Origin of the sequence: Brevibacillus reuszeri (assembly GCF_002897295.1) — a bacterium.
GTDB classification, from domain to species: domain Bacteria; phylum Bacillota; class Bacilli; order Brevibacillales; family Brevibacillaceae; genus Brevibacillus; species Brevibacillus reuszeri_A.
The window spans coordinates 230,687-288,357 of record NZ_BEXF01000006.1; the positions used below are offsets into that span (position 1 = coordinate 230,687).

56 protein-coding genes, 1 pseudogene and 1 riboswitch (1 of these 58 cut by a window edge) are annotated in these 57,671 nt (G+C 45.4%); of the genes and pseudogenes, 43 read left to right on the top strand and 14 right to left on the bottom strand.

All coding sequences use genetic code 11. The features are described 5' to 3' along the window. A protein-coding gene (locus C3B52_RS12370; protein WP_103106480.1) for an ABC transporter permease crosses the window boundary here: on the top strand, nucleotides 1-459 show its 3' portion. Its footprint begins 270 nt before the window's first position; the window shows 459 of its 729 coding nt (coding positions 271-729); its start codon lies off the left edge, out of view; its stop codon occupies nucleotides 457-459. A 292-nt stretch (nucleotides 460-751) separates the two neighbouring features. On the opposite strand, the gene C3B52_RS12375 is transcribed toward C3B52_RS12370, so the two are convergent. Beyond that, nucleotides 752-1,297 carry a hypothetical protein gene (locus tag C3B52_RS12375; RefSeq protein ID WP_103106389.1) on the bottom strand — a complete coding sequence of 182 codons (546 nt, stop codon included), beginning with the start codon at nucleotides 1,295-1,297 and terminating at the stop codon, nucleotides 752-754. A gap of 171 nt (nucleotides 1,298-1,468) precedes the next feature. On the opposite strand from C3B52_RS12375, the gene dacB reads away from it, so the two are divergent. From dacB to C3B52_RS12395, 4 genes are all read left to right on the top strand, one after another. Further along, nucleotides 1,469-4,357 carry a D-alanyl-D-alanine carboxypeptidase/D-alanyl-D-alanine endopeptidase gene (gene dacB, locus C3B52_RS12380; RefSeq protein WP_103106390.1) on the top strand — a complete coding sequence of 963 codons (2,889 nt, stop codon included), beginning with the start codon at nucleotides 1,469-1,471 and terminating at the stop codon, nucleotides 4,355-4,357. Nucleotides 4,358-4,506: 149 nt separating this feature from the next. Further along, nucleotides 4,507-5,571 carry an Ldh family oxidoreductase gene (locus C3B52_RS12385; RefSeq protein ID WP_103106391.1) on the top strand — a complete coding sequence of 355 codons (1,065 nt, stop codon included), beginning with the start codon at nucleotides 4,507-4,509 and terminating at the stop codon, nucleotides 5,569-5,571. 87 nt (nucleotides 5,572-5,658) lie between these two features. Then, nucleotides 5,659-6,051, top strand: coding sequence for an aspartate 1-decarboxylase (gene panD, locus C3B52_RS12390; RefSeq protein ID WP_103106392.1), 393 nt, complete (start codon nucleotides 5,659-5,661; stop codon nucleotides 6,049-6,051). Further along, complete coding sequence (locus tag C3B52_RS12395) at nucleotides 6,048-6,785, top strand: YheC/YheD family protein (protein ID WP_103106393.1); 738 nt, start codon at nucleotides 6,048-6,050, stop codon at nucleotides 6,783-6,785. The genes panD and C3B52_RS12395 overlap by 4 nt, the downstream gene beginning before the upstream one ends. A 57-nt stretch (nucleotides 6,786-6,842) precedes the next feature. Here the strand turns inward: C3B52_RS12395 and C3B52_RS36420 are convergent, their stop codons facing one another. Then, the gene (locus tag C3B52_RS36420; protein WP_164684755.1) at nucleotides 6,843-7,067 is read right to left on the bottom strand and encodes a hypothetical protein; all 225 of its coding nucleotides are present in this window, start codon (nucleotides 7,065-7,067) and stop codon (nucleotides 6,843-6,845) included. Between C3B52_RS36420 and brnQ the strand changes: the two genes are divergently transcribed. The 13 genes from brnQ to C3B52_RS12460 all read left to right on the top strand — a co-directional run bounded on the left by brnQ (nucleotide 7,066) and on the right by C3B52_RS12460 (nucleotide 21,097). Further along, nucleotides 7,066-8,325 (top strand): branched-chain amino acid transport system II carrier protein, encoded by a 1,260-nt coding sequence (gene brnQ, locus C3B52_RS12400; protein WP_441299877.1) that lies wholly within the window; start codon nucleotides 7,066-7,068, stop codon nucleotides 8,323-8,325. The two genes, C3B52_RS36420 and brnQ, sit on opposite strands and share 2 nt — an antisense overlap. A 151-nt stretch (nucleotides 8,326-8,476) precedes the next feature. After that, the gene (locus C3B52_RS12405) at nucleotides 8,477-9,685 is read left to right on the top strand and encodes a DUF418 domain-containing protein (RefSeq protein ID WP_103106394.1); all 1,209 of its coding nucleotides are present in this window, start codon (nucleotides 8,477-8,479) and stop codon (nucleotides 9,683-9,685) included. Nucleotides 9,686-10,088: 403 nt separating this feature from the next. Next, entirely contained in the window at nucleotides 10,089-11,627 is a 1,539-nt protein-coding gene (locus tag C3B52_RS12410; protein ID WP_201264880.1) for a spore germination protein, read from the top strand. Continuing rightward, nucleotides 11,624-11,842, top strand: a complete 219-nt coding sequence (locus tag C3B52_RS12415; RefSeq protein ID WP_103106396.1) for a hypothetical protein — start codon at nucleotides 11,624-11,626, stop codon at nucleotides 11,840-11,842. The genes C3B52_RS12410 and C3B52_RS12415 overlap by 4 nt, the downstream gene beginning before the upstream one ends. A 20-nt stretch (nucleotides 11,843-11,862) precedes the next feature. Continuing rightward, the gene (locus C3B52_RS12420) at nucleotides 11,863-12,990 is read left to right on the top strand and encodes a GerAB/ArcD/ProY family transporter (protein WP_235615682.1); all 1,128 of its coding nucleotides are present in this window, start codon (nucleotides 11,863-11,865) and stop codon (nucleotides 12,988-12,990) included. Further along, nucleotides 12,974-14,116 (top strand): GerAB/ArcD/ProY family transporter, encoded by a 1,143-nt coding sequence (locus C3B52_RS12425; RefSeq protein WP_235615683.1) that lies wholly within the window; start codon nucleotides 12,974-12,976, stop codon nucleotides 14,114-14,116. The genes C3B52_RS12420 and C3B52_RS12425 overlap by 17 nt, the downstream gene beginning before the upstream one ends. Further along, nucleotides 14,113-15,288: a Ger(x)C family spore germination protein gene (locus C3B52_RS12430; RefSeq protein WP_103106399.1), complete on the top strand. Its 1,176-nt coding sequence runs from the start codon at nucleotides 14,113-14,115 to the stop codon at nucleotides 15,286-15,288. The genes C3B52_RS12425 and C3B52_RS12430 overlap by 4 nt, the downstream gene beginning before the upstream one ends. A gap of 36 nt (nucleotides 15,289-15,324) precedes the next feature. Further along, nucleotides 15,325-16,749 carry an FMN-binding glutamate synthase family protein gene (locus C3B52_RS12435; protein WP_103106400.1) on the top strand — a complete coding sequence of 475 codons (1,425 nt, stop codon included), beginning with the start codon at nucleotides 15,325-15,327 and terminating at the stop codon, nucleotides 16,747-16,749. An 80-nt stretch (nucleotides 16,750-16,829) separates the two neighbouring features. Continuing rightward, nucleotides 16,830-17,510, top strand: a complete 681-nt coding sequence (locus C3B52_RS12440) for a YqjF family protein (RefSeq protein WP_103106401.1) — start codon at nucleotides 16,830-16,832, stop codon at nucleotides 17,508-17,510. A 25-nt stretch (nucleotides 17,511-17,535) separates the two neighbouring features. Beyond that, nucleotides 17,536-18,720 (top strand): Ger(x)C family spore germination protein, encoded by a 1,185-nt coding sequence (locus tag C3B52_RS12445; protein ID WP_103106402.1) that lies wholly within the window; start codon nucleotides 17,536-17,538, stop codon nucleotides 18,718-18,720. Continuing rightward, nucleotides 18,717-18,947: a hypothetical protein gene (locus tag C3B52_RS12450; protein ID WP_103106403.1), complete on the top strand. Its 231-nt coding sequence runs from the start codon at nucleotides 18,717-18,719 to the stop codon at nucleotides 18,945-18,947. Before C3B52_RS12445 ends, C3B52_RS12450 begins: the two co-directional genes overlap by 4 nt. A 19-nt stretch (nucleotides 18,948-18,966) precedes the next feature. After that, the gene (locus C3B52_RS12455; RefSeq protein ID WP_103106404.1) at nucleotides 18,967-20,091 is read left to right on the top strand and encodes a GerAB/ArcD/ProY family transporter; all 1,125 of its coding nucleotides are present in this window, start codon (nucleotides 18,967-18,969) and stop codon (nucleotides 20,089-20,091) included. A 106-nt stretch (nucleotides 20,092-20,197) separates the two neighbouring features. Beyond that, nucleotides 20,198-21,097, top strand: coding sequence for a DMT family transporter (locus tag C3B52_RS12460; RefSeq protein ID WP_103106405.1), 900 nt, complete (start codon nucleotides 20,198-20,200; stop codon nucleotides 21,095-21,097). 80 nt (nucleotides 21,098-21,177) lie between these two features. Here C3B52_RS12460 and C3B52_RS12465 read toward each other — a convergent pair whose 3' ends face one another. Then, nucleotides 21,178-22,485: an aminotransferase class I/II-fold pyridoxal phosphate-dependent enzyme gene (locus C3B52_RS12465; protein ID WP_103106406.1), complete on the bottom strand. Its 1,308-nt coding sequence runs from the start codon at nucleotides 22,483-22,485 to the stop codon at nucleotides 21,178-21,180. A gap of 181 nt (nucleotides 22,486-22,666) precedes the next feature. Between C3B52_RS12465 and def the strand changes: the two genes are divergently transcribed. The 3 genes from def to C3B52_RS12480 all read left to right on the top strand — a co-directional run bounded on the left by def (nucleotide 22,667) and on the right by C3B52_RS12480 (nucleotide 24,519). Next, entirely contained in the window at nucleotides 22,667-23,194 is a 528-nt protein-coding gene (gene def, locus C3B52_RS12470; protein WP_103106407.1) for a peptide deformylase, read from the top strand. Between the two features lie 20 nt (nucleotides 23,195-23,214). Next, nucleotides 23,215-24,225 (top strand): homoserine dehydrogenase, encoded by a 1,011-nt coding sequence (locus C3B52_RS12475; RefSeq protein ID WP_103106408.1) that lies wholly within the window; start codon nucleotides 23,215-23,217, stop codon nucleotides 24,223-24,225. Between the two features lie 114 nt (nucleotides 24,226-24,339). Then, on the top strand, nucleotides 24,340-24,519 hold the full coding sequence (locus C3B52_RS12480; RefSeq protein ID WP_103106409.1) for a hypothetical protein: 180 nt from the start codon (nucleotides 24,340-24,342) through the stop codon (nucleotides 24,517-24,519). A gap of 64 nt (nucleotides 24,520-24,583) precedes the next feature. On the opposite strand, the gene C3B52_RS12485 is transcribed toward C3B52_RS12480, so the two are convergent. Both C3B52_RS12485 and C3B52_RS12490 read right to left on the bottom strand, forming a co-directional pair. Then, a complete protein-coding gene (locus C3B52_RS12485) occupies nucleotides 24,584-25,345 on the bottom strand; it encodes a CAP domain-containing protein (protein WP_103106410.1) in 762 nt (253 codons plus the stop codon). A 7-nt stretch (nucleotides 25,346-25,352) separates the two neighbouring features. Next, a riboswitch (cyclic di-AMP (ydaO/yuaA leader) is annotated at nucleotides 25,353-25,502 on the bottom strand. 60 nt (nucleotides 25,503-25,562) lie between these two features. Continuing rightward, nucleotides 25,563-25,904, bottom strand: a complete 342-nt coding sequence (locus tag C3B52_RS12490) for a rhodanese-like domain-containing protein (RefSeq protein ID WP_235615684.1) — start codon at nucleotides 25,902-25,904, stop codon at nucleotides 25,563-25,565. Between the two features lie 423 nt (nucleotides 25,905-26,327). On the opposite strand from C3B52_RS12490, the gene C3B52_RS12495 reads away from it, so the two are divergent. After that, entirely contained in the window at nucleotides 26,328-26,531 is a 204-nt protein-coding gene (locus C3B52_RS12495; RefSeq protein ID WP_023556900.1) for a cold-shock protein, read from the top strand. 113 nt (nucleotides 26,532-26,644) lie between these two features. On the opposite strand, the gene C3B52_RS12500 is transcribed toward C3B52_RS12495, so the two are convergent. Next, entirely contained in the window at nucleotides 26,645-27,247 is a 603-nt protein-coding gene (locus C3B52_RS12500; RefSeq protein ID WP_103106411.1) for a TetR/AcrR family transcriptional regulator, read from the bottom strand. A gap of 209 nt (nucleotides 27,248-27,456) precedes the next feature. Here C3B52_RS12500 and C3B52_RS12505 point away from each other — a divergent pair, with 209 nt between their 5' ends. Both C3B52_RS12505 and C3B52_RS12510 read left to right on the top strand, forming a co-directional pair. Continuing rightward, entirely contained in the window at nucleotides 27,457-28,206 is a 750-nt protein-coding gene (locus C3B52_RS12505; RefSeq protein WP_103106412.1) for a glucose 1-dehydrogenase, read from the top strand. A 137-nt stretch (nucleotides 28,207-28,343) separates the two neighbouring features. Beyond that, a complete protein-coding gene (locus C3B52_RS12510) occupies nucleotides 28,344-29,279 on the top strand; it encodes a phosphotransferase family protein (protein ID WP_103106413.1) in 936 nt (311 codons plus the stop codon). Between the two features lie 48 nt (nucleotides 29,280-29,327). Here the strand turns inward: C3B52_RS12510 and C3B52_RS12515 are convergent, their stop codons facing one another. Next, nucleotides 29,328-29,726, bottom strand: coding sequence for a hypothetical protein (locus C3B52_RS12515; RefSeq protein ID WP_235615685.1), 399 nt, complete (start codon nucleotides 29,724-29,726; stop codon nucleotides 29,328-29,330). Nucleotides 29,727-29,948: 222 nt separating this feature from the next. On the opposite strand from C3B52_RS12515, the gene C3B52_RS12520 reads away from it, so the two are divergent. From C3B52_RS12520 to C3B52_RS12535, 4 genes are all read left to right on the top strand, one after another. Beyond that, entirely contained in the window at nucleotides 29,949-30,689 is a 741-nt protein-coding gene (locus C3B52_RS12520) for a 2-phosphosulfolactate phosphatase (RefSeq protein WP_103106415.1), read from the top strand. A 77-nt stretch (nucleotides 30,690-30,766) separates the two neighbouring features. Beyond that, nucleotides 30,767-32,890 (top strand): RCC1 domain-containing protein, encoded by a 2,124-nt coding sequence (locus C3B52_RS12525; RefSeq protein ID WP_103106416.1) that lies wholly within the window; start codon nucleotides 30,767-30,769, stop codon nucleotides 32,888-32,890. 194 nt (nucleotides 32,891-33,084) lie between these two features. Beyond that, a complete protein-coding gene (locus tag C3B52_RS12530; RefSeq protein ID WP_103106417.1) occupies nucleotides 33,085-33,537 on the top strand; it encodes a GreA/GreB family elongation factor in 453 nt (150 codons plus the stop codon). A 501-nt stretch (nucleotides 33,538-34,038) separates the two neighbouring features. Continuing rightward, the gene (locus C3B52_RS12535; protein WP_164684767.1) at nucleotides 34,039-34,962 is read left to right on the top strand and encodes a glycosyl hydrolase family 18 protein; all 924 of its coding nucleotides are present in this window, start codon (nucleotides 34,039-34,041) and stop codon (nucleotides 34,960-34,962) included. Nucleotides 34,963-35,049: 87 nt separating this feature from the next. On the opposite strand, the gene C3B52_RS12540 is transcribed toward C3B52_RS12535, so the two are convergent. Further along, a complete protein-coding gene (locus C3B52_RS12540; protein WP_103106419.1) occupies nucleotides 35,050-36,453 on the bottom strand; it encodes a sigma-54 interaction domain-containing protein in 1,404 nt (467 codons plus the stop codon). A 264-nt stretch (nucleotides 36,454-36,717) separates the two neighbouring features. Here C3B52_RS12540 and pdhA point away from each other — a divergent pair, with 264 nt between their 5' ends. The 6 genes from pdhA to fahA all read left to right on the top strand — a co-directional run bounded on the left by pdhA (nucleotide 36,718) and on the right by fahA (nucleotide 43,374). Then, nucleotides 36,718-37,785 (top strand): pyruvate dehydrogenase (acetyl-transferring) E1 component subunit alpha, encoded by a 1,068-nt coding sequence (pdhA, locus tag C3B52_RS12545; protein WP_103106483.1) that lies wholly within the window; start codon nucleotides 36,718-36,720, stop codon nucleotides 37,783-37,785. Beyond that, nucleotides 37,782-38,765, top strand: coding sequence for an alpha-ketoacid dehydrogenase subunit beta (locus tag C3B52_RS12550; RefSeq protein WP_103106420.1), 984 nt, complete (start codon nucleotides 37,782-37,784; stop codon nucleotides 38,763-38,765). The genes pdhA and C3B52_RS12550 overlap by 4 nt, the downstream gene beginning before the upstream one ends. 20 nt (nucleotides 38,766-38,785) lie before the next feature. Next, the gene (locus C3B52_RS12555) at nucleotides 38,786-40,048 is read left to right on the top strand and encodes a dihydrolipoamide acetyltransferase family protein (RefSeq protein ID WP_103106421.1); all 1,263 of its coding nucleotides are present in this window, start codon (nucleotides 38,786-38,788) and stop codon (nucleotides 40,046-40,048) included. Further along, entirely contained in the window at nucleotides 40,049-41,476 is a 1,428-nt protein-coding gene (gene lpdA / locus C3B52_RS12560) for a dihydrolipoyl dehydrogenase (protein WP_103106422.1), read from the top strand. A 253-nt stretch (nucleotides 41,477-41,729) separates the two neighbouring features. Beyond that, a complete protein-coding gene (locus tag C3B52_RS12565; protein WP_103106423.1) occupies nucleotides 41,730-41,954 on the top strand; it encodes a DUF1450 domain-containing protein in 225 nt (74 codons plus the stop codon). Between the two features lie 157 nt (nucleotides 41,955-42,111). Next, a complete protein-coding gene (gene fahA, locus C3B52_RS12570) occupies nucleotides 42,112-43,374 on the top strand; it encodes a fumarylacetoacetase (RefSeq protein WP_103106424.1) in 1,263 nt (420 codons plus the stop codon). 59 nt (nucleotides 43,375-43,433) lie between these two features. Here fahA and C3B52_RS12575 read toward each other — a convergent pair whose 3' ends face one another. Further along, complete coding sequence (locus C3B52_RS12575) at nucleotides 43,434-43,868, bottom strand: VOC family protein (RefSeq protein WP_103106425.1); 435 nt, start codon at nucleotides 43,866-43,868, stop codon at nucleotides 43,434-43,436. 111 nt (nucleotides 43,869-43,979) lie between these two features. Between C3B52_RS12575 and C3B52_RS12580 the strand changes: the two genes are divergently transcribed. From C3B52_RS12580 to C3B52_RS12615, 8 genes are all read left to right on the top strand, one after another. Further along, complete coding sequence (locus tag C3B52_RS12580; protein WP_235615686.1) at nucleotides 43,980-44,453, top strand: SRPBCC family protein; 474 nt, start codon at nucleotides 43,980-43,982, stop codon at nucleotides 44,451-44,453. 209 nt (nucleotides 44,454-44,662) lie between these two features. After that, nucleotides 44,663-45,490, top strand: coding sequence for a MerR family transcriptional regulator (locus C3B52_RS12585; RefSeq protein WP_103106426.1), 828 nt, complete (start codon nucleotides 44,663-44,665; stop codon nucleotides 45,488-45,490). A gap of 75 nt (nucleotides 45,491-45,565) precedes the next feature. Continuing rightward, nucleotides 45,566-46,588 (top strand): serine hydrolase domain-containing protein, encoded by a 1,023-nt coding sequence (locus C3B52_RS12590; protein WP_103106427.1) that lies wholly within the window; start codon nucleotides 45,566-45,568, stop codon nucleotides 46,586-46,588. Nucleotides 46,589-46,745: 157 nt separating this feature from the next. Continuing rightward, complete coding sequence (locus C3B52_RS12595) at nucleotides 46,746-48,371, top strand: helix-turn-helix domain-containing protein (RefSeq protein ID WP_103106428.1); 1,626 nt, start codon at nucleotides 46,746-46,748, stop codon at nucleotides 48,369-48,371. A 112-nt stretch (nucleotides 48,372-48,483) separates the two neighbouring features. Continuing rightward, nucleotides 48,484-49,482 (top strand): ABC transporter substrate-binding protein, encoded by a 999-nt coding sequence (locus tag C3B52_RS12600; protein ID WP_103106429.1) that lies wholly within the window; start codon nucleotides 48,484-48,486, stop codon nucleotides 49,480-49,482. 84 nt (nucleotides 49,483-49,566) lie between these two features. After that, nucleotides 49,567-49,755 (top strand): alpha/beta-type small acid-soluble spore protein, encoded by a 189-nt coding sequence (locus C3B52_RS12605; RefSeq protein ID WP_103106430.1) that lies wholly within the window; start codon nucleotides 49,567-49,569, stop codon nucleotides 49,753-49,755. 111 nt (nucleotides 49,756-49,866) lie between these two features. Next, nucleotides 49,867-50,829, top strand: a complete 963-nt coding sequence (locus tag C3B52_RS12610) for an AAA family ATPase (protein ID WP_103106431.1) — start codon at nucleotides 49,867-49,869, stop codon at nucleotides 50,827-50,829. Between the two features lie 15 nt (nucleotides 50,830-50,844). Then, on the top strand, nucleotides 50,845-51,483 hold the full coding sequence (locus C3B52_RS12615; RefSeq protein WP_103106432.1) for an RNA ligase family protein: 639 nt from the start codon (nucleotides 50,845-50,847) through the stop codon (nucleotides 51,481-51,483). 220 nt (nucleotides 51,484-51,703) lie between these two features. Here the strand turns inward: C3B52_RS12615 and C3B52_RS12620 are convergent, their stop codons facing one another. Then, nucleotides 51,704-52,468: an SDR family oxidoreductase gene (locus C3B52_RS12620; protein ID WP_103106433.1), complete on the bottom strand. Its 765-nt coding sequence runs from the start codon at nucleotides 52,466-52,468 to the stop codon at nucleotides 51,704-51,706. A gap of 79 nt (nucleotides 52,469-52,547) precedes the next feature. Beyond that, nucleotides 52,548-53,825: an MFS transporter gene (locus C3B52_RS12625; RefSeq protein WP_103106434.1), complete on the bottom strand. Its 1,278-nt coding sequence runs from the start codon at nucleotides 53,823-53,825 to the stop codon at nucleotides 52,548-52,550. 309 nt (nucleotides 53,826-54,134) lie between these two features. Between C3B52_RS12625 and C3B52_RS12630 the strand changes: the two genes are divergently transcribed. Next, nucleotides 54,135-54,716 carry a TetR/AcrR family transcriptional regulator gene (locus tag C3B52_RS12630; RefSeq protein ID WP_103106435.1) on the top strand — a complete coding sequence of 194 codons (582 nt, stop codon included), beginning with the start codon at nucleotides 54,135-54,137 and terminating at the stop codon, nucleotides 54,714-54,716. Between the two features lie 309 nt (nucleotides 54,717-55,025). On the opposite strand, the gene C3B52_RS12635 is transcribed toward C3B52_RS12630, so the two are convergent. From C3B52_RS12635 to C3B52_RS38400, 3 genes and pseudogenes are all read right to left on the bottom strand, one after another. After that, entirely contained in the window at nucleotides 55,026-55,271 is a 246-nt protein-coding gene (locus C3B52_RS12635) for a hypothetical protein (protein ID WP_103106436.1), read from the bottom strand. Nucleotides 55,272-55,617: 346 nt separating this feature from the next. Continuing rightward, nucleotides 55,618-56,088, bottom strand: a complete 471-nt coding sequence (locus tag C3B52_RS12640; RefSeq protein ID WP_235615696.1) for an NUDIX hydrolase — start codon at nucleotides 56,086-56,088, stop codon at nucleotides 55,618-55,620. A gap of 391 nt (nucleotides 56,089-56,479) precedes the next feature. Then, nucleotides 56,480-56,734: pseudogene (locus tag C3B52_RS38400) on the bottom strand (hemoblobin-interacting domain-containing protein); the annotation flags it as partial. Nucleotides 56,735-57,671: the final 937 nt, after the last annotated feature.

The window sequence follows — 57,671 nt, forward strand, 5'->3', positions numbered from 1 at the left end:
CCTGTGCCAACTACATACGTGTTTTTGGCAAAATTGACGGTCATTAGCGCATTTATGTTATTCGTACAGAGCTTGTTTCTTTTTCTCTTTTACGTGGCTGGTACAGTATTTAAAATCGATACGCCCTTTCCTGTCGAAGCATTTGGATGGATAATGCGAGGCTGGCTTGCTGCTATGTCGATCGCCGTGATTCAGCTGTGGCTTTCGATTCGCATCCACAGCTTTGCCACTCCGATCGGGATTAGTCTTTGCTGCGTTTTTCTCGGATTGGGAATGTACATAGCGAAACTCGGTTTTTTCTTTCCGCACTCGCTCCTTACCATCGGGATGGGAGTGCTGAGCCAGGAAAGCTTGACGAGCGTTGAAACGATTCAGTTTTTTGTGATGAGTACAGGCTATTTGGTGATAGGTTCTGTTCTTGCTATCCGCTGGATGTATAAAACAGATGTAGCGACCTAGCAAGCAGAAGATTCTTTCTTTATTCACAACCTTCATTTCCTTTTCGTAGAGATTCACCTTATAATAAAAGATGAATGCTTGTACGAGGAGTCGTTTTGATGAGCGATAATCAGAACAACAATAGCAACAACAAATTGGTCATTTTGAGCTTTGTCGGTGTCATTGTTGCATGTGCAGTCTCCATGGTGATCTTTATGTACGCAATGGCAAACTGAATTACCCATAGCTTTGCATGCAAAAAGCCGCTCGGCAGCTAACGAGCGGCTTTTTGCGTATGTAATGATAGGAACGTTTACGGCGCAGCGCTCTTCAGCTTCAGCTCAAGCTCTGCTAGAGATAGCTGGTTTAATTCAGCAAAACCAACGCCCTCAAGCGCAATGGTCCGCCCTTGATACAATGGGTAGACTCCCTGCCATAGCCCGGTGATGCTGTAATAAGAGGTTCCTTTGACCGGTTGGAGAAAGAGTACATAGTTCCCTTCACCAAGCGGCCCTGGATATTTGAAATTGAGAGGACTTGATGCGTCAGGCATAGGCTCTACACCCGTGCTAACCACATTCAAGAGCCGTGGTGGAGCTCCTTTTAGAACTTTTTTGATTTGCAAGGTCTGGGTGTAGTTTACTAGCTTTCCCTGTTCGACAGTGTGTCTGGTTGGATAGGAGTGCCCTGCACTATCTGCCCAAGCAATCACGATTAATTCACTTCGTTTCACTAGCTCCTGCCATGAGCTGGCTGTGGTAGCATCTACTTCTAAATCTCCGATAGCCGGAGCTGCAGAGACAGGCAGCAACACGCTTCCAGTCAGGATGAAAAGGGCTAGTAAGACTCGATAGAACATCGTTGTTTCCTCCAGCTCTTAAATAGTCATGACAATTAGTATAGACAGCGACAGTTATGTTAATCAGATTTTAGTATTATGGTAATATTCCGAAAATACAAATTACATGCTATCATGGGAGCGAGTTGCATATTTTGGTGCAAATGAAAAGAATAGGATGAGGAGGTTATCATGAATTACCTGAGCATCAGACGAGTCTGTATGTGGCTTCTCATGCTGATTGTGGCACTGCAGATGGCTGCAGTTCCTGCTTATGCAAAAAGCACAGAGGTGGCAAGCCCGCTGTCCGCAAGCATTGAGAAATACCTCTCCGATTTAAAGAAAGACGAGAACAGCATGGGCTTGCACGCAGGGATTGCTGTCTATGATCTAACGGAAAATACATATCTGTACAGACACAATGTAGCGCGAAACTACATCCCGGCCTCCAACATGAAGCTTTTTACAACCGTAGCAGGTCTTGATAAACTGGGCCCGGCTTATCAGTGGAAGACGGAAGTCTATGTAGCTGGCAACCTGACGAATGCTGGAGTACTAACCGGAGATTTGATTTTAAAAGGATACGGAGACCCGAGCTTAACACCTGAGGATATCAAGACATTGGCGGCTACGCTAAAGAAAAAAGGCATCAAGCACATTACCGGAAATCTGCTGCTTGATGATAGCTATTTCGATGACACTCGTTTGGGCGTAAGCTGGATGTGGGATGATGAAACTTTTGGGTACAGCGCTCAACTAAGCGCGCTGGCTGTCCACAAAAATTTTGTGACCGTAACCATGACACCAGGCAAAACAATAGCAGCTCCTCCCGTGCTTTCGATGGAGCCTGCGAATACGTATGTGAAGCTAAGCAACCAGCTCAAAACGGTTGATGGTGACAAACGCAGCATTACGGTAGAGCGTCGGCGAGGAAAGAATGAAGTCATTGTATCGGGGACGATTGGTATAAAGGCCACGCCGTATCAAGAGGATGTGACGATGGAGGACCCAGCATTCTTAGTCGGGGAGCTGTGGAAGCAGGAGTTAGTTGCTCAAGGGATCAAGATCAATCCAAATTCGGAAATGAAAAAGACAACCGTGGCAAATGGTGTCCCTTTTCACACACATCTATCTAAGCCACTCCGAGAAATCATTGTGGAGCTAAACAAAGAGAGTGACAATTTTTATGCCGAAATGCTGTTGAAAACGTTAGGAGCGACGCAAAAAGGAGAAGGCAGCTTTGAAGCGGGGAGCGAAGTAGTAGCAGATGTAATGAAGACGGCCGGGATCGCAACTGGCTTTACGCAAGTAGACGGTTCAGGTCTATCTCGGTTTGATTTGATTACACCCGAGCAAATGATTACTCTTTTAAAGTTTGTACAAGATCAGGAATATCGCGACGTTCTGGAACACTCGCTCCCCATTGCTGGAGTAGATGGCAGCTTGCAAAACCGGTTAAAAGGAACAGCTGCTGAAGCGAAAGTCCTGGCAAAAACAGGCTCCATGGGCGGTGTCAACAGCTTGTCTGGCTATGCTACAGCCAAAAATGGAAATAAAATCGCATTTTCTATCTTGATCAACGGAATTTACAAGTCGAAATACGCCAGGGATCTGCAAGACTATGTAGCAGTCCTATTGGCTTCCTACCCAGAAATAAAAGAACCTGAGGGATACGTTCCCGAAGCGGAAAAGACCTACAAGCTCTCTACGCTGATCGATCCGATTTTGGATCAGCCTGAAGCAGCGGGTATCATCGCTGGCGTATTGGTCAAATCACTCGATTCGTCGGGAGAAGAAGCGGTCTGGTATGAACGGGATGCAGATGCATTGCTTACGCCAGCTTCCAACCTCAAATTGCTGACTTCAGCTACTGCACTCAAGCAATTGGGTCCTGATTATACGTATAAAACCGAAATTTACGGAGATGCTCCTGTTACAAAAAATGGAGTGCAGCAAGGAAATGTCTACGTAAAAGGATATGGAGATCCTACGCTGCATACTGAAAATGCACTCAAGGCGCAGGATGGCGTTTCAATCGAACAAATGGCTGCCTGGATCAAGGAAAAAGGAATCAAGCAGATCAACGGCAATCTGATTGTTGATGAAAGCTATTTTGATCAGCAGCGATTGGGACTCGGCTGGGCATGGGATGATGAAAGCTATTATTACAACCCAACACTCGGCGCACTCGCTTTAAACAGGGATACGGTCATGGTTGAATACAAGCCAGCGCAGAAGCCCAATGAGCGAGTAGTGCTGAATTTGTTGCCCAAAACCGCCTATGTAAAGGTGATTAACGAAGCGGTGACCGTAGGTGCGGGCGAAGAGAATACGTTTGCCATTGAACGAGATCGTGGGACCAATACGATTCGAGTCACAGGCCATTTGCCACAGGATCATGGCGGTGATTACGAGCGCATACCTGTTGAAGAGCCTGCCAAATATGTAGCTACCGTTTTAAAGGAAGCTTTGGCCAAACAAGGAGTGACCTTTAGAGGGAACAGCACGATTTTGGTTCAACCACTTCCTGCCTCCGCAGTGAAATGGAACGAGTTTCATTCACGCCCCCTACGAGAAATCGTCCACTATATGAACAAGAAGAGTGACAACTTTTATGCAGAAATGCTGTTAAAAACAGTCGGTGCAGTCAAAAAAGGGGAAGGAAGTGCAGCGGCCGGAGTGGAAGTCGTGCTGGAAACCGTGTCATCGCTTGGTGGCAAAACGAATTTCGATATGATTGACGGTTCTGGTTTGACTCGGTACAATCTCATCTCGGCAAGACACATCCTTTCTGTTTTGGAGGGCATGAGTAAACAGGCAGAGTTTGCAGTATTTGACGAATCCTTGCCGGTCGCTGGTGTAGATGGAACACTAAAAAATCGTCTGCAGGATACAGCAGCGGCCAATCATTTACATGCGAAATCAGGATCAATGACAGGTGTGAACAGCTTATCAGGCTATATCACGACGAAAAGCGGGGAGCGGTTTGTCGTATCTATCATCTTGAATGGCTATGCTGAAAACCGATGGCTCACAGCTATCCAGGATCAGATCGTAACGCTTCTCGCTGAATATGAATAAAGGCGTAACAGAAAAAAGGAATGCTCCTTCATGGGGTATTCCTTTTTTTAGATCAATGACTGTGTCCGCACCAAGGGCGTGAACATATCTATATTCAGATCAGGATGGGAACGAAGGGGATGCAGGTTGAAAGGGGAGGGACATCGAAAGTGATTCCAACACGCTTCTGTTGGACCAAACTGGAGACGCTCGCTACGGAAGTATTCAAGCAAACAGGCGTTTCCGCAGCGAAGGCCAAGGTGGTTGCAGAGTCGCTCGTGCATGCTGATCTTCGAGGTATTGAGTCACATGGCCTATCGCGAATGCCGATCTATGTAAAGCGGATTGAGGCAGGGTTGATCGAACGAGTGGAGGAACCACAGCTTGTCATACAAGAAGGAGCAACAGCTCTTGTTGACGGAAAAAATCAGCTTGGTGCCGTGGTCGGATTGATGGCACTAGAACAGGCAATAAAGCTCGCACGTCAGACAGGGATCGGCTTTGTAGGGGTACGTCACTCCAATCATTTCGGTACATGCTCGTATTACGCGGAACGTGCGATAGCAGAGGGTCTTATTTTGTTAGCTTTGACGAATGCTCCGGAATCGATGGCGCCCTCAGGGGGAATTCGTCCTTTTTTGGGTACAAATCCGATTGCTGTAGGTATTCCAGCTGGCCAAGAGCCTTCGTTTTTACTTGACATGGCCACGAGTGTGACTGCGCGCGGAAAAATTGTAATGGCGGCAAAAAAAGGAGAAGCGATACCGGCGGATTGGGCAATCGATAAAGATGGCATGCCGACTACGAAGCCAGAACAAGCACTGCTTGGCTCTCTGCTTCCCATTGGAGGAGCAAAAGGTTATGGACTCGCCATGTTTATTGATTTGTTATGCGGATTGCTGACTGGCGCTGCATTTGGTCCAGGCGTCAAAAGTCTGTATGACAACTGGGAGCATCCACAGAACGTAGGACATATTTTTTTCGTAATCGATATTCAGAGGTTTATGCCTTTACCTGTCTTTCAGCAAAACATGGACGAGTACATTCGCCAAGTAAAAAGCGGGCCTAAAAAGGAAGGAACGTCCGAGATCTTGATTCCAGGCGAGATTGAGAGCAGAAAAAGGCAGGAGCGCTTGAAAAACGGGATTCCTTATTCGGCAAATGTCGTGGAAGAATTGACACAGCTATGCGCTACTTATGGCATTAACTTTGGCGATGCCCAATTGACCTCTTGAATCTGCTATTAGCTGATGGCTTCTGGTTTCACGGACATCCCTTTCCACATAGACTGGTGTCAGTGGTTGGAAAGGAGAGTATGGGCATTGCAACGACATATGTGTAAAGGAAAAATTCATCGTGCAACCGTAACGCAGGCAGAACTAGACTATGTAGGCAGCATTACGATTGATTCCCTACTACTGAAAGCGGCTGACATCAAGCCATATGAAATCGTGCAAATAACGAGTTTGCGCAATGCAACGCGCTGGAAGACATATGCTTTGCCAGCACCAGAAGGAACGGGAAAGATTTGCTTGAATGGGCCGCCAGCGCATCTCTTTTCCCCGGGAGATATTGTGATTATTCTCAGTATGGGGATGTACGATGAGTCAGAGGTAGACAATCTGGTGCCGAAAGTGGTATTTGTCGATGAGAAAAACCAGATTACGAAAATAGAGGAGCACCATCTCATTACGAATGGGGAGACATCGCCATAAAAGCGCCAAACGTAGGGAAATGGGGCAAGCATCAACATCTGATAAAAGATGAGTTCCTGTTAGAGCATCTGCCAAGAACGCAGCTGTTTACCCCAGAAGGCTTGTGGGAGTATGCAGAGACTTATAAACGAGTGATGCTGAAGCCCTCAGGGGGAGGCGGTGGAGCGGGAATCATCCAGCTCACGAGTAAAGGAGAAGACCAATATCTCGTGCACGCAGGTAGTAGCAAGCGAATCGTGGAAGGGAAAGAGAAAACGGTTCGTTATGTGAAATCTCTTTTTCGTCCCAAGCTTTACTTGCTCCAACCACGTATCCCTTTAGGAAGAATTGACGGGAAGCCATTTGACGTACGCGTGATGGTCCAGCGAGTAAATAAGAAATCACCATGGATGATCACAGGCTGGGTCGCTAAGGTAGCAGGGGCAGGGTATGTCGTGACCAATGTAGCCAGAAGCAGAGGAAGGGTATTACCGATTCGTACCGCCATTCGCCAATCGAATGTCCCCCCTTCTATGTACCTGTTGCCGGAGGTGCGGAAAGTATCGCTTGCCGCTGCAACCTGTTTGGGAAAAGCGTACCCGAGTCTGCGAGAGATCGGATTGGATTTGGGCATCGATATCCATGCAAAGCCGTGGATCATCGAAGCGAATTTTCGCCCATCCTTATCTCTTTTTCGCCAACTAGAGGATCAGACTTTCTATCGTCGCATCAGAGCGATGCAGGCAAAATACTAAAAAATGCTTGAGAGGTAAAAAAAGGGAGCGCCAGTCCAATGGCAATCCCTTTTTTGGTTATTTCAACTGCTCCTGGGAGTGATGAAGCAATAATTGATCGATTGTTTCAAATTCATGAAACAAAGTAAAATCAACTTGCAATTTCGAATAAGGGATAAGCACTGGCATATGCGGAAAAAAGCTGATAGAATCCAGCTGATTATGATGGGGGGATGTATACTTCTTGAGAACAGTACTATCAAAAAAAGACATCATTTTTGTGAGCTTTATGCTTTTTTCCATGTTCTTTGGTGCCGGTAACCTCATTTTTCCACCTTTTCTCGGGCAGTCTTCTGGAGATCAGGCGTGGTTGTCTCTCATCGGCTTTATTCTGTCAGCGGTCGGGCTGCCCATTCTCGGCGTGGTTGCCATTGCAAAAGCTGGGAGCTTTCCAGGATTAGCAGGTCGAGTCCATGGTCTTTTCGCTCTTATTTTTCCGTTTTTGATTTATGTTTCAATCGGACCTGGTTTGGCTATTCCGCGTGCAGGCAGTCTTGCTTTTGAAATGGGGATGGAGCCTTTTTTACCGGTCCAATGGGCTCATTCCGAATCCAGTCTTTTGTTGTACTCATTGGTTTTTTTCGCTATTGTCTGGTGGTTCAGCTTGTCGCCCTCCAAATTGGTAGATCGGTTTGGCAAGCTGCTGACGCCGACACTGCTGGCGTTGATCGGCATCATTTATGTAAAAAGCTGGATTACTCCGCTTGGGAGCGCCACTAAGCCAACTGGCAACTATGCATCTCAACCTGTCATCCAAGGGTTTCTGGACGGGTATTTGACCATGGATGCATTGGCTGCTCTTGTTTTTGGTATCGTGGTTGCTAATACGCTCAGAAATAAAGGTGTTGAGGATAAAAAGAGCTTGTCTTCCTACATGGTGATTGCAGGTCTTGGAGCAGGTATACTTTTAACTGTAATTTACGTGATATTAGGCGTTCTCGGTTCAACACATCTTTCTGAGGAGAAGGCTGAAAATGGTGCCCAAATCTTGACGCTACTGATGAGTAAGCTGTTTGGAGAAAGCGGTACGCTTATTCTAGGTGTCATTTTTACCGTCGCATGCTTGTGTGTATCGATCGGGCTGGTCACATCGTGCAGTCAGTACTTTCATCAGCTTTTTGGCAAGCTAAGCTACTCATGGTGGGTGACAATCCTCTGTATCGCAAGCATGGGTGTTGCAAACTTGGGATTAACACAGATTTTAAGCGTATCTGTACCGATACTGGGACTGATCTATCCGATGGCGATTGTCCTGATTCTCCTGGGGCTAGCAGAACGCTTCATTTCGCCACATTCGTTTGTGTATATTACAGCAGTTGGGGTAGTTGCCTTATTTGGCCTGGTTGACCTCGTTAATACGACTTTTCTTGGGCATCAATGGGACAAGTGGTTAATACAGCTTCCGTTTTACAAGGAAGGTGCGGGGTGGGTGATGCCTGCCTTGCTGGCAGGATGTGCAGGGATGCTATTCGACTTCAAAAACAGAACGAGAGAGTATTGAGACTGGCAGGAAGCCTAACGAAAAGGAGGCTTCCTTTTTTCTGTGAAAAGCGTCGAGAGGGGCCAACGGTCATGAACGTTTTGTTACTTTTTTCATTTCCAGTCGTAATAAGAGTGTACTGATATAACAAGTGGTAGAGAGGAAGAGAAACGTGAGAGGTACTCCTGTGCTGGAGGCAGATCGCATCCATCAGCTGGATGGTATACGAGGTTTTGCTCTGTTTGGGATTTTGCTAGTTAACATGCCGACTTTTTTACATCCTATCTTATTTCTTCCCCCGAATGGACTTCCTTATGATCACTCGATTTCAGATGCATGGATACGGTTGTTGTTTGATATGTTTGTACAAACAAAGTTTTACACGATTTTCTCTTTTTTGTTTGGCGCGGGGTTTTATTTGTTCATGAGTCGTGCAGAGCAAAAGGGAATGCCGATGAACTCGATGTTTTTGCGAAGAATTACCGTCCTGTTTTTATTGGGGGCCATTCATCTTGTTTTTTTCTGGTATGGAGACATATTGCACACGTATGCAATTGCCGGTATGTTGCTGTTGTTGTTTTATAAACGAACGGATAAAACGATTCGTAATTGGGCCTGGTCTTTGCTGATCATGGTGCAAGCCATGTACGCACTCTTGTTATTCATTCCGTCAGATCCATCCGTGGTCGGTAGTGATTCACATGCGATTGCCCAAAGGGCGGTGGCAGCTTATTCAAGTGGGAACTGGGGCGAATGGATGCAATTTCGAATCGCTCATGAACTCCCCATCGTCGCATCCAATGAAATTCTAGCCATTTTGACTGTCTTCCCGCTTTTTTTGTTCGGACTGCTCGCTACCAGGCACGGTGTCTTTTCGGCAAATGGACAAAACCGCGATGCTATTAAACGAGTCTGGTGGATGACATTATTGCTCAGTTTTGTTTTTGTTGCGCTCATTCCACTAGTGAAAAATGGATATGTCCAATTCCCTGCACCAGATAATGTGGCTGTACTCGTATTTGTGAACTGGAGTGGCCTTACTCTAAGTGCTTTCTACATTTGTTCCTTTCTCTTATTATACGAGAAAGATGCCTTTCAAAAAGGAATGAGGCATTTGGAGGCAGTCGGTAGAATGGCTCTCTCCAATTATTTGGCACAAACCATCGTTACACTTGTGTTGGTTGCGGTTTTCAAGATGTATGGATCACTGAGCTTACTGGTCGGGCTTGTGTACTGCTTGCTCCTGTTTCCACTGCAGATTGTGGTGAGCAAATGGTGGCTGACTCACTATCAGTTTGGACCAGCCGAATGGCTATGGCGTTGTTTGACCTACGCGACAGTCATGCCCATGAAAAGAAATGGAGGAAATCATGAGATTTGATACGATTTTGACGATTGCGATCGTTCTTATCTTGACATCCTGTTATTGTTACCTATGGAAATGGTTGCGTTCAAAAGCGTCCAGCTAAGCTGGGCGTTTTTCTTTTTGGGAAAAAGCGCGGTCGCTCATCTGTGAGAAGTCCTCGATAGAGGTTTTTTTACGTGTAAGAAAGTTTAATTACTTCACCGTGCGAAAGCGTCATTGCTTAAATTTTCTGGAACGCATAAAAACCAACCGCTAAAGCGCGGTCACTCATCTTTGAGAAGTCCTCGATAGAGGTTTTTTTATGCATGGAAATAGCAGGATAAAACTGCTGCTAAATGGGCAAAATTTCCCTATCTTCGTCCGTGGATCGTCGAGAGGGGGTGGCTAGGTGAATCGGAACGCACGCAAATGGTGGAGGATGAATAAACAAAAGCTGCAACAGCAACAGCAAAAGCCCGAGTCAAGCACACAGATAGCCAAAGAGCTTGCAGCGAACGAAGCTATTCTGCGTGAGCTATACACCAATTGTGCGGATGTCGTTTACCGATCGTTTCTTATTGGCGGCTCGACGAAAGCACTTGTTATTTACATAGATGGCCTCTCAAACACTGAGGAGCTTGACAGAAGTGTCCTGTCCTCCTTGATGAACGGGAAGGTATCTAAAGAGACGAATGCACGCAAGCTCGTGGAAAAGACGATTACGGTCTCAAAATGGCGAGAAATCACTACGCTTGAAGATTGTCTAGAATCCATCTCAAACGGCTGTCCAGTTCTTTTGATCGATCAGCAAGAAGCAGCACTTTCTTTTGGGTTGGAGAAGTGGGAGAAGCGTGCCATCGAAGAGCCAGTCGCAGAAGGAGTCGTGAGAGGACCGCGTGAGGGCTTTACTGAATCCATAAACGTCAACACCTCATTGCTCCGGAGACTCATCAAAAGTCCAGCGCTGAAGATGGAGCTGATGCAAATAGGCGGGTACACAAAAACAAAAGTAATTCTCGCCTATATTGATGGCATTGTAGACCCGACTCTGGTAACAGAGCTCAAGGCTAGATTAAACCGAATAGATATTGATGGCGTGTTGGAAAGTGGATACATTGAAGAACTGATAGAAGATCATCCTGCCTCACCGTTTCCACAAATATTGAGCACGGAGAGACCAGACGTTGCGTGTGGGAACTTACTGGAAGGTCGAGTAGTGATTCTGGTGGATGGTACGCCGTTCATCTTGATTGCACCGACCACATTGATAGCCCTTTTGCAATCGAGTGAGGACTACTACCAGCGTTCCTTTGCCAGTACGGCGATCCGCTTGCTGCGATATGTATTTACACTCATGTCTTTTTTACTGCCATCCCTTTATGTAGCGCTAATTACCTTCCACCACGAGATGGTTCCAACCTCGTTATTAATCAGTATGGCATCCTCGCGGGAAGCTGTTCCGTTCCCTGCATTAGTTGAAGCTTTGCTTATGGAGATAACCTTCGAAGCCTTGCGTGAAGCGGGGGTGAGACTCCCAAAGCAGGTAGGGGCAGCGGTAAGTATCGTCGGAGCATTGGTTATTGGGCAGGCTGCGGTTCAAGCTGGTCTGGTTTCTGCTCCGATGGTTATTGTGGTAGCCATTACGGGTATCGCATCCTTTATGATTCCGCACTACATCGCAGGGATTGCGATCAGACTTTTGCGTTTTCCCATGATGTTTCTCGCGGGTACGTTAGGCCTTTTGGGCATCATGCTAGGTATTATTGCGACGGTCGTCCACTTGTGCACGATCCGCTCCGTTGGCGTGCCATATTTGACTCCATTTGCCCCACTGAAAGGAAGGGAACTAAAAGATGCACTTGTACGTGCACCTTGGTGGATGCTAAATACAAGGCCGCGGTTGACTGGAGAATCAAATATGTACCGGCAATCTCAGGGATTAAAGCCTGATCCATCGAAAGGAGGCGACAAATCATGAAATGGGGGCTGTTGTTGGGCATGAGTACGTTAGTTGGGCTAATTATCATTTACGAGTGGCCCAAGCTAAAGCCGCTCCCGAAGAAAGACAAGCTGAGCTTCTTTGTTCTTGTGTTTATGGGGTGGTTTCTTTCGCTGTTTGACCTTCCCAATATTCCAGGCCCTACTTCAATGATCGAATCACTCTTCAAGCCGTTTTCGAAAATGCTGGAGTAATGATAGAAGAGGGTGGGAAGGTGCTAGGTAACGAGAAAATATCGGCCGGACAGATGGGCTTGTTGATGTTTTTTGCCATCTCCGCTTCAGCTGTAACAGTAATCCCCGGGATAACTGGAAAATACGCTCAGAATGATCTGTGGCTCTCTCCCATTTGGGCGTCACTCATCGGCTATGTAACAGTATATATCGCCTATCGGCTACACCAGCTTTATCCGAAGCAGTCCATCATCCAATATAGTCAAACCATTTTGGGGAGCTTTCTAGGAAAGGTCACAAGTCTCTATTTTGTTTTTTTCTATTTACATCTGACGGGTCTGATTGTAAGAGGCTACGCAGAATTTGTCGTCGGCAATTTCCTCACGAGAACGCCAATTAGTGTTGTCATGATCAGTATGGTGATGGTCGCTGCACTTGCTGTCAAAGGAGGGGTTGAAGTATTAGGGAGGACAGCGCAATTGTTTTTCTTCATTTTTCTGTTACCTGTCGCCCTCATGCCAACCTTACTCGGTTCTATGAAGCTTCAATTCCTGTTTCCCATCCTGGAGCATGGTCTAAAACCGACGTTCCTGGGGGCGGCTTCTCCGCAAGCATGGTTTAGTGAGATTTTTATTATGGCATTCTTTCTTCCTTTTGTATCAAACCAGGGAAAAAGTATGCGAGCAGGCATGTGGAGCGTATTTGGGACGATGATGTTACTTACGATTATCAATGTGTTTATTTTACTTGTCATGGGAAGACAGGTCGGAGATTTTCTGTACCCAGTAATGGTTGCATTTCGCTACATCAGTGTCGCCGATTTCTTTCAGAATCTGGATTCGGTTGTCATGGGTATTTGGATTATCGGGATGTTCCAGAAAATCAGTGTCTTTTATTACGCTTCTGTTATCGGAACGAGTCAGCTGCTAGGGCTTCGTGACTATCGTCCACTTGTCCTGCCATTTGGCATATTGGTCGTAATCATGGGGTTTTGGTCAGTCCCGGACCAGCTTCACGTTAGCGCATTCGATACTTTCGCCTTTCCATTCTACGGCCCACTCGTTCAAACGGTCTTTCCTATTCTGCTGCTGATCCTTGCTTTTTGGCAAAAAAGAGGGCAGGCAAGTCATGCAGGGCGCACCGCTCTGTCAGATGACACCGAATCATAGTCAGGGGGATCAACGATACATGCTGGAGACAGGAAAAATATCAGCCTTACAAATGGGAATGACGATTTATCCGGTCATGATGTCTACGGCGATGCTAGCTGGACCAAATATTATGGCGAGGGAAGCAATGAATGACTTGTGGATATCACCAATCTGGGCCTCTCTTATCGGATTTCTTAGCGTGTACACTACTTCCCAGCTGCACGCAAAATATCCCCAAAAAACGTTCATCGAGCAGAGCGAAGAAATCCTCGGGAAGCTATTTGGCAAGTTGCTCAGTTTTTTCTACGTCTGCTTCTTGCTGCAGATTAACGGCTACATTGTTCGCGAATACGCAGATTTTATTTCTATCTTTTTGATAAAGACTCCACTCAGTATGATTTCTGGAGTCCTAGTGCTTGTTTGTGCCATGGCGGTGATGGGAGGTGTGGAGGTTATGGCAAGATCAGCACAGTTTTTTTTTCCGCTGTTCGTCATTCCTTTGCTGGTCATGATTGGGCTGATCTTCCCGGATTTGGAGCCGCGAAACATTTTTCCGATTCTAGGGAATGGCTTGATCCCGTCATTAAAGGGAGCAATTACACCCCAAGGATGGTTCAGTGAAGTGTTTCTCATCTCCTTTTTGCTGCCCTTCCTCACTGACGAGAAAAAAGGAAAGCGATACGGAATGATTACGGTTGGACTGGTCATGATCTCTATGATTATGGTAAATCTCGTTACATTTTTTTTGATGGGAGATGCTACAGGACGAATTCTGTTTCCCGTCATGGACACAGCCAGATATGTAAGTGCTGCTGACTTCTTTGAAAATCTAGAGTCGGGAGTCATGGCGATATGGGTGATTGGCGCGTTTGTAAAAGTCTCCATGTTTTACTACGCTACGGTCCTCGGAGCTGCTCAATGGCTGAATCTTACCACGTATCGACCGATTGTTCTTCCGATTGGACTTCTTACCGTGATCTTCAGTTTTTGGGGCTTGCCTAATTTAGCCGTAGTAGGGGATTTGCATCTTTTGGTCATCCCAGTTCTGCTTGTTTCGTTTTGTTGTCTAATTCCAGTCATCCTGCTTGTCATTTCTGCTTTTAAAAAAAGCAACACTGCTTACAAAGGAGCAAGGTCAGGATGAGTGCGAAGTATATGGTTCTTGTCTTTTGCAGTTTGTTGCTTGGCGGGTGCTGGGACCGGACAGAAATCAATGATTTGGCGATTGTCACCGCAGCTGCTATCGATAATGAGGAAGACCAGAAGCTCAGATTGAGTATTCAGGTGTTTATACCGCGAGAGCTAACGAGTGGACAAGGAGGGACAGGTAGTGGTGGAGGTGAACTGACAACTGTTTACAGTGGGACGGGGGTTAATATTTCCGACGCAATGTCCAAAGTTCAAGCCAAGCTTCCCCGTAAAATTTTTTGGGGACATTGCAAGGTATATCTGTTTGGTGAGGAAGCGGCAAAACAAGGAATGGCGGAGCATATCGACTTTCTCGTCCGACATCCCGGTCCCCGCAATCGAGCCTATTTGTATGTAACAAGGGGAAAAGCAAAAGAAGGGCTTGCCCTAAAAACGGTACTTGAGCGCTCTTCTGCCGAGGCTCTGCGCGAATTCGCGAGTCTCCATATTGGAATGGCGGTGACCCTCGTCGATTACCGAAACATGCTAAAAAGCGAGTCAGAGGCGGTCGCTGTCCCAATGATCGAGAATGGATCGAAGCTACAAACGCCAGCGCAAATCCAAACTAAATCCATATTAATCGGAACAGCCGTTTTTAAGAAGGATAAAATGATCGGTCACATTTCTCCAAAGGTAACACGCGGACTTATGTGGCTACGAAATGAAGTTACCGACGCAGCCATTACGATACAACCACCACATGTCAACGGCATTGTTTCCGTAATCCCTAGCCGTTCCAAGGTAACACTGGACCCTCTCATAAAAAATGGAAAGTGGAGTATATCGGTCAAAGTCGACACGGAAGGTGATGTCGTAGAAAACGGTACATTGCTCAACCTCATGAATCCTGACTTGCTCGCTATCGTCCAAAAAGCAGTCCGCGATGATATTCAAGCGCGAATCACCTTTTCACTCGGTACCTTGCAAAAGGAATTGAAGGTAGATGTGGCAAACTTCGCGGGTGCTTTTCACCGGAAGTATCCAAAAGAGTGGGAGCAAAACAAAGATCAATGGGAAAAGATTTTTCCGGAGGTAGAGGTCCGAAGCCAAATCAATGCTAAAATCCGACGACCTGGATTGATCTCAGCACCTGCGGGTGTTCCTCAGGAGGACGTTATTAAAGAGTAGGCTTTGGATAAAAAAGGTCCAGAAAGGGGGCAGAGCATGGATGGTAGATGGATTCCCTTTTTCATAGGCTCTTTCGTGGGAACGATTTTTTCCGCGATTTGTCTGAGTCTGATTCTGTTCCTGTTTTTTCGCTCCATTACTCAATGGATGCTGGGACGTTTCATGAAGCGTCTGATGTCTGATCGTTACCCGGAGAATATCTTTGAAATGGTATCTGCCATGACAAAGGTAAGCCCACGGATCATTCTGGAAAACAGCTTGCGTGCGACTTCAGGTCAAGCGATCGAACGACCTTTTGGCAGTCCGCGTAAATTCCTTAACTTTGACGGACTTATCTTTTCTGCCGCTCAGCTGGCTGTCTTGCCTGCCCATGAGGATAAAGAGGTTGACATGAGCATCACGATTGGTCCCATGGCCAAAAAGCCATTGAAGCTCGATATCCCGGTGATGGCAGGGGCAATGGGGTTTGGAATCGGGGTTAGTGAAAGTGTGAAGATCGCAATTGCAAAAGGGACAGCCGCCGTAGGTACGCTGACGAATACAGGAGAAGGTCCACTCCTTCCAGAGGAACGGCAATTCGCCAAGCATTTGGTGATTCAATACAACTCCGGTAAATGGTCAAAAGAGCCGGAGACCTTAAAGCAAGCCGACGCGATCGAAATTCATTTTGGACAAGGAGCGACTGCTGCGGCCGCGAGCTTTATTCCTGGCGAGTTTCTAAAAGGCAAAGCTAGCAAATTGATGGGGGTCGAGGGTGAGGAAATGGTGGTTATTCCTTCCAGACAGCCAGAGGTTAACAATCAAGAAGATCTTTTGAAGCTCGTTGACAAGCTGCGAACGATTACGGGAGGAGTACCGATCGGGGTCAAAATTTGTGCAAGTGCCATTCTTGAAGCAGATTTAGAGATCGCAATTCAAGCGGGGGTAGATTTTATCAGTATTGATGGAGGACAAGCGGGCACCAAAGGTGGTCCTCCCATCCTTGAGGATGATTTTGGTCTGCCAACCATTTATGCTTTGACACGTGCTGTTCGTTATTTACAGGAGCGTGGGGTAAAGGACAAAATCACGCTCTTGTCCGGTGGAGGTTATAACAATCCCGGAGAATGCTTAAAAGCAATCGCTTTGGGGGCGGATGGCATTTTTATGGGAACAGCGATGCTTTGGGCGATGACTCATGACCAGGTGACCAAAGCAATTCCTTGGGAACCACCAACGATGCTTACCAATTATCCAGGTACGCTGAAGGAAAAATTCAATGCTGATGAAGCAACCCATTTTTTGACCAACTTTTTTCTAGCTTTCGTAGATGAGATGGAAATCGCTCTGTTAGCCATGGGAAAAACCTCTTTGGCAGAAGTCTCGATTAATGATCTAGTGGCTTTAGACGAACTGACAAGCAAGGTAACGAGGGTCCCTCTGGCGTATCAAGCCCCCTCGGAAGGAAAAAATGGGGGATAAGAGGGCTTTGGCGAGGAGGGATTCATATCAACCGGGAGATCATCCAGATTAAAAAGCCTTTTCATAAGCCAGGATGGATCATGACACAGACCTGGGAGCATTTATTGTTCGTTCACTGGGCGGTTTCGCCAAGCATACTCCGAGGTCTCATTCCAAATGAACTGGAGATAGATACGTATAATGGTATGGCGTGGCTTGGAATTATACCGTTTTTGATGAGCGGTGTTCGGTTACGGCGAATGCCAATCGTGCCTTTTACGTCTACCTTTCCAGAAATCAATGTAAGAACCTACGTAAAAGCGAAGCAAAAGTCAGGAGTGTATTTCCTCTCGCTAGATGCTTCTAATCCGCTGATAACAGCAATAGCAAAGCAGTGGTATCGCCTGCCCTATTCCCATGCCAGCATGCGCTTTTCCAGGCAAGGACAAACCATTGACTTTGAGTCGCGCAGGATAGACAAGAATAGCACATCCGTACAGTTTTCGGGCAAATATGAGGCAAGTGGACAGCCGATTGCAGCAGCAGCGGGAACCATCGAGAATTGGCTCACAGAACGCTACACGCTTTTTTGTCAGTGTAGCCGTTCAAATCGCCTCTATTACGCAGATGTCTACCACGAGCCATGGGTCTTGCAAAAGGCTTCTGTGCATATGAGGGAAAATACGATGACAAATAGCTTATCGATCCCTCTTGCCATAAATCCCGATTATGCTTTTTACGCTCGTGGTGTACAAAGCTATGTTTGCCAATTACTAGGCTGAACTGAGGGGGAGGTCGAGTAAGCTGATGAAAAGAGTGCTTCTCATTCCGGTTATTTTTCTCTGTACGCTATCGCTTGCTGGATGCTGGGATCGAATCGAAATTAATGATTTGGCCATTCTTACCGCTGTGGCGTTTGACAAGGTAAACGAGAAAGAAATTGAGCTGTCCGTCCAAGTCTTCGTTCCCCGATCGTTAAGTGGCAGCAATGGAACCACTGGCGGAGGAGGAAATTTTCCTACGACTCTTATGAGAACGACAAAAGGGTTAAATGTGGCCGATGCTTTATCTAAAATGCAGGAAAATCTTCCGCGAACCATTTTTTGGGGACATTGCAAGATATACATGTTTGGAGAAGAATTGGCCAAACAAGGGATTGTTGAAATGGTGGACTTCCTGACACGACATCCGGAGCCGCGTAATCGAGCATTCATGTTAGTAAGTAAAGGAAAAGCAAAAGAAATGCTCAAATTAACACCGCGGCTAGAAATGAATTCGGCAGAAGTGGTGCGGAAGCTGACAGGATTGGATGTAGGCATGCAGGTGACACTTCTGGAGCTGCAAAAGATGCTGGAAGGGAGCGCGCGAACGGCTGTTATTCCGATGATATCGATTATGCCTCCAGAAAAGAAGTCACAACCACTGAAAACCAACCCTTATCTGATCGGAACGGCCGTATTTAAACAGGGAAAAATGAGCGGCATGTTATCGGAGCGATACACCAGAGGAGCCATGTGGATTCGAAACGAAATCTCCACTACAACGGTTACCGTAAAAGCGAAGGGAGTCAAAGGCTTTGTCTCACTAAACCCGATTCGGGAAGTAACAAAGCTAGATCCCATCATTGAAAATGGGAAATGGAAAATGGTAGTTGAGGTGGAGACAGAGGGCGATTTGATTCAAAATGGCACCAATTTGAACCTTACAGTACTCAAGCTGATGAAGATTATGGAAACAGCACTGAGAGAAGATATTGATACCCGAGTCAAAGGTACACTCAAGGTAGCACAAAAAGACCTCAAGGCAGATATTTTTGATTTTGCTACTCATTTTCGACGTAAGTATCCAAGAGAATTCGCGGCAGTGAAGGACAGATGGGAACAAGTCTTTCCAAATATTGAAGTCGAGACAAAAATTAAGGCTTATATACGTCGTCCAGGGTTGACTACGATTCCAGGAGGAATTCCTGAATCTGAGGTGAGAGAAAAGTGAAATGGGCGGCTATTCTCGGACTTACCTTGGTCGTTGTAATCATCTGGATGGTGGACCGAAAAGCAGTAAAGGCAAGCACAGGAAGAACGAAATTAACGTTTTGGTTTTTGAATGTTTTGGGCTGGGTGATTGGAGCTCTCCTTTTCTTTTTTCCAGATATGCCTGGTCCTTCACAAGTGTGGTTATTCATTTTTAAGCCTCTCTCCAACATACTAGGACTACATTAATAACTTCAGGGTGAAGGACATGGCACAAAAAACAACAATTTCCGGAATGCAAATGGGACTCCTGTTGTTCCCAGTGATAGTGGCAACAGCAGATCTCATCGTTCCTACCATAACAACTAAATATGCAGGGCGGGATATGTGGCTGTCGCCCATTTGTGCCTCCATCGTTGGTTTTTTGACGGTCTATCTCATTTTCAAACTACATGAATTTTATCCGAGACAGACGATTATCCAATACAGTTCGCATATAGTCGGCGCTATTCCAGGGAAAATCGTAGCGTTTATTATTTGGTACGATATTCTCTACACGAACGGCAACATCTTGAGATTGTACGGGGAGTTTATTGTTGGCTCCTTTCTATTTAAAACGCCTCTAGTTGTTGTTATGGCAAGTATCCTTTTGCTTTGTGCGTTTACGATTCGAGCGGGACTGGAGGTACTCGCTCGTGCTGCTCAGATATTGGTTCCTCTCCTATTTTTGTTCTACATGGTTGTCGTTCTTTTAATGATTCCGTTTATGAAAACAGAGAACTTCTTTCCCGTCCTCGAGCATGGTTTTATTCCTGTATTGCGTGGGGCTATAACCCCTCAAGGGTGGTTTAGTGAAGTCATCTTGTTTTCTTTTTTAGCACCATTTTTGTCCTCTCAAACAAAAGGTATGAAAGCCGGCTTTGTAACAGTGATATTTGCAGTTATGGCTCTGTTTTCTTTGAATCTGTCAGCGCTTTTGATACTCGGAGGAGAGGTAGGCGTGATGACATACCCCTTCTACACAGCCATACAAATGATTAGTTATGCGGATTTTTTTGAGAACTTCGATGCCGTAGTGATTGCGATATGGGTAGCTGGAGCTTTTGTTAAAATGTCGATGTTCTATTATTCCTTATCCCTCGGAACAGCTCAATTGATGGGAATAGACGACTACCGACCTCTTGTTTTTCCGCTTGGTTTACTGCTCATTTTGCTCAGCTTTTGGACGGCACCTGATATGTCAACGTTATCCGGTAATATAGCAAAAACGGCTGGCTTTCAAACCTCACTGATTTTTTCGTTCTTGCCATTATTGCTCTATATCGTCGCACAGCTGCGAATGAAGCACAGATCAAAAAAGGGGAATGCCTGCGCTGCCGATTTGAAAAAATAGGGTGGAGATAAGTAAAATAAATCAGGGAAACGAAGAGAAATGAAAAAGGAATTTGGATGAGCGATGGAAAATAGTAGGAGGGAGAAAAGGAAGGAGAGAGAATGCTATGCTGCTTGCCTACGTTCAATTAGCGCTATCCATGGCTTTTGTAGGCATTAACATTTCCATCGGAAAAGAAATTGTCGCGCATGTTCCTGTTTTTTTGTTTTCTGAGCTCCGTTTTTTAATTGCCATCCTGATCCTGCTGCCGCTGCTTGCCTCGCGTGGAGAATGGAAAACCTCCTGGACCCGGGAAGAGGGGAACGTATTATTTTGGCAATCGTTTTTCGGCGTATTTTTGTTTAGTATCTGCATGCTTTACGGCGTACAGTGGACGAGCGCGACAGCAGCGGGGATTATTACTAGCACCGTACCCGCCTGTATTGCTTTGTTCTCGTTTTGGATTCTCAAGGAAAAGCTGCAAATAAACAATATGCTCGCCATTTTCCTATCTGTAAGCGGTATCGCGTTCATCACCTTCACAGGTGGAAACGTAGAGCAGTCGTTTGCAAGCATGCTGGGCAATTCACTTGTATTCCTAGCGGTTGTCAGTGAGGCGCTATTCACTATTTTTGCAAAACGACTGGCTGGCAAGATTACGCCTTTCCAGATGACAGCTGCGATCAATGTGATCAGCTTTGTCTTATTTTTACCTTTTGCCATTTGGGAGGGACTTCGCTTTGAATGGGGGAGTGTACCTGTTGGTGTTTGGGGCTTAATCTTGTATTATGCGATTACGGCAAGTGTTCTCTCCTTTTTCCTCTGGTATAAAGGTGTTGCCAAAGTCGAAGCATCCAAAGCGGGTTTGTTTACAGGGATGATGCCAATTAGTGCAGCACTTGTAGCTATGTTGTTCCTGAATGAAATTTTCACGTGGATGCATGCGATTGGGATGTCTCTGGTTCTGGCATCGATCGTCGTTGGAACGATGCGCTTTCGGCAAAAAGATTTGACTGTGGAGAAATAGGGGTAGAGAACTTGATTTTTCCTGCCTTTTGGATAAGAAAAAAGCGTTCTGGCTTTAGGGCCAAAACGCTTTTTTGGTTATTATTTGGTCAGTACATTTTCTAAATCTTTTACACCGCTGTAAATGAGGTTGAACAGCTCGTCAATTCCATTTTCCTCGATGCAAGAGAAGGCAACGCGCAGGTCAGTTTCACCCAGCGCAATCGTACCGACTCCGTATTGATCCAACAGGTGGTTACGCAATGCTTCTGCATCTACTGTTTTCAATTTGAGGCACATAAAGTAGCCGGAGTTGAACGGGTAGTAGCCCCATGCATCATCAAACTTGCCAGTATCCAGCAGTTGTTTGACTCGATTTGCACGGCCTTTCATGATCTCAAATTTCTCTTGCTTCTGCGCGTGGAATTCTGGCGAAGTGAGAGCGTGCAGAACAAAGGTTTGGGAAGGATGTGCACCACTGGAGATTGTCGCACGGATGATACCCAATGTTTTTTGTTCGAGCGCACTTAAGAGATCGCTGGATGGAGCGGCATAGGTAATGAAACCAACACGGAATCCCCATACATATTCTTCTTTCGTTGCACCATCTACTTTAATTGGCAGAATACGTGGATGCAAATCGCACAGGTTTGCAAACATCGACTCAGTCATCGAATCTTCAAAGAACAGACCGAAGTAAGCATCGTCTGTTACAACCACGAGATTGATACCAGCCTCAGCGCCTGCTTTCAGTGCTTCTACGATTTGTTTTCCTTCCTCAGCTCCAGGAGTATAGCCGGTTGGGTTGTTCGGGAAGTTGAGGATAACGATTGCTTTCCCTTTTTCTTTTTGTGCCAGAATCGCGTCACGCAATCCAGCAGCATTAAACTTCATTTCATCGTTATATAATGGGTAATACACCATTTCTGCACCACGGCGGATGCCGAAAGTAAGCTCGTAGTTTTCCCAGTTTTTATCTGGAATGATCACAGTGTCACCATGATCTGCATAGAGGTCAGCCACAACGCTCAATCCGTGAGTCAAAGCATTGGTCACAATCGGATTGCTGAATGATTTTGTAGCCAGGGAAGGCTGCTCTTCAACCATTTTTTTGCGCCAAGCAGCACGCAGTTCAGGTTTTCCTGCGGGAGGAGCATATTCGTACAAGTCTTTTGGCGCAAAAGCAGACAGGTTATCCTGAATAACCTTCAAATGCATAGGCTGCCCGTTTTCGAGAGCAATCCCGATCGTAGCATTGTATTTTTTTGCTTTCGCTTTTGCTTCAGCAGACTGGCTTAGAATCCCTTCTTTTGGGAAATAAATCTGTTTTCCGATGTTGGACAGCATGTCAAAAACGTGTGGATTTTCCCGCTGAATCGTTTCGTTCAGCTGTGTTGCTATAGAATGCATGATAGCCTCCCTCTTCATTTAGAACATCTGTATGTTTACCAATAAAGATAGCGTATCTACGCGCATTTGTCATCTACCATGGGACGATTTTTCAGATTTTTGAACGGATTTCCTTTGACACGATGGGGTGGCTTTGCTACCTTGAAAGCGACGAAGTACGTTGTGCGGGAGGTTGAGGAGTTTGGCAGAACACACGATTATCCGCTTGGGAGATCCGGTTTTGCGCGAAGTCTCAAGAAAAGTCTCAATGTACACCACACATACGGTAAAGATTTTAGATGCTTTGGCACGTACGATTTATGCTGATAAAGGCAGGGCGGGCTTGTCTGCTGTTCAGATTGGAATACCGAAACGGCTGATTGTTATGGACTGTGGCAGTGGCTTAATTGAGCTAATCAATCCCCGAATCATCGAAAAAGCAGGAGAGCAGACTGGACCAGAAGCATGCCTCTCGATTCCAGGTGTGGTCGGTATCATTACCCGAGCAGCATATGTAAAGGTCGAAACGCTAAACCGCAGAGGGGAGACTGTTACGATTGAGGCAGATGATTTATTGGCGCGCTGTATTCAACATGAACTGGATCATCTCGAGGGAATCCTATTTATTGATTACGTAGATGAGCTGTATTCAGCACGATCGGGAAAAAAACTGAAGCCGCGAGACGCCCATCCCATTTTGCTTCAAAGAAGATTGATTCAGAAAAAGTGAGACGACGGGGTGGAACAAAGATGAGAAGATGGAACATTGTCATTACGGGATTTGGGTCAGTAGGCAAGCAAGTGGCTCGATTGTTAGAACAAAGACACACTTCTTATAAAGAAAAATATCAGGCAGATGTCAGGCTCGTAGGCATCGCTCGCTCTGGGGGTGGCTGTCTGCAAGCTGATGGCTTGACTGCTAGGCAGTGTGAGGACTTCGGGTCGCAGCGAGCTCAGACGAGTGGCTCTTTTGATGGAGCTGCTTTTTTGGCTGCCAGTCATGCGAATATTTTAATTGAAGCTGGTCCCACTGACATTCAGACAGGGGGCTCGGGACTGCTTTACATAAGACAGGCTTTAGTACAAGGGATGCACGCCATCACGATCTCAAAAGGGGCACTGGTCGTTGATTATGCGGGCTTGTCAAAACTGGCTGTGCAAAATAACGTCATGCTCAAGATCAGTGGAGCAACAGCAGCCGCTTTGCCTACCATTGATTTATTGCAGTACAACCTGGCAGGGTGTGAAGTGCGGGCGATCGAGGGAATTTTTACAGGGACGACCAATTATGTATTAACTAGCATGATGGAGAAAGGCTTGTCGCTTGAAGAGGCGATTCGGAGTGCTCAAGAGCTGGGGATCGCTGAGCCCGATCCGTCCTACGACATAGATGGCTGGGATACGGCCTGCAAGGTCACTATATTGGCGAATGCCGCTTTCGGTGCCTCTTTGCAGCTAGCAGATGTTCCAAAAATGAGTGTGCGGGACGTAACGCCGGACCAAATCGCGCATTGGAAGGAGCATGGAAAGCTCCCTAAGCTGGTCGGTAGTATACGCAAGACAGACAACGGACTTAGCGCAGCAGTCGTTCTGCAGCCGATAAATGCGTCACATCCATTTGCCAATGTGACGGGTACGACGAAAGCCATTCGGGTCGAAACAGATGTCATGGGTGATTTATTGGTCGTCGGAGGAAAGTCGGACCCGATTGCTGCTGCAGCTGCTGCTTTGAAGGATCTTGAGCATATTATTAGCAGGTAAAGTACTTCTCATGAAACGTTTTTTCGCTTCCCATCGTTTTGTGTGGATGCCCAAGGTAGATTCGTTCATACTAAGCAGGCAACAGAGTAAAACCACTCTGAGGAGGCCTAAGGGATGAATAATCATTCTGATTTCAATGCCGAGCTGCAGCAAGTATCTGCTTATCCAACCAAACAAAAAGTTGGTCAGGAAGACGTGGCACTTCTGAATGAACAGGACAGCTGCTGTTGTTCCGGGCAGTCTAGCTGTGACACGACAAAGAAAGTACAGGCTTCCAAGGCTGAACAAGAATAAGGCTGAGCATGAAGAAAGCCGAGCTCTCTACAGAAGAGAAGCTCGGCTTTCGCTTATTGAGTGATTATCCGATAAATTCTTGTACCCAGTAACCATTCGTATATCCAACACCAATTTTAGTGAAGGCAGGATTCATAATGTTTTGGCGGTGACCTTCACTGTTCATCCATTGATTCATTACTTCTTCAGGACTGCGTTGACCCATGGCAATATTTTCACCTGCAGTCATAAAGGAGATGCCATACTTTTTCATCATATCAAAAGGAGAACCGTATGTCGGGCTATTATGATCGAAATAGTGGTTGTTGGACATGTCAGCAGCTTTCGCAAGCGCTACATCCGAGAGAGCCGAGTCCAATTGAACAGGCTTGAGACCTGCTTTTGCACGCTCTTGGTTGACCAAGTCAGCAACTTGCTTTACGAAATTGGAGGCTTGAGCCTGGTTGGTTTCGTTAGCTGGTGTAGCTGTTGGTTGTGCTGGAGCTTGCTGTACTGGAGCTTGCTGTACAGGAGCCTGTTGCATAGGCGCTTGTGGCACTGGAGCTTGTCCAGGTGCTTGCTGAGTTGGCTGAACAAAATATTGCTTCGGCGCGAATTGTTGGCCATTTACGAAGTTGAACGGCTGATTAGAAACGGGCTGTGAATACGTTGGCAGAGAAGCTTGATTCGATTTCTGCATTTGCTGCAGGAAAGGCATTAATTGAGATTGAAAGTTCGATTGAACTGGGCAATTTGTAGATGCAGCAAAAGCTGAGGTGGAGAAGCCTGTTAGGGCCAAGCCCAATCCTAGAGTCATAGCGATGGTAGCTGTACCAAAGCGTTTCATATTCACATCGTCTCCTTTTTTTAGCCTACGAGGTTAGTTGTCGGATTCGGATTGAGGAAACAACCCGTCGCCTGTGGCGATTCACCCCATGCAGATTTCTCCGCAAAAAAAAGTCCCCCGCACTGCCTTTGACTGGAAGTTTCGGCTTATTGGTTTGGCATGACCCAGAATATCAGACTATCCCACCCGAAATAAAGGAGTAATATTTGGCAGCTAGCTACTCTTTCTCGTTATTCTCTTCGTTCCAGGCGGTGAGTCCGCCTAGTAGTGCCGCGGCTTGAAACCCATGCTCACGAAGTAGGGCAGCAGCCTTTTGTGCTTTGTTTCCAGTTGTACAAATCGTTACGATCTGTGAACTTTCCAATTCCTTGGCCGTGTCCTCGTCAAAAGGCTTATCCTGTTCCTTCATAATGAGGTAAGGTACGTTTTTTGTTGGTGTTTTTGTACTATATATACTACCCATAACGAACTTGTCGTTGTCCCTCACATCTAGTAAAATAAGGTTCGAGTTGTTCTCTAACATCTGTTTTAATGTTTTACTATGTATGGTGTCTGTCATGATCAAAATCCCTCCTTTCATCTATTGTAGCAGATTCGCAAGGGCTTGGAAGGGCTTAAGAGATATTGATTTAATTGGACAGCCATGGTAGAATGATGATGCTACTTGAAAAATCGAAGCCCATAAATTCATCGAGGTGTATGCTCATGGATAACGTTTTTGAATCCCCGATTCACACTGGCGCGGTCATCGGAGCCGCAAGGATGAAAGAGAGGAAGGGCTTTCGTTGTTTTAGGTTTTCAAAAAGCTATACTTTGCAGTTCCGTCATTACGACAATCACATATAATCGAAGTAGATATTATTCACATATCATGAAGGCATATCGCTTCTAGACAAGGGATATTTCTTCATGATATGTGAGTTTTATTGCTTCGGTAAATATGACTAGCATATTCAAATTGACTTTTTGGAGGTTTTTTTAAATGCAAACGAACGGAACAGTAAAATGGTTTAACGCAGAAAAAGGTTTCGGTTTCATTCAAGTAGAAGGCGGAGACGATGTATTCGTTCACTTCAGCGCGATCCAAGGCGACGGTTTCAAAACTTTGGATGAAGGTCAACGCGTTCAATTCAACATCGTTCAAGGCAACCGTGGTCCACAAGCTGAGAACGTAGTAAAACTGTAAGTCTCCTTTATTAAAAAAGCTGTCCGTTCGCGGGCAGCTTTTTTAATTTGCTTAGACATCAAAAACCAACCCCGTTTGATTTGAACAAAGCGAGGTTGGTTTTTTGTTTTGGATTAAAAGGGGTCATTGGCATAAGGACCTTTGGTTGCCATCCGGAGCAGGTTACTTGCCATGTACTTAGGCGAATAGCTCATATCATTCTCCAACCACCAGATGACGACTCCTAAAAAGGCAGAAGCTGTGTAGCGGATGACCATTTCTTTGGGAACCGTCAATGCATTTTCTTTTGCCAGAACTGAAGACATCCCTTCCTGAATAAATCCAGCGAGAACCTCCTGCAATCGTGCGACAAAGTAAGGAATATGATGCTTGGCGAGCATGACTCTGTAAAAGTCAGCGTGTTTGGCAATCTGTGCAAACATCCCGACAAAGGATGGTGGAGGTTCCTCGAGATCGACAAAGGAAACAACAGGTGTATTCGTCATATCCAAGTTCGTGATTAGTTCGTGGAGAATATCGTCCGTGCTCAAAATGAGTAAGTCATGCTTGTCCCGATAATGAAGATAGAACGTTGCACGATTAATGGTAGCACGGTCTGTAATATTCTGAACCGTAATACTATCATATCCACTTTCATCGATAAGTGAAACGAGAGCATCCCTCAATAAGTGACGCGTACGAATGATCCGGGGATCTACTTTTCTTGCTTTTGACAACAAAATGCAGCTCCTTGTTTAACTTTTGTAGGTTGATCGACAAAATCAACTCGGGTGTTGGATAAGCGTCATGACGAGATGTTCTGTTGTTTGTCGAACAAAATTGGCATTGCTATAATTATGTACGACACAGTGTCGCAAAAACAACTAGTTGTTTATTAAATATCATTTTATTATGAGACACAACTAACAGAAAGGACGGATCGAGAATGAATCGTCTAGCTGGAAAAGTAGTCATCATTACGGGAGCTGCGATGGGACAAGGAGCAGCGGAAGCAAAAATGTTTGCGCAAGAAGGCGCTAGTATTGTTGCAACAGACATGCAAGAAGCAAAGCTGCAAGAAGTCGTTGGAGAAATTACGAGTGCAGGTGGCAAAGCTATCGCTGTTAAGCATGACGTTGCCTCTGATGCAGACTGGAAAAACGTAGTGGAAAAAGCGGTACAGGCTTTTGGTAAAGTGGACGTCCTGGTCAACAATGCAGGAGTTAGCACCGATAAAAAGCTGGAGCAATTCGATCTAGAGCATTGGAATAAAGTTTTGAACATCAACCTGACAGGGTGCATCGTCGGAATGAAATATGTGGTACCAGAGATGAAAAAAGTTGGAGGTGGCTCCATCATTCATATTTCATCAATTGCAGGACTGGTAGCATTGAATTATACAAATGCCTACACTGCTTCCAAAGGGGCCCTGCGTGCATTGGCCAAAGCCTCGGCAGTGGAACTCGCCCCGGATAACATCCGCGTAAACTCTGTTCATCCGGGTATTATTGTTACCCCGATGATTCAGGAGGCACTCGATCAGGGAGCGCAGCAAATGTTTGAAATGGGGACACCACTTCCACGTTTGGGCAAACCGGAAGATATTGCGTATGGCGTGCTTTTCCTCGCTTCAGATGAATCAAGCTTTGTAACCGGTACGGAAATGGTGATTGATGGCGGTTGGACTGCACAATAATAACAAATCAAGACGTCGGGAAATAAATCCTGGCGTCTTGTTTATTTGCGGGAACAGTTATGCTACAATACGTATTCCAATTCATGTAAATTACCTGTACGTTCCTCTTTACATGGCTACAGGCAGGAGGAGTTACCATGAGTGAATGGCTTGACCAGCTGCAAAAAGAAATTGCAGCCCTTAGAAGCTCAATCCGCATCGAAAAGATTCTAAAAGGATTTTCTACTGATGAGAAGTACCGCGTGTATTTGTCTAATGGAGAGAACCGGTTGCTGCGTATTTTTAAGCTTGACCAATGGGATCAGAAAAAAGCCGAGTACGACATGATAAAGACCATTCAAAACCTTGGGGTCAAAGCGTCATTACCCATAGAACTCGGAATGATCCCAGCAATGGACATAGGCTACATGGTTTTATCCTATTTGGATGGGGAGGATGCTCGTGATGTCCTGCCAGAATTGTCCGCAGAAGAGCAGCGACAAATTGGTTACCTAGCTGGCTGTGACTTGGCAAGCATGCATCAGCTTCCCGCTCCAACCTACGTTTCTTCCTGGTATGAGAGGTGCATCCAAAAGCACCGGAATTATGTTCGTGCCTACCAGGAATCCTCCCTCGAAATTACGCACGCTGACAAAATCAATGCTTTCATCGAAGATCACCTTACCTATTTGAAAAACAGGCCCAATCGTTTTTTGCATGATGATTTCCATGTTGGAAACTTAATTGTTCATGAGCGACAATATGCAGGTGTCATTGATTTTAATCGCTATGATTGGGGAGACCCCATTCACGAATTTACTAAGCTAGCTTTTTTCAGCAGGGAAATCAGTGTTCCCTTTTGCAATGGACAGATTACGGGCTATTTCCACAATGAAGAGCCGCCAGACTCGTTTTGGATTTTATATTCGGTATACACGGCCATGACGATCTTCTCCTCTGTCGTTTGGACGGGACGTGTGGTGCCTTCGCTGCTTGATGATATGAACCAGCGAGTCAATAAAGTCATTGAGGAGCATCAAGCATTCGAACGCACCATTCCGGTCTGGTTCTGCAGGTCTGAAGCACACACGTAAAAAAGGAACTATGAAAAAATCATAGTTCCTCCTCAGGTATAGAACGGATTAGAAACAAGTATCAAGTGTTACAGTTTGGAATTGGCTGTCGAGTACAGTAAGACCGTTCACGATACCTCCGCCAACAGATGTCCGGCCATAAGTGGTGAGAAGAACATTTTCTTCAGCATTTCGATTGCTGTTATTGTTGTTGTTGTTATTGTTGTTGTTGTTGTTATTGTTGTTGTTGTTGTTATTGTTGTTGTTGTTATTGTTGCAGCCGACAGTAAGGCGTACTTCATAGTGAAAGGAAGCAGGTACTGTTGCATTAAACGCAATGCGAGTATTACCAGCAAGCGTTTGAGTGACATCGAGCAGCGTGCTGACGGGATTGGTTTGCACTACAGCGTTACCCCAGTTTAATACCTGTACGCGAACCTCTACTTCATCGTTGTTCAAGTTAACCAAGTCAAGATGTGCTGTTAGTGCGACGGCGAGGTTATTTTGCAAAATTCCTGTCGTTCTTACTTCTTGTCTTCTGTTTTTTCTTCCTCCATCTGACATTCACGTTCACTCCATTCATGATGTTTTAATTAGTGGGACATAATACTTTATTTCATCTTGTACCTTTTTGTAACGGCGAACGCATGGGGACGAGTAACCATTTCGAATAGGAAGGCGTGGAAATCGTTGATTTATGCTAATTTGTTCAAGCAAGCGGAATATAGCGCACGGTTTGAATGGGGATATGAAGGGGCTCGGCAGCTTGGACTAGGATCTTCACTCATAGTCATCATCGATGTGCTCTCGTTTTCTACATGCGTCGACGTGGTAGTCGGCAGAGGTGGCAGTGTATTTCCCTATCGCTTTAAAGATGAAACAGCCCGTCTCTACGCGGAGCAAAAAGGGGCGTTGCTCGCTGGGCGAAGAGGCGAGCGCATATCTTTATCTCCTGCGGCTCTACAATCAATACCCGTTAACAGCAGGATTGTTCTGCCATCGCCAAATGGCTCCACATGCACGGTGCTGGCAAAGGAAAGCAAAGCAACGGTCATCGCTGCGTGTTTACGCAATGCTTCAGCCGTAGCCAATTACATACGTGAGCGGAAAGAAACGGTAACAATCATTGGCTGTGGAGAAAGGTGGCCAAACGGTGCCCTGCGACCAGCCATCGAGGATATCATCGCTGCAGGAGCCATCCTGTATGAATTAAGCGAACACACACTTTCCCCGGAAGCGCAAATGGCTGTCGCTACGTATACCTCTGCAAAAAGAGAGCTCGCATGGTTCTTGGAGCAATCAGGATCAGGGCAAGAGCTGATTCGCAGTGGGTATCTTGAGGATGTACAAGTGGCGGGGCAATTAAATAGTAGTCAGCATGTTCCTGTTTTAAATGATGAAGGCGCATATGAGGCAATGGAGCTGGATTGATTTCCAAATATTTGTAACAACTAATGCTGTCCGAACGTCTTACATAGATAACAAGAAAGAATGTGAGGAACAGGCGAATGAGGAAGAAAAATCGTACCTCCTTTATCATGCTGTCATCTTTAACGATCGGGATTGCCATAGCGGGTTGTTCGCAAGAGAGCCAGCCAATCAAAGCCAGCCAAGCACCAGAGAAGCAAGCTGAGACAGTATCGAATGCAGTATCTGTGAATCAGCAGATTCCTTCGCAGGTAGAGCTAGCTGCTTGCAGCTCCGAAAGTATGCAGCAGACGACTTCAGTAGATCCAACCGTAAAAAAATGGCGCCAGCTTGGAGATGGAAGACCACTCAGTGGCATCGCTTCGATCAGTGTTGATCCTATTTTTGATGGGGCTGGATACGGGTGGAAGCCAGGAACGTCATATGCGATAACAAAAGACGGGTCGGTGTGGAAGTGGGGATATGATAATCGTCCAATAGATTTTCCTGTTCGAGTAAAAGGGATAAACGGTGTCAAGCAAATCACTGAGTCGTTTGCGCTGACGAATGACGGCCAGGTGTGGAGGCTAAATCAAGAGGGGACCGCTGAGAAAATAAAGGAGCTTAAAAACGTTGAATCCATCCAGCTTGGTGAGATGTTTGATGCTCTGTATGTACTGAGAAAGGATGGGACTCTCTGGAAACTGGATAATGATTCCGACAAGCCTGAGCAGCTAACTGGGATCGCAAACATGCAAAAGCTGTACGCCTCTGCTGACTCGTTATATCTCATTGATCGGACTGGAACGCTCCATTATTTGAGTGGACGCGAGGGGCCATTCAAAAGCGATAACAAGCAAGTGATCCCGCTTCCTGGAAAAGTGAAGCAATTTGTGGTGAGCTATCGGGATCATGCCCTCATTCAAATCGAATCGGGGGAGGTGTACGCTTTTTCAGCCCAGGAGCAGCAGCCAAAGCACATGCCGTTAGCAGATGGAGCAAAAAGACTGGCAGTAAATGCCGATGGCATGTACCTGATGGTCAAAACAGATGGATCAGTCTGGGGGTGGGGGACAAATACAAATCACATGCTTGGAGAAAGTCAGCCAAAGACCGTTGAAAAGCCGGTACCGATTCAAACACTAACCGACATCATCGATATTCAGGCAGGGACAGATCATGCATTGGCACTGGATAAAAACGGGCAAGTTTATTCATGGGGGAGCAATATGACCGGCCAGCTCGGCAGATTACCTCTATTTTTTGCAAAGTGGACTGAGCTGGGACAATTATCCGACATTCAACAGACTGTAACGAAACTGGAAAAGCCACATTTCCTGCGTAGAGACGGTTCCATCTGGAGCATGCATGAAAATCGTACGACTTATAAAATAAAGGGTCCCGCACACATACAAAAGCTGGACAGCATGCTTGGTTTTCCGGTAACAATCGACCAAGCTGGCAAAGTGCAACTGTGGCAGAAGGATTTCTTATCCTGCCAAACACTTACGCTTCCTTTTTCAGTCAAAGACATGGTCGCAGGTGATGACCATTTGCTGGTGCGTACAATAGATGATCAATACATGGCGATCGCATTCGATTATGAATCTAAGGAGTCAGACTCCGTTCAGATTGTCCCTGGCAAGGTGGAAATGGTTAAGATCGACTCTTCCCTCGCCCCTCAAATAAAGAATCTGTATGCGAATCTTTATACTTTTTTGGCTCTAACCAAAGAGGGCGAAGTGTTTTATGCAGATCGCACCAAAGGCGTTCCCTACCAATTTAAAAGGGTTCAGGGCTTACACAATATCATTGCGTTAGCTCCAGAATTTTTTGTTCGTGCAACGCATGACCCTGCATCGGTATGGGCTCTGGATGATAAGGGGCGTGTCCAAGAGCTGCTGCTTCAACCAGAGTTTGAACGATCAAGAATCACGTCGATTCAAGCTGAGATAGGGACTAATGTAGAAGAGGGAATTGACAAAATAAGTGGTAGACTTCGACTGACAAAAGACGGTCAAATTTTTGAGCATGACTGGAGTCCTTCAAGCAAAGAACGGATATCGGAGTCGGTTCGCTTGGTTTCTTCAACGTATCGATATTGGATCGAGGGACCTGGCTCTCATTATCATTTATTAGTGACGGAGAGCGATAAGATCATTGTCATCGGCTTTAATCCATTTGGTCAAAGCGAATCGGTTCCTGAAAAAGTGATTACACCATAATGACCATATTGGCAGCTGTGGGAAAACATCCCATACCTTCCACATTTCACGGATGGAATGGAATCATTTGTGAATTCCTGATAAAATGATTGGAAAGCCCTTTCGGGGGCTATTTTTTAAGGAGGGCTTTTGCATGAAAGATTTTACTCTCGTCAAAATTGTTTATGAAAAACAACTGGGAGGTGACATTTATTATGAACCATAGCATTATGAGCGGCACACGCAAACATTTGATTAGTCAACTTGTTTTCTTTGATGAGCAGTATTCGCTTTTTTACGATCAATACGTTCGTGATTATGGTAAGGATAAACAGATTGTAGATAGCTTGGTAAAACGTTACAAGGAAACACTGGAAAAATTACTTTCTGGTGACGACGAAGCTTTATCAAAGTCATTGCATGGAATTACGCTCCTGGGTAGCAGTGTAAAGGTTCTATTTGAAGAGGATGGATATGAGGAATCATTTACTGTGGTTTATCCAACAGATATTGATCCTGACAACAATCGAATTTCGTTCTTATCCCCTATTGGTAGACAATTACTGTTGGCTGGGCCTGAAGATTCAATCGTTTTAGAAAGTCCTGTCGGTTCCAGCCATGTACAGATCAGGGAGATAAGGTTTACATATATGGGCGGATTTTCGTAACATCAAAATCGAACAACGTATTTTGGAAAAAAGACACTACGAGCTAGTGTCTTTTTTTCCGCTAGTAATGGCTTTGAGCTTCAGGAAAATATTCTTCGAGGGTTGGGAATATCCGGTATTATTCATAAAGACGAGTCGTTTTCCATATTTCCCTTTCGATAAGGAGTGGCTATGTTTACCTACCTTTGTAGTGGAAGGGAAGTAAATTGGTCAAAAGAGGTTTCAGACGGATGAAAATAAAAAGTGCAATGCGAATTTCCCTTTTTCAACCACTGAAAACTACAAAGCCATCCTCACGATTTTTGGATAAACTAACGACGACAAATGACCTCATGAAAGGAAAATAAGGCTTTGAGGAAATGGAAATGGAGCTACGTTCTCCCCATACTTCTGATTCTTCTTCTCAGTGCAAGCCAAACATTCAAACCAACACAGCCTGAGCCAAAATCTTTTAAGCTTGACCAAGCACAGGGAAATAGAGGTACACCCGAGCGAATTGTTATGGGCTGGAATGCTTTTGGAACGACGGAAACCTATATCGAGCAAAATCGTGCTTCACCAAATTTGAATGTAGTATCTCCCCGGTGGTTATCGCTGGATTCAGAGCATCTTGTCACAGGGGAAGTAGATCCAGCGTATGTAGAGTGGGCACACCAATCGGGCAAACAGGTTTGGGCTTTTTTTGGAAATAAATTTGACGCTGAGCTGACCGATCAGGTACTAAGTGAGCGGAACAATCATGTGAAAATAGCTGAGAAGCTGGAAAAAATACTCACAGAAAATAAAATAGACGGGATAAACGTCGACTTCGAAAATATCAATATGAAGAATAAAAATGACTTCGTGGCGTTTGTTCGCCAACTAAAACAGTCACTTTCCCCACACGGAATTGTCGTTTCCATCGATATCACGCGTGAAAATCCAGATCCATTCTGGTCAGGCAGCTATGATCGTGCACAGCTTGGCAAGATTGCGGACTATATCATCATGATGGGGTACGATGAGGATTTAGGTGGTGGGGAAAAAATAGGTTCTGTCGCGTCATTGCCATGGGTAGAGGAAGGAATCCAGCTGTTAATCAAAGAGGTGTCACCCTCAAAGATCATCTTGGCTGTTCCCTTTTATACGAGAGAATGGGTTACGAATTTGAAAACGAAAAAGGAAACGCGGTACGACCGAACTATGATTGAGGTCGATGAAATCATCCAAGACAAACAGTTGCAAAAGAAATGGGACAAAAACGTCAAACAAAATTACGTTGAGTTCGTCGAAAACGATGAAAAGCATCAAATTTGGCTCGAAGACAAAGATTCCTTGCAGCAAAGAGTAGATCTTGTGAATAAATACGACTTAAAAGGGACAGCAGCCTGGTTCATTGGGCAAGAAACTCCGGAGATATGGCCGGTTTTCCATACCAGTCCATAAATGATGATAAAAAAACCTCTATGAGGCATGCCCGCCGAGAACCGCCCTTTTTGTAAAGGATCAAGGGCGGTTTTTTTATGTGGAAAGCTATTTTGCGTCGCGCTTTTTGCGAACAAGCGTAGAGATGTTTACTTTCAGCAGGTCGGCACATTCCTGCATCGTTTTGGTCTGAGCGAGCATTCGATGAATGTACTCCTTTTCAAAGCGTTGTACAGCTTCTTTTAACGGTATAGGGGCATCGAATTGCTCGATGTTTACTGGAAGCGAGGCTTTATTGGAGCTTTGGATGGAGGCAGGCAGCTGATCCACCTTTATTTTTCCGTTTTCACACATATGGTAGGTGCGTTCTACCACGTTTTTCAATTCTCGTATGTTTCCCGGCCAATCATAGTGGGTTAATGTTTCCAATGCTTCGGGATCAATTCGTTTTTCCTGTTCGTATTTTTGCTCCATCTTTTTCAGGTAGTAGAAGACTAGAGCAGGAATGTCCTCACGCCTTTCTCGCAGTGGCGGAATCGTGATAGACAGAACGTTTAACCGATAATACAAATCCTGGCGGAATCGTTTTTGCTCCACCATCGCTTCGAGATTACTATTGGTCGCAGCAATAATTCGCATTTGCACACGTCGGACATTTTTGCCGCCCAGTCTGCGGATTTTTCCATCCTGTAGCACATTCAACAGCTTGACCTGAAGTGGGTAAGGCAGGTCGCCGATTTCATCGAGGAATATCGTCCCTTTGTCAGCTAGCTCAAATAAACCCTCCTTGGCATGGTTTGCCCCTGTAAAAGCTCCTTTTTCATACCCGAACAATTCGGATTCAAGTAAATGATCGGGGATTGCCCCACAGTTGATTTTGACAAGCTCACCGCCTAGACCACTCTGGTTATGGATGTAGTTGGCGAGGACATCCTTTCCGACACCTGACTCGCCTAAAAGCAGCAAGGGGGAGTCGTTCTTGGCAAAGCGTTGGGCCAAAGAAACGATCCGATGCATGATGCCACTGCGATAGACGAGCTGTTCATTTGAATCGCTGCCATTTTGGATTTGCTCTAACGCCTTCTGAAACTCCACATTAATCTGGCGCGTTTCTTCGAGTTCTTGCTGCAGCTGATTTAATTCCGTAATATCCCTGACATTGCCCACGACATACAGCAGCTTCCCGTTTTCATCCAGTACAGGTGTAGCGGTATTGATCGTTTTGCGTCCATTTCCGTATTCAATCGCGGTGCTGTAAATCTTTTTTGTTTGGATCGCTTTGACTGCAGAGGAATCAGAGACAATTTCCATATCTAGCTGTTGAATGAAGCTGTAATGATCCAAGATATCTGCCGAAACACCAGTCAGCTGCAAATAAGCTTGATTATAAAGAAGTACATACCCGTTTCGGTCACATATGGCTAAACCGTCGTGGGACGTATTGAAGATGGTGGAAATGAGACCGAGTAGCTCGTTCTTATCATTGGTTTGGAAGTACTGGGTTTTATGCAAGCAGGTCCCCTCCTATTTACCCGAGAAAATACAGTTCACACATATTAGAAAGAAAGCGCGTACATATGAAATAGTCAAAAATAATCATCCATGTGCAAATTTGCATATGCAAATATGATAGTTTTTATCTCGAATCCTTGTACATCACTCAGCATTTGGCAAAAAACGAATTGGCATACTTTTTGCTCTATTCATTTTATATGATAACGGCCAAATATCATATGGTTTTCATTCCGTTGAAAGCGAGGGATTGTAATGAGTGATTTGATGAATTTGTACCAAGTGCTGACTCCAGATGGAGAGCTCCTTGAAAATATAGGTGACAAGCTAAACGATGCGATGATTGTAAAAATGTATGAGAGTATGGTGCTGGTGCGCGCATTTGACCGTAAATCCGTACATCTGCAACGCCAAGGGAGGATGGGGACATATGCTCCCTTCGAAGGACAGGAAGCGGCTCAAATTGGAAGCGCTTTAGCATTGTCCCCTGGAGACTGGCTGTTTCCGACTTATCGGGACCATGCGGCGGCGATCGTTCACGGTCAGTCACTGTCTCGCGTCTTTTTATACTGGATGGGGCATATGGAAGGCAGCATTAGTCCGGAGGGAAAAAACATCATGCCGCCGTGTGTGCCGATTGCTACTCAGATGGTTCATGCTGTCGGTACGGCATGGGCAAGCAAGCTTAAGCAGGAGAAGCATGTCAGTCTCGCATTTTTCGGTGACGGAGCCAGCTCAGAGGGTGATTTCCATGAGGCGCTGAATTTTGCAGGTGTGTTTAAAACGCCTACGATCTTTTTGTGCCAAAACAACGGGTATGCGATCAGCGTTCCGTTAGCACAGCAGTCTGCATCCAAAACGATTGCGCAGCGTGGAGCCGCTTATGACATTCCGGGAATTCGCGTAGACGGAAACGATGTTTTTGCGGTCTGGTTGACGATGAGAGCAGCCATCGAGCGAGGACTTGCTGGGCTTGGACCGACTCTGATAGAAGCAGTCACCCATCGCTACGGAGCACACACAACAGCAGATGATCCAACCAAATACCGAGATCAGCACAATTTGGCAGAAGAGTGGAGAAGCAAGCGCGATCCGATTGATCGACTGCGCAAATATATGGAAAAACATGGTCTTTGGAATGAAATGAGGGAAGCAGCTTTGAACAAGCAGGTAGCTGAGCAAATCGATAAGGCACTAGTCGAGGCAGAAAGCTATCCAAAATCCAAACCGTCTGATATGTTCCAGCATGTCTACGCTGAACCGACATGGATGATCAAAGAACAGGAAAAAGAGCTTCCGATGCCAAAAGGCGAGAGAGGGGTAACAGCATGAGCAGAAAACTCACGATCATTCAAGCAATAACGGAAGCAATGGATCAAAAGCTGGCAGACGATCAGCGAGTCATGCTGCTCGGTGAGGATATCGGCCTCAATGGTGGCGTATTTCGTGCAACAGATGGCTTGCTCGAAAAGTATGGTCCTGAGCGGGTAGTCGATACCCCACTTGCAGAAGCAGGCATCATCGGTTCAGCTATCGGCCTCGGAATGAACGGAATGATTCCCATTGTAGAAATTCAGTTTCTTGCTTTTATTTACCCAGGATTTGAACAAATTGTCTCCCATGCAGCGCGGATGAGATATCGTACACGTGGTCAATACCATGTTCCGATGGTGATTCGCACGCCATATGGTGCTGGTATTCGCGGTCCGGAGCTCCACTCAGAGAGTGTAGAAACCTTCTTTGCACACGTTCCAGGGCTGAAGGTAGTTGCTCCTAGCTCACCTTACGACGCCAAAGGACTGCTCATTTCTGCTATCGAGGACCCGGACCCTGTCATCTTTTTAGAGCCAACGAAAATCTATCGTGCCTTTAAAGAAGAGGTACCAGAGGAAATGTATCGTGTACCAATCGGAAAAGCAAAGGTCGCTCGTGAAGGCAATGATTTATCCATCTTTGCTTGGGGAGCCATGGTTCGGGTTGCGGAGGATGCCGCGAAGCAGATTGAACGCGAGCGCGGCTGGTCATGTGAAGTTGTCGATTTGCGTACGATTTATCCGCTGGATCGCGAGGCGATTGTGAAATCTGTGAAAAAGACAGGTCGCGCGCTCGTTGTTCATGAAGCGCATAAGACAGCAGGCATGGGTGCCGAAATTATCTCGATTATTAACGATGAAGCATTGATCTATCTGAAAGCTCCCGTCAAACGGATCGCTGGTTTTGATGTACCCGTACCGCAATTTTCGATCGAGGACGATTATTTACCGACGAGTGAACGAGTCAAACAAGGGATCGAACAAACCATTCAATTCTAGCAAAAGGAGGTGCTTGTTCTATGGTGGAGTTTAAACTGCCGGATGTCGGAGAAGGCATGCATGAAGGTGAAATATTGCGTGTCCTCGTCAAAACTGGCGAGTTTGTTCAAATGGATCAACCGATTTTAGAAGTCCAGACAGACAAGGTCAATGCGGAGCTGTCTGCGCCTGCATCAGGTGTCGTCACGGAGATTTTCTTTGCCGAAGGAGATACCGTTCATGTAGGAACGACACTTTTGACGATAGATAATGGGACGAAAACAGAGGAGGCTCCACTTCCTAAAACTGAACAGACAAGAGCAGTTGAAGCAAAAGAGGTGAAAGAGCCCGTTTCTGCCAAATCCGCTAGCCAGGGAGTCAAGCGTGTCCTGGCAACTCCGTTTGTACGGCAAATGGCCCGTGAGATGAAAATCGATATCGAGCAGGTGCAGGGAACAGGCCCGATTGGACGAGTAACAGAAGAAGATTTGCGCCGTTTTGCCCAAGTCCCTCATGCCAAACCGTCGAAGGAGAAAACCCTGGAACCGGCAATGCAGACTGTATCTTCGCCAGCGAAAGGCTCTTCCGCTTCCAGAGAGAAAATAGAAGAGCGAATCTTGCTCAAAGGTATCCGCAAAAAAATCGCTGAACAAATGGTGAAGTCTGTCTCTACGATTCCACATGTTACATCCGTTGACGAGTTTGAGATGGACGAACTGAAAGCGGTTCGTGAGCGATTGAAGCCATTCGCTGAGAAAAAAGGTGTCAAGCTGACGTTCCTGCCCTTTTTCATCAAGGCACTGGTGCTGGCGTTAAAAGAGTTCCCTATGCTCAATTCTTCTCTTGATGAAGAGACAAATGAAATCGTACTCAAGCATTATTATCACATCGGTATTGCAACGGATACGCCACAAGGCCTGATCGTGCCCGTGATCAAGGATGTCGACCAAAAATCGATTTTCGAGCTTGCTGCCGAGATCAGCAGCTTGGCACAGCTAGCCCGGGATGGAAAGCTGAAGATGGAACAAATAACAGGCGGTACCTTTACGATCAGTAACGTGGGTGCGATCGGTGGTTTGCAGGCTACACCGATTATTAATCATCCGGAGGCGGCGATTTTGAGCCTTCATAAAATGGAGAAGCGTTGGGTGGTTCGGGAGGATGAAGGGGTAATTCGCTGGATGATGAATACATCTCTTTCCTTTGACCATCGGTTGATCGACGGAGTGACTGCTGTGAAATTTACCAACAGGATCAAGGAACTGATCGAGGAACCGAATCTGTTGTTCGCGGAGATGATATAGATGGTAGTCGGTGAAGTAGCGGTAGAAACAGACGTAGTCGTGATTGGCGGAGGACCTGGGGGCTATGCGGCAGCGATTCGACTCGGGCAGCTCGGTAAATCGGTCGTTCTGATCGAAAAAGCAGAGCTAGGGGGAGTCTGTCTGAATAAAGGCTGCATTCCCTCAAAAGCATTGATCCATGCTGCTGGTGAATACCACAAGCTCTCTCATGTCTCGAAAATGGGGATTCGCTTGCCACAGGGTGAGTCCTCGTTTCACATGAGCGAATGGCAAGGGTGGAAATCGTCAATCATCTCCCAGTTAAACAAGGGTGTCAGCCATCTTTGTGAGGCAAATGGTGTAACCGTCGTGAAAGGAGCGGCAACCTTTTTATCGGATGATCGGATCGGTGTCGAGACTGGTCATGATTTTGAAACCTTTAAATTTGAAAATGCGATCATAGCCACTGGTTCACGGCCATTTCTCCCTGGCTTTCTTGAACGGGACGGAACCCACATTCTTGACTCTACTGATCTATTGCAGCTCACAGAAGTTCCTGAGAAGCTAGCGATCATCGGTGGGGGTTACATCGGTATGGAAATGGGTATGGCGCTTTCCAAGCTTGGAGCAAAAGTAACGGTTATTGAAGCTGCTGAGCGGATTCTGCCCCAAATCGGTGCAGCTTTCTCGCAAGAAATTCAAAAACAGGCAAAAAAGCTCGGAATGACGATAAAAACCTCTACGAAAGTGGAGACAGCTACTGTTGTCGATGGACATGTGGAGCTTCGGCTAAATTCGGAAAAAGACGGAGAAGAGCTGCTCATTCAAGACAAAGTCCTCGTCACAATTGGACGTAAGCCAAACACAGAAAAGATGGGACTATCCCAAGCAGACGTTCATGTAGATGAGCGAGGCTACATCCCTGTTGATCAGTCGTGCCGTACCAATCGCCCTCATATATACGCAATTGGTGACGTGACTCCTGGAATGGCGCTTGCACATCGCGCTGCAAAGCAAGGTATAGTGGCAGCAGAAGTGATCTCAGGCTTGCCAAGTGCGAACGATTCCGATCTGGTACCATATGTCATCTTTACCGAACCGCAAATAGCAGGAGTCGGGTTGACAAAGGAAGAGGCCGATCAGCTTGGATATCACGTCAAGTCTGCTGCTTTTCCATACGCGGCAAATGGCAGGGCACTGGCAACCGATCAGGGAAGCGGCTTCGCGGAGGTAGTTGTAGATGCAGAGAGCCATCTCCTATTGGGAATGCACGTCGTTGGAGCGGAAGCCTCGAATTTGATCGGAGAAGGAGTACTCGCTCTGGAAATGTCCGCTCGGGCGGAGGATTTATCGATGACGATGCACGCTCATCCTACGTTGAGTGAAGTGTGGATGGAGGCTGCAGCAAGTGTACTCGGACATGCCATTCATGTGGTTAACAAGAAGTAATTAACAGGATGCCTAGAGGCAAGACCTCAGTGAATCAGCTCGACTTTGCAAAAAGTGAGCTGAAGGAGCTGGGGTTTTTTTATGATGATCCATGAGACTTTTCAAGCGCTTTAGCAAAGCACAGAATAACCGAACAAAAGGACAACCGAATTAAAGGATAAACGCGTCAGCGTGTGCATTTGCACAGAATACATGTGGATAGTACTATCAGATTATTCCAATAAAGAGAACGCTTTCAGGAGTGAACGAAAACATGGGGAACAAGGTTCGTTTTTGTCCTTGCAATCAGCTTACGAGCGCTTCAGAGCTAAAGGTAAAATTGAGAGAAATGCCAGATACCGAAGTAGAAGATCATAGATGCTTGAACTATTGTGGACAATGCCTGGTAGAGGCTTTTGCAGTGGTAAATGGGAAAAATATTAGAGGGTGTTCGGACGATGACCTGATGAAAAACATTTGTCACTATCTGGGAGAGTAGGTCACACACAGGGATTGGTGCCTGCATGACGAATAGGATTGGATAGGATAGGAGGACTGTCCCCACAATGAATTCTCTCTGCTCCCGATTTTTATTAGTTCTTTTGACGACTAGTCAGCTATTCTGATTCAAGATGTGCATCCGAGGAGGAGAAACCGTGATCCGTTCCTTTATAGAAGTTAGCCCAGATTCCCATTTTCCTATTCAGAATCTTCCGTACGGTGTCTTTCGTCCCAAAAAAGGCGGCGGGAGCAGAGTCGGTGTTGCGATTGGTGAATTCATCCTCGATTTATCTGTGATCGATGATGCTGGACTGTTTGTCGGAACGACTGTAAGTGGCAAAGAGATTTTCAACCAGCCTTCTTTAAATGCGTTTATGGCGCTTGGAAAAGAGTCTTGGGCAGAGGTTCGCACGAGTATCCAGCGATTGCTCAGTGCTGAAGTGCCCTCTCTGCGGGATCGTCCTGTGCTTCGAGATGCTGCGCTGCTGCGACAAGCAGATGTCCAGATGCAGCTGCCCGCACAAATTGGTGATTACACGGATTTTTATGCGTCCAAAGAACACGCAACCAACGTCGGAATCATGTTTCGTGGTAAGGAAAATGCCTTGATGCCAAACTGGCTGCACTTGCCTGTTGGCTATCACGGAAGGGCCAGCTCTATCGTGGTAAGTGGAACGGATGTGCATCGGCCAAAAGGACAAATGAAAGCACCAGATGAGGCCACTCCTTATTTCGGACCCAGCCGTCAGCTCGATTTTGAATTAGAGATGGGTTGGTTTATTGGACCTGGCAATGAGAGAGGTGAAGCGGTCACAGTTGAACAGGCAGAGGATCATATTTTTGGCCTTGTTCTCGTCAACGACTGGAGTGCGCGAGATATTCAGTCGTGGGAGTACCAACCTCTCGGGCCGTTCTTGGCGAAAAACTTTGCTACGTCCATCTCGCCTTGGGTCGTCCCTATGGCAGCATTGGAGCCGTTTCGTGTGGCAGGTCCAAAGCAACAGCCGGAGCCGCTTCCTTATTTGCGAGCACAAGACAAAGCCTCCTTTGATATTCGACTAGAGGTGCATTTGCGAGGGGCAGGTATGGCAGATCCAGAGCGTATTGCGACAAGTAATTTCCGACATCTGTATTGGAGCATGGCACAGCAGATTGCACATCATACCGTGACCGGATGCAATTTGCGGCCGGGAGACTTATTGGCGTCGGGAACGATCAGTGGCCCGGAAAAAGACAACAGGGGCTGTCTTTTGGAGCTCGCCTGGAGAGGAACAGAGCCAATTGAGCTTGGAAGTGGCGAGAAAAGGGTATGGCTAGAGGATGGTGACCAGCTTACTCTGACAGGGTGGTGTCAGGGGGATGGCTATCGGATTGGTTTTGGTGAGGTAACTGGCCGTATTTTGCCTGCTTTTGAGTGAATGATAGTACGAAAGCTGAACAAAAGAGGGTATCCGCACTGGATGCCCTCTTTTGCCTGTTACATCTGATCGCCGCACTCGCCCGGCTCGTAGTTAAACTGCCATTCGATCCCGAATTTATCGATTAAACTGCCGTAGCATTTACTCCAGAAGGTTTCCTGCAGCTCTAACCGCACTTGAGCGCCTTCTTTTAACTTATGGAAGTAGGATTCGATTTCTTCACGATTTGCACTGACCATCGCGAGGCTGAAATTGTTTCCTGCTTGATAAGGCAGGCCTGGAAACGCGTCGGAAAACATGACAGGACTTCCATTGATCATTAGACGTGTGTGCATGACAAGGTTCTTCGCTTCCTCGGGAAGTGCAAAATTCGGATCGGGTGGTGTATCCCCGAACGTCATCATTTGCGGGATATCTTGACCAAAAACATTGGCGTAATACTCTACCGCTTCCCGACAATTCCCGTTAAAGCTTAGATATACATTTATTGCCATTCGTTTCATTCCTTTGTTTTTCGAATTTGTTGAAAGACGCCTCGATTACGTCTCTAGCTTGTTGCGAATTTCTGGTAAATATACCTAGGAATGCGAAATGGGGAGAAGGGATTGGGCGACGGATGTGGAAAAGTATTGGCTGGACATTTCCTGATCGGAGGAATCAGAATGACCGTACAAAAGCCCGTTGGATTAACAGCAAGCGTAGGCTATCAGATTGGCGTGAGAAGAACCATTCCAGCCGAGACGAAGCATGTCTGGGACTTCTTTTTTTCACCAGAAGGCTTGTCTATCTGGCTCGGAGACATTCAGCATATCCCATTGCAAAAAGGTCAGTCCTTCCAGACAAAAGATGGGTGTTCGGGTGAGCTTCGCGTGGTAAAGCCGGGTGGGCACGTGAGAATGACCTGGAAAAAGGCTGATTGGGAAGAGCCCTCCACGCTCCAGGTTCGTTTTTTGACACCGAGCGCTGAAAAAACGACGATCAGCTTTCATCAGGAGAAGCTGGCTAATGCGAGTACAAGAGAAGAAATGAAGGAGCATTGGGAGCAGGCTTTGGCGAAGATCGAAGCCCGTCTTCGCTGAGATAAGCAAAGAAGCAGAGCAGTTGTGAAAGCGTGCAAATTACACTCCTTACCGGGCCTGACTGAATGGTTAGGTCCTTTTTTATGTCAATGTAGCGCTCATTTTGCCGTTGACTTTACCCCTAGGGGAAGGCACATAGTTGAAGGGGAGCAAAGCGGCATGCAACATGCTACAAAATCTAATAACAAGTGAAGAATGGAGGGGAAGGGTTGCTCTCAATTGGCGAGTTCTCGAAGATATGCGAAGTATCTACAAAAACGCTTCGCTATTATGAGGAAATTGGATTATTGAATCCGGTGGAGATTAATCCTGATAGTGGTTATCGGTATTATTCCATCGGGCAGTTAAAAACGATGCTCTTTATTAACCGGTTGAAATCATATCATTTTTCTCTGGAAGAGATCAAAGAGATTCTCAATACGGAGGACGATCATACAGAAGAGAAGCTTTATTCTACCCTCACTCGCAAACGAAGCGAAATACAGGAGAAGCTGCATGCTCTGGAATATACCCTCAAGCAAATAGGTAATGACCTTCACCAATTGGAAAAGGGCTTCCCCGTTATGTCCTACCTCGACGAAATAGACGTACAGCTTGTAGAAACAAAGCCCATGACGCTCCTGTATACGAGGAAGCTGATGAATAGAAACGACTATACTGCAGGTTATGGAGAGTATTTTAGCAGGCTATATGAAAAGGTAGCGAAGGAAAAACTCACGTTGCTAGGAACACCCATGACCATTTATCACAGCTCTGAATACAATCCAAACGGGAATGATACAGAGTTTGCCATCCCTATTCTGGAAGCGGTTAAGAGAACAAGGGATATGCCTGGTTTTCTTTGTGCGAGGTCTATTTGGAAGGGACCCTATTCCGTTTTGACATCGATTTACGCCAAGCTGAGAGAGTGGATCGAAAAGGAAGGATATGAAATGGTGAGCTCGCCATATGAAGTGTATGTAACCGACCCTAACCAAACGAGTGGTGCATCTGAGGATATGGTTACGGAAGTTTACTTTCCTATTAAGAAAAAGTAGGTACCGTGTCTGCAAACTAAATGAAAAGCACATGCTTCAAAACAAAAAAACGCTTATTGGGGAGGAGCCTGTTTAATGAAAAGTAGTTACTTGCCCACTACTGAATGGCAAGCCGTAGACCCTGCGACCGCGGTAATGGATGCGAAAAAGCTTGCAGAGCTAGAACCTCTAATAAAATCTGACTATGGTAACATCAACGGCATCGTAGTTGTACAAAATGGTTATCTCGCTTATGAAAAGTATTTTAACGGATATGGACCGGATGATACTCACCATGTGGCATCAGTTACAAAAAGCGTCCTGTCTGCACTCGTAGGCATTGCGATAGAAGCAGGATATATCAACGATGTCGATCATAAGGTGTTGGACTTTTTCCCCGAGTATGTTCCCATCGCTGCTGGATCACAAAAGCGGGAAATCACGATTCGCCATCTTCTCACGATGACAGCTCCTTATCCATTTGAAGACTGGCAAGAGCCATTGGACCAGCTGTGCATGCAGCCTGATTGGGTCAAGTATACGCTGGATATGCTGGGCCAAAATGGACAGATAGGAGCTTTTAAGTACTCCACTGCAGGAGTACACCTGCTTTCAGCTATCGTTACGCGAAGCACAGGAAAAAGTGCTCGCGAGTTTGCTAACGAACGCTTATTCAAGCCGATCGGCATGCAAGAAATTCCGGATTACGAGATGCAAGCCTTTGCATTTGATGATTTATTTGGGAGCAAGGTGAGAGGGTGGGTGAAAGACCCAAATGGAAACTCCACAGGTGGGTGGGGACTTACGCTGCATCCGCGTGATATGGCACGCTTTGGCTTGCTCTATCTCAATCATGGCATGTGGGGCACTCAATCGATTATTTCCAAAGCGTGGATTGAAGAGTCGACTGCGATGAATCCTTATCATTATGGCTATCTCTGGTGGCTGCGTGAGGAGGACGGCATTTTTGCTTATTCGGCAATAGGTGATGGAGGAAATGTGATTTGCTGCATTCCTGAAAAAAACTTGGTGGTTGCCATTGCCTCACAATTCATGATGAATCCACGGGACAGGTGGACACTGATTAAGGAACAAATTATATCTGCAGTGGAAGGGTAGTGAAAAACTTCCCTTTTCTTATAGGGGATAGCCAAAATGGAGGACCTCATTTAACATAAATGATAGTAATTATCATTATCTGTTTGTTTTTAAATGGCATTGAGGTACATACAGGATGGTAAAACAAGATTGTCTTTGAAAAAGGAGGATAACCAGTTTGGGGCAAAACATATCGGGGAACAGACAGATGAGCGTCTTTTCATTTCTGGATATGACGCTCATCACATGTCGTTCCGATGCACTCGAGAGTGAGACATTCGTAATAAATTACACCTTGCTCTACATTCTAAGCGGCACAGGGCAGCTTTTTATCGACGGTCAAAAGGTTGAATTAGTTCGGGGAAAAGCAATCCTTTTACTGCCTGCGATGCTGATTAAATGGAATCAGAGCGCTAATCACCCGCTTCATTACTATTGCTTGACGTTCCAGGAATTGCGGCAAGTCGCGGAGGGCGAGCAGATCATTTCATTAGAAAAGGTGACAGATGGCTCTATTTTTCCGCAGCACAAGCAATTATCAGCGTCTTATTGCAATGAATTAGCTAGCCTACTTCCTGACATGCATACATGTCTTATGAGTGCGAACAAGGAACGGCCGTACAAGCATCAGGCTATTTTTCATCAAGTGCTGGATGCACTGATCGAACGAAAAGAGACGGAAAGCTCGATAGATGGGAATGCTTCCATAGCGCTTGCCACAGCTTTCATGGAGCAGCATTTCGATCAAGAAATGAGTCGAGATACGTTAGCTGGCATCGCCAGAATGAGTCCCTGGTATTTCTCACATAAGTTCAAGGAAGTAACGGGTCATAGTCCCAGTACTATGCTACGGGACATCCGCATTCGCATGGCCAAAAAGCAGCTGCTACGACAGGATTGTTCGATCAGTGAGGTGGCACATCGCGTTGGTTATCGTGATGATGCTTATTTTCGCAGCATTTTCAAAGAGCAGGTCGGATTATCCCCTACGATGTTTTTGAAGCGGAAACGGGATAAAATTGCAGCATTAAGCTATCATTACGCCGCCCATCTATTCACCCTAAACGTCGTTCCTTATGCAACCTATGTTGAGCAAAAACGTGAAAACCACCGTAGACAGTTTCATCCCTCCATTGCATACCATTTGAGACGGGCAAGGAAACTGGATAAAATTGATATGGAATATAATTTTCAAGCATTGGTGCAAGCAAAGCCGGAAGTGATTCTTTGTGATGAGTTCTTTGACGGGCAAGAGAAAAGCATGCTTGAAAAGATAGCACCTGTTGTGGAGATCCCTTGGCTGGGGCTGGATTGGCGGGAGCATTTTCGAGAGATTTCCGCTTTTGTCGGGAAAAGAAGAGAAGCGGATCAATGGTTGTCCTCCTACGAGCGCAAGGCGCAGCTTATTCGTAAACAACTCAAGCTGAGACTTGGCGACGAGCGCGTTGCGCTGCTGCATGTGATGAATGGGAAGCTGCTTGTATACGGGATGAGGAATGGGGGCTCTGTCTTGTATCAGGATTTGGCGCTCACCCCGGTACAAAATGCGAGTGACATTGAGGTTTGCGAAGAGATCGAGATAGATCAGCTATCCTTTTATGATAGTGATAGATTGATCGTCGTCATTGATGAAGACAAGCTATCCAAAGAGGCATGGAATGAATTGCTAAAGAGTGAGAAGTGGTCTGCACTACAGGCAGTGCAGCGTGGACATGTTTCATTTGTACGAGAAATTCCGTGGCTGGAGTATTCGCCTTTTACACATACGATGGTGCTCGATGAAGCAGCGCGCCTGTTTGGGTAGTTGTGACCGCACAATTCCCTCTGTTTATTTCGCACCGATGTCCATGGAGAGTAAAGTAGCCATGTGCTACAATCTTCTGTGATAATGAGAATCAATATCTCAGGAGGGCACCATGAACGGAAAGAAAAAGGGCAATTTCTTACTAGGCTTTATCCTTTTTTTCCTGTTATTCCTATCAGCATGCGGGGCTCAGGAGTCTCAAAGCTCAGCAGAGCCGCCTGCTGCATATGCTACTCAGGAAGCTGCAAGCGATGCCAAAGCGCCAGTAGAAAATACAAGCCGCACATATCAAGACATCATCGGAGCTGTAGAGATTCCAGCTGAGCCTAACCGAATCGTAGCTCCTTATGTAGAAGACTCTCTCATCACACTTGGAGTAAAGCCAGCTATGCAATGGGCGTTGGGAGATTTGGTTCAAGAATATTTGCAACCGCATTTGACAGACGTACCAAGGCTCGACTTTACAGACGGTGTGAACATGGAAGCCTTGATTCAAGCGAATCCGGATCTGATTGTGCTCTATACGAAAAATTTGGCTGAGAATGGAGCGTATGATCAGTTCAACAAGATTGAGCCTACCTATGCTTTTGATGATGCAACGGTCGATTGGAGGGGAACGTTACGAAAACTCGGACAAATACTGAATAAAACAGATGTCGCGGAAAAAGCGATTCAGCATTATGATCAGAAAGTAGCGGAATCAAAAGAGAAGCTGCAGCCCTATACCAATGGTAAAACGGTTGCTGTCATTCGAATCAAGCCAAAGGAAGTCTTGTTGATGGACGGCACTTACTATAGCGGTCCTGTTCTTTATCATGACCTAGGCTTGCAGCCGCACAAGCTTGTTCGTGAGTTATCATGGGAGTACCATAAACCGCTTTCTTTAGAAATTTTACCTGAGCTGGACGCCGATTATATCTTCTTACTCGTGCAGGGAGAGGCGGCGCAGGTAAAAGCAAAGGAATTGACAGACAGCTCGATCTGGAAGGGCCTGCCGGCTGTCAAAAATGGACATGTCTTTGAAGTTGACAATACGTATTGGATGGCAAGTGGGGCAATCGCTAATGAAATGAAAATAGAGGATGTAGTGAAGCATATTGTTGCACCATAATTTGTTAATCACTATCTGAATGTCATGCCAAATCCTGCACATACTACCTCTACACTCAACCAATAACATCCAGAGGTGGTAAACATGGCAAACTCCAACACGATTCTAAAATACCAAGCAAGAGCAGCGCTCGATCAGCTCAAGTACGAAATCGCTGCAGAATTTGGCGTGAATTTGGGTGCAGACACGACATCCCGCCAAAATGGTTCTGTCGGCGGAGAGATGACAAAGCGGTTGGTACAATACGCAGAACAGCAAATGTTTCGCCTCTAAAATCCCTCTCTGGAGGGATTTTTTCTGTAGAGAATAAAAAAGATCTCGACGCCTCCCTAAAATTTGGTATGATGATATGAATTACCTTCCATGGAAAGGAGGTGAGATATAGTGAAGACGAAGCTTATTGTAATGGCTGGCATTGCGGGTAGCGGTAAAAGTTCGTGGGCAAAAGAAATTGCCAAAAAAGAACGAGCAACGATCATATCTACGGATGAAATCAGACAACGGCTCTTTGGTGACGAAGACAGGCAAAAACGAACCGCGCAAGTTTTTTACGAGGTCTATTCCAGAATGGAAAACGAGCTTGCGCAAGGAAAGAATGTCATCCTGGATGCCACCAATATTGACCGCGAAAAGCGGATGAAGGTTCTGTCGAAATTTCCAGATACGCAAAAGGAATGCTACTATCTGGATGTGCCTTATGCGATTTGCCTAGATCGCAATCGATCCCGAAAGCGAAAGGTAGACGAATTCATCATGACGAAGATGAGGAAAAACTTCCACTTCCCCATTTTGAATGAGGGGTGGGAGGGCATTTATCTTCTGCATGAACCAATGCCTTATTCGATTTCGAAAGAAGAATTTGTCCAGCTTGTAAAAAGTGAACCAGCTTATGATGATTTATTCGAGAAATTGAGCATGATCCCAGTTTTTCAGGAGATGCGCGGTTTCAATCAAGAAAACCTGCATCATCAGCATACGCTGTGCAAGCATACGTACCACGTGCTGGATTATGTGAATGCTTTTTACACTGAATCGGATAAGTTTTTGATGCAGGTAGTTGCCTTGTTTCACGATGCTGGCAAACCGTTTTGCAAGACGTACAAACCGTTAAAAGGTCAATATTCTTACTACGGCCATGAGTACGTTTCGGCTCAAATCGCTTGCCACTTCTTGAAAGAATTAGGATTCAAGGATGAGTTTATATTCCAGGTCGCTAACTTGATTCAGATGCACATGAAGATCAATTACGGCACTCAAAAGGATCTGTCTGAAATTTATCATTTGCTAGGCGATGAAGCTTTATGGAGGTTGTATTTCTTTAAAGAAGCGGATGCCTATGCCAAGTAAGTAGGTGAATAAAGCATGAGGAAAAAATACCCGAGAACCTTCCATTTACCTTGGTCGCGAACTAGAACTGACGATGATAAAATCTTGCGAACCATCACTCACTTCGAGGGAAGGGAAGTCGTAGTCACTGAAAAACTAGATGGCGAAAACACTACGCTATACCGGGATTACATTCACGCAAGGTCTATCGATAGTAAGGATCATGAATCGAGGCATTGGGTAAAAATGCTTCACGGCACGATAGCCTTCCACATTCCCGATGGCTGGAGAATATGCGGGGAAAATGTTTTTGCCAAGCACTCTATTCATTATGAGACGCTCACAAGCTACTTTTATGTGTTCTCGATCTGGAATGAGAACAATGAATGTCTGTCCTGGGATGAAACGATCGAGTGGGCATCACTTTTGGGCTTAGAAATAGCACCTGTTCTGTACCGAGGGGTCTGGAATGAGCAAGTGGTAAAAAGCTGCTACACGAAAGTATCGAGGTTTGGCGGTGAGCAGGAAGGATACGTAGTCAGAGTCACAGAGGGATTTCGTTACGAGGACTTCAAATGGTCTGCAGCAAAATTCGTCAGAAAAAATCATGTGCAAACGGATAAGCACTGGTTAGCGCAAGCTGTTGTGCCAAATGGATTAGCATCTAGTGTTTAGCTACGCTTTGTATGAAGGGATTGAGAACCATGTAATAAGGCCGTGGGAGTTTCTGTTATGAAAGCTCTTCGTATTCGAAAGATGGTTTTATACAATTCCCACACGATTGGGGATTGTCGAAGCTATTTTTGTTGCGATTCTCTATAGGTAGTTCAAAGCATGAAAATCCCTTTTTGATAAGGAACTTTCATGCTTTTTGTTACGTTCTGTACGAGGACGATTAGAGATGTGAGCCGCCACTTGCATCGATTAACTGCCCGGTGATCCAACGACTTTCCTCTGAGGCAAGAAATGCTGCAATATCTGCCACATCGTCTGGCTCGCCCCATCTGTTAAAAACGGACAAACCAGCTGCATATTTCTGTCCATCCGGATTTTGTAAGGTTCCAGCATTCATTTCTGTATTAATGATGCCCGGAAGAATGGCATTGACCGTAATATTGCGACTTCCAAGCTGACGAGCCAAGGCTAGTGTAAATGTGTTGATTGCCCCCTTTGATACGCTGTAGGTGAAAACACTAGGGGAGGCAGCTCGTGTAACAAAGGATGAAATATTGATAATACGTCCGCCATCTCTCAGGCGAGACAACGCATGCTGCGTAACAAATAGGGGTGCTTTGACATTTATGTTCAGGACCTCGTCAACCGATTCCTCTGTCGCTTCTTCCAGAGTCAAAATTTGCCCGATCCCTGCGTTATTTACCAAAATATCAAACTGATTTTCCCCAGTACGTTTTTGGAGCTCTTCATCGAATGTCGTATATAAATCACGTATACCATCTTGTGTAGTCAAATTTGCACCAATAGTAAAAGCGAAGCCACCATGCTGCAAAATCTCATCAACCACGCTTGCTGCTTCTTTTTCTCTTTGGCCGTAGTGCACAGCTACGATCGCACCTTCCCTCGCCAGTCGCAGCGCAATTCCACGACCAATCCCCCGACTAGCACCAGTAACTAAAGCAATTTTCCCTTTCAGCTTGCTCATATTCTCATCTCCCTGTTTTGGATTCATGTCAGTTATATCACAGGGTGATGATGGAAAAGTTGCTCTGTCATTCCACAGTTCATACAGAACCTTTTTGGCGAGGTTCACGCAGAGTCAATCCCCAGAACAGCATTGCGACAGCACTAACAATAGCACCCAACAGACAAACACCGTACCAGCCAGCGTAGCCATACACAGTGGTAGACGCGATTGAACCTGATGCGCTGCCAATGGAATAAAAGATCATGTAGCTGGCTGTGAGTCTGCTGCGAGCCTCAGGACGGACAGCAAAAATGAGGCTTTGATTCGTTACGTGTACAGCCTGCACAGCAAGATCTAGCAAGATAATACCTGCCCCCAAAACCCATAAAGAATACTCAAACGAATAGATCGGCCACCAGGATAATAGTAACAACAAAAGTGCAATCCCTGTCGTCTTTTGCCCGAGTCCACGATCAGCGAGCTGACCTGCCCGCGCTGCTGCGATCGCGCCTGCAACTCCAGCTAAGCCAAAGGCTCCAATAGCGGTGTGGGATAAAGAAAAAGGTGCAGCATGAAGCGGCAGGACAAGCGAAGTCCACAAAATACTGAACACCATGAAAATAAGCAGAGCTAATACCGCACGGATACGTAAGATGCGCTCCTTGGCGAAAAGAACGAGTGTGGATGTAAGGAGTTGCTGGTAAGCTAGCGACTCTTTCTTGTGTTCATCCGAAGGGAGCTTCAAGTACAGAAGAATGGAGATTGCCACTGTAAGTAAAGCGGAAGCGAGATAAACGGAGCGCCAGCCAGCCAAATCAGTGACGATACCGGCAAAAGATCTCGCGAGCAAAATACCAATTACGACACCACTCGTGACAAAACCGACAACACTTCCCCTGTTGCTTTCTTCAGACAAGGAAGCGGCATAGGAGACAAGCGTTTGGGTAACCACGGCGAGTAGGCCGACGACAGCCAAACTTGCAAATAGCATGTAAATGGATGACGAAAAACCAACACCGATCAAAGCAAAAATCATGAGAATCATGTGAATCATGATTAGGTGCCGGCGATTCATGAGATCACCAAGTGGCACAAGAAAGAATAGTCCGAGAGCATAACATATTTGCGTAACGGTAATGACAAGACCCACAGAGGAGTGACTCATTCCAAAATCATTTGCGAGGTTATCCAGTAAAGGATGAGCAAAGTAAATGGTGGCAACAGCCATCCCGCACGCGGTGGCGAATAGAATAGTTAAAAAGCGCGTGAAGGAAAAGGCAGAGTGAGTAGTTTCTGTGACCGATTCTGAATGAGACAAATTCTTTTGCCTTGCAGAGATGTCGCGAATCTCTCCATCTTGATGAGGATCTATCATGAGGCATTCCAGCTCCTTTTTCTTTTGAGTAAGTGGCAATTAAGTTAACTACCGATCGGTACATAACGGCTGTGAGGCTACTTTACAATCCGATTCAATCGTTTGTCAATGGTCATTTGTAGTTTTGTGATCAAACAACTTTTCGGGAAATAAATGTTGTGAATCAATTAAAAATACGAATCCTAATTTCCTTGCTTTGTTCCATTTGACACGATAAGAGTTAGTTGGTACTGTAAGTGTACCGAGTGGTATTTAACTATCTATCCCTATTGAAAATGGGATTATCCATAGAGAAAAGAGGAAAATGCTATGGTGCGACCACGTGAGTTTCAGGAGGACAAGGCACTGGAGAAAGCCATGCTTTTGTTTTGGGAGAAGGGATATGAGGCTACTTCCTTGAGCGACCTCACAACCAGTATGGGAATTCAAAAGCCTAGTATTTACGCTGCATTTGGAGACAAAAAGGATTTGTTTGAAGCAGCCCTGCGTAAATATATTCACGAGCATGCGGCCTTCTTCAGACGCCACCTTCAGAGCGGCTCCTCTGTGAAAGAGACGATTCACACGCTTTTTCAAGAGATTGTGGCTCAAGCCTATCAAGACGGCCGGAATCGGGGATGCTTTTGTATTAATACAATGGTAGAGCTAGCCCCCCATGAGCCAAGATTTGAAGTTCTAACACGAGAACATCAGCTGTATTTGACCGTCATTTTTCAGGAGACGATTGAGCGCGGGAAAAAAGCGGGAGTGCTTGGGCCGCATATCAATGCAAAGGCTCTGGCAAATACATTGGTAGTGTCGTTAATCGGATTGACCGTCATGATGAAATCTCGTCCGGATCGAACGTTCGTTGATCAGTCTGTAGAAACTGTCATGCAATTATTGGAATAGTCGGTGGTTCGAAGCGATGCAAAAAGGGTGGGGTTTCGGTTAATAAGAAAGACTGTCGGTCTTACTCGTCGACAGTCTTTTTGTGATGGACGATGATTGTGCAACCATCCAGCAATATATGTATGGAAATTACAGCAAGCTCTATCGAAGGATCTAAAATCGCCACATGAAGAAGATTATTTGCATTCAAATTTGATCTACATAACAAATGTTATGTAACCTAAAACTTACTATTCATTGATTTACGTTTAGTCACTGTTATGTAAGAACAGGCTCTGAGACAAGGTGCACCTATGCCATTTCTGGATGTTACTTGGAAGCTAAGACAACAATCGAATCAATGAACACAACAACCTGCAGGAGGGCAACACAAAAAAGCATATAGGCCAGCTTTCGGTTTTTATAGAATTCCAACGATCCCAAAGAAGCCATGACTACCGCCAAGCCCAGCATAGTAGCTAAGTGAAAAAAGGAAGCCCTTGTTATTAGGGACGTAATGGCGATGACAATAACAATGATGGAGAGAAGATTAAACCAAAAAGGATTCTTTTTCATTAGATTCACCCGTTTCATGTTAGTTAATCGTAATGCGCGCAGCAAAAGCAGACCCTGTCCTTTCTCTAAGATGGCCAGCTGGGAACTGGTTTGAACCGAATCCAGAGGCTATCCTGGCTCTTAATGATGATTTGATTGTTCTCTCAGAGGAAACATACCAATCGTTACATAAAGACGCTGCTACAGTTGCGTTCCATATGGATAATAAAGTTCTAGACTGGCTGCGCGTTAAGCTAACGGATAGGGTAACGGAATACAGGTTCTGAAACAATTTGTACCCAGTTCATAAATAACACCTCGCTTGTTCGACATCCAGATAAATTTTTTAACGGGTTTCTCATTCTATCTAATCGTAGTGAACGATATGTTGAATCCCATCTGGTAATTGACGTAACGCTGATCGTAAGAATGCTGGATAGAGAGGAAGAACTTCTAACTCTTCTAGAGGGAACCATTGGAACACCAGTTCAACATCCTTTTCAATGCCAGAATGGATTCTTTGCTTGTCAAGGACATTTGGCTGGTTCTCAATGTTGACAAGGTAGTAAAATGATAACTCATGATATCGTGTGTGGTCATGATCAAAAAAGTTTTCAACAATCCAGAGTAGTCGTTCAACGTTAACATCGATAGCGAGCTCTTCTTGAAACTCACGCCGAATAGTTTTTTCGGATGATTCCATTAACTCTGCTCTGCCTCCAGGTAAAGCCCAAAAATCATCGTGCAGATTGCGATGTAAAAGCACATACCCATCGTGAATTACAACACCAACAATACGATGGTTAAAAACACCATCAGAAAATTCCATACGAATCATCGTGGACAATCAAATACCTCCTAATTTTATGACGGGTTTTATAACTATGTTCAAATTTTACCAAAAAATTGAATTAATACAATGTGCATGAAGTAAAGGGGAGGAATTGCTGTGAAAAATGATGTTCAATTGTCTGACGCTGAGTGTGAACTGATTGCGTAAATATTCTAGGGTATTAACTGCTGTAAATGCTTTTCACTGGGAGGCTGGGTTGGAAAGTCTTGCGGAAGAGAGCTTGAAAAATACTAGTGGAGGATTTGATGACTTAAACTGGGAACTTAATCCTTCCAATTCTTTTTATACATATATGTTTAAGATGGAGGTAGGGATTAACAAAACGGTAATTTAGTAAAAATAGCCCCCTAGGTTGCCCTAAGGGTTCGTTGATGGATTATTCAACCGTAAATGTTGCAACTACATCAGGATATCCAGTTGCTTTAAAAGTAAAGATATATGTTCCGGTAACAGCGAAAGTTGCAGAAGTTGTTGGTTTAAATGGCAAATTGGGTTTAGTTGTGTCATACACAGCGATTGTCTCATACGTTTTCGGCCCTAGATTCGGAATAAACATAACAATTGATGTGAGTTTACTCCGCCAATTTGGATTGTCCGGAGTAATGTTAAAAAGGATTGGACTACCGACATTTACTGTTTGTGATTCGACTGTTGGTGTTACGCTATTCTCGACTTATCCCCTATTGTGTTTGAGGGTTTTCGTTCGAGCCTACACCGTGCAGGCGACTTTCATCGCACACGGCGTTCCATCAACGAATAAGAAAGAAAATTTACAACGGGCAAGCAAATTATACAGCTCGCATGACCTGATTTATAGTAGTTGTTTTCGACACAATACGTCGACTTGTCACAACACACGATTTGATAAATAGGAGGAAATGTCCGTGAATCTTAAACAACTGCCAGCAGATGCCAAAGTCAGAGCGTTCGATATGATTATCGATCGGTAATCTAGAGAAAGTAACCGGTCTGAGTTTGGCAGGGATGAACAAGAAGTTATTAAGTTCTTGAAAGAAATGTACAAGTCATAAGGATGATTTAACTTAACAATCGATTTGTTATATCAAGTAATAAGAAAAAGAGGCTTATCAGCCCCTGTGATATAGCGAATTATTTGCTCGTTGGTTCTTCCATGAACCATAGAATGTATGAACATTGCTTGCAAATAAGAAAAGGTACTTCTATTTGCCAACCAACCCGAATAAGGTAGCGCCCTTTGTATATAACTGGCGATAGTCCTTGTCAAAAAGGAAATGTTTACAACAAGGGCACGATATCGTTTGGGCTGCAGCTTCAAATTGCAATTCAACCGACTCCTTTACTCTTTTTAAGTAAATACGTATGGTTATACCAATTGTTTCAAAGAAGTCCGCGCGGAGTTTTCCATAATTCATGCACTTCATACTCATTCCAAATATATTTCTCAAATGACCAACCTTTTCGGATCCAGTGATCTATCAAATTGATAATATCCCTGACTAGTGGCTTTGGATGTGAATCTGCTGTATAAGTATTTGTGGTAAAAAACAGAAACAAAAGATGCCGAATAAGATGATCAATTTCCGCAT

Coding starts and splice junctions, on each gene's coding strand:
- C3B52_RS12535 (WP_164684767.1), top strand. CDS start 34,039: ATGGGCTGGAATGCTTTTGGAACGACGGAAACCTATATCGAGCAAAAT.
- dacB (WP_103106390.1), top strand. CDS start 1,469: ATGAATTACCTGAGCATCAGACGAGTCTGTATGTGGCTTCTCATGCTG.
- C3B52_RS12590 (WP_103106427.1), top strand. CDS start 45,566: ATGAAAAGTAGTTACTTGCCCACTACTGAATGGCAAGCCGTAGACCCT.
- C3B52_RS12455 (WP_103106404.1), top strand. CDS start 18,967: ATGGCACAAAAAACAACAATTTCCGGAATGCAAATGGGACTCCTGTTG.
- C3B52_RS12475 (WP_103106408.1), top strand. CDS start 23,215: ATGAGAAGATGGAACATTGTCATTACGGGATTTGGGTCAGTAGGCAAG.
- brnQ (WP_441299877.1), top strand. CDS start 7,066: ATGTTCTTTGGTGCCGGTAACCTCATTTTTCCACCTTTTCTCGGGCAG.
- C3B52_RS12490 (WP_235615684.1), bottom strand. CDS start 25,904: ATGACAGACACCATACATAGTAAAACATTAAAACAGATGTTAGAGAAC.
- C3B52_RS12620 (WP_103106433.1), bottom strand. CDS start 52,468: ATGAGCAAGCTGAAAGGGAAAATTGCTTTAGTTACTGGTGCTAGTCGG.
- lpdA (WP_103106422.1), top strand. CDS start 40,049: ATGGTAGTCGGTGAAGTAGCGGTAGAAACAGACGTAGTCGTGATTGGC.
- C3B52_RS12505 (WP_103106412.1), top strand. CDS start 27,457: ATGAATCGTCTAGCTGGAAAAGTAGTCATCATTACGGGAGCTGCGATG.
- C3B52_RS12605 (WP_103106430.1), top strand. CDS start 49,567: ATGGCAAACTCCAACACGATTCTAAAATACCAAGCAAGAGCAGCGCTC.
- C3B52_RS12425 (WP_235615683.1), top strand. CDS start 12,974: ATGACACCGAATCATAGTCAGGGGGATCAACGATACATGCTGGAGACA.
- C3B52_RS12485 (WP_103106410.1), bottom strand. CDS start 25,345: ATGAAACGCTTTGGTACAGCTACCATCGCTATGACTCTAGGATTGGGC.
- C3B52_RS12415 (WP_103106396.1), top strand. CDS start 11,624: ATGAAATGGGGGCTGTTGTTGGGCATGAGTACGTTAGTTGGGCTAATT.
- C3B52_RS12495 (WP_023556900.1), top strand. CDS start 26,328: ATGCAAACGAACGGAACAGTAAAATGGTTTAACGCAGAAAAAGGTTTC.
- C3B52_RS12565 (WP_103106423.1), top strand. CDS start 41,730: ATGGGGAACAAGGTTCGTTTTTGTCCTTGCAATCAGCTTACGAGCGCT.
- C3B52_RS12555 (WP_103106421.1), top strand. CDS start 38,786: ATGGTGGAGTTTAAACTGCCGGATGTCGGAGAAGGCATGCATGAAGGT.
- C3B52_RS12530 (WP_103106417.1), top strand. CDS start 33,085: ATGAACCATAGCATTATGAGCGGCACACGCAAACATTTGATTAGTCAA.
- C3B52_RS12480 (WP_103106409.1), top strand. CDS start 24,340: ATGAATAATCATTCTGATTTCAATGCCGAGCTGCAGCAAGTATCTGCT.
- C3B52_RS12550 (WP_103106420.1), top strand. CDS start 37,782: ATGAGCAGAAAACTCACGATCATTCAAGCAATAACGGAAGCAATGGAT.
- C3B52_RS12410 (WP_201264880.1), top strand. CDS start 10,089: ATGAATAAACAAAAGCTGCAACAGCAACAGCAAAAGCCCGAGTCAAGC.
- C3B52_RS12375 (WP_103106389.1), bottom strand. CDS start 1,297: ATGTTCTATCGAGTCTTACTAGCCCTTTTCATCCTGACTGGAAGCGTG.
- C3B52_RS12460 (WP_103106405.1), top strand. CDS start 20,198: ATGCTGCTTGCCTACGTTCAATTAGCGCTATCCATGGCTTTTGTAGGC.
- C3B52_RS12435 (WP_103106400.1), top strand. CDS start 15,325: ATGGATGGTAGATGGATTCCCTTTTTCATAGGCTCTTTCGTGGGAACG.
- C3B52_RS12465 (WP_103106406.1), bottom strand. CDS start 22,485: ATGCATTCTATAGCAACACAGCTGAACGAAACGATTCAGCGGGAAAAT.
- C3B52_RS12640 (WP_235615696.1), bottom strand. CDS start 56,088: ATGATTCGTATGGAATTTTCTGATGGTGTTTTTAACCATCGTATTGTT.
- C3B52_RS12440 (WP_103106401.1), top strand. CDS start 16,830: ATGACACAGACCTGGGAGCATTTATTGTTCGTTCACTGGGCGGTTTCG.
- C3B52_RS12445 (WP_103106402.1), top strand. CDS start 17,536: ATGAAAAGAGTGCTTCTCATTCCGGTTATTTTTCTCTGTACGCTATCG.
- C3B52_RS12430 (WP_103106399.1), top strand. CDS start 14,113: ATGAGTGCGAAGTATATGGTTCTTGTCTTTTGCAGTTTGTTGCTTGGC.
- C3B52_RS12630 (WP_103106435.1), top strand. CDS start 54,135: ATGGTGCGACCACGTGAGTTTCAGGAGGACAAGGCACTGGAGAAAGCC.
- C3B52_RS12615 (WP_103106432.1), top strand. CDS start 50,845: ATGAGGAAAAAATACCCGAGAACCTTCCATTTACCTTGGTCGCGAACT.
- C3B52_RS12625 (WP_103106434.1), bottom strand. CDS start 53,825: ATGATAGATCCTCATCAAGATGGAGAGATTCGCGACATCTCTGCAAGG.
- C3B52_RS12575 (WP_103106425.1), bottom strand. CDS start 43,868: ATGGCAATAAATGTATATCTAAGCTTTAACGGGAATTGTCGGGAAGCG.
- C3B52_RS12600 (WP_103106429.1), top strand. CDS start 48,484: ATGAACGGAAAGAAAAAGGGCAATTTCTTACTAGGCTTTATCCTTTTT.
- C3B52_RS12525 (WP_103106416.1), top strand. CDS start 30,767: ATGAGGAAGAAAAATCGTACCTCCTTTATCATGCTGTCATCTTTAACG.
- C3B52_RS12510 (WP_103106413.1), top strand. CDS start 28,344: ATGAGTGAATGGCTTGACCAGCTGCAAAAAGAAATTGCAGCCCTTAGA.
- C3B52_RS12635 (WP_103106436.1), bottom strand. CDS start 55,271: ATGAAAAAGAATCCTTTTTGGTTTAATCTTCTCTCCATCATTGTTATT.
- C3B52_RS36420 (WP_164684755.1), bottom strand. CDS start 7,067: ATGGAAAAAAGCATAAAGCTCACAAAAATGATGTCTTTTTTTGATAGT.